General features: G+C 60.5%; 57 protein-coding genes (1 of these 57 only partly in view). 29 read left to right on the top strand and 28 right to left on the bottom strand.

Translation table 11 applies throughout. The annotated features are described in order from the left end of the window. Positions 1-367: 367 nt before the first annotated feature. Positions 368-766, top strand: coding sequence for a hypothetical protein (locus DHV10_RS11730; RefSeq protein ID WP_109487139.1), 399 nt, complete (start codon positions 368-370; stop codon positions 764-766). A 115-nt stretch (positions 767-881) separates the two neighbouring features. Here DHV10_RS11730 and DHV10_RS11735 read toward each other — a convergent pair whose 3' ends face one another. Then, positions 882-2,498, bottom strand: coding sequence for a M28 family peptidase (locus DHV10_RS11735; protein ID WP_109486573.1), 1,617 nt, complete (start codon positions 2,496-2,498; stop codon positions 882-884). Between the two features lie 221 nt (positions 2,499-2,719). Here DHV10_RS11735 and DHV10_RS11740 point away from each other — a divergent pair, with 221 nt between their 5' ends. Then, a complete protein-coding gene (locus DHV10_RS11740; RefSeq protein WP_109486574.1) occupies positions 2,720-3,367 on the top strand; it encodes a hypothetical protein in 648 nt (215 codons plus the stop codon). A 120-nt stretch (positions 3,368-3,487) separates the two neighbouring features. Next, positions 3,488-3,889 (top strand): DUF1801 domain-containing protein, encoded by a 402-nt coding sequence (locus DHV10_RS11745; protein ID WP_109486575.1) that lies wholly within the window; start codon positions 3,488-3,490, stop codon positions 3,887-3,889. A gap of 14 nt (positions 3,890-3,903) precedes the next feature. Here the strand turns inward: DHV10_RS11745 and DHV10_RS11750 are convergent, their stop codons facing one another. The 3 genes from DHV10_RS11750 to DHV10_RS11760 all read right to left on the bottom strand — a co-directional run bounded on the left by DHV10_RS11750 (position 3,904) and on the right by DHV10_RS11760 (position 6,814). Continuing rightward, complete coding sequence (locus DHV10_RS11750) at positions 3,904-4,782, bottom strand: SDR family oxidoreductase (protein ID WP_109486576.1); 879 nt, start codon at positions 4,780-4,782, stop codon at positions 3,904-3,906. A gap of 301 nt (positions 4,783-5,083) precedes the next feature. Beyond that, a complete protein-coding gene (locus tag DHV10_RS11755; RefSeq protein WP_109486577.1) occupies positions 5,084-6,037 on the bottom strand; it encodes an OmpA family protein in 954 nt (317 codons plus the stop codon). 255 nt (positions 6,038-6,292) lie between these two features. Beyond that, complete coding sequence (locus DHV10_RS11760; RefSeq protein ID WP_162601452.1) at positions 6,293-6,814, bottom strand: DUF2393 family protein; 522 nt, start codon at positions 6,812-6,814, stop codon at positions 6,293-6,295. Between the two features lie 147 nt (positions 6,815-6,961). Here DHV10_RS11760 and DHV10_RS11765 point away from each other — a divergent pair, with 147 nt between their 5' ends. Further along, positions 6,962-7,237 (top strand): DUF4242 domain-containing protein, encoded by a 276-nt coding sequence (locus DHV10_RS11765; RefSeq protein WP_109486579.1) that lies wholly within the window; start codon positions 6,962-6,964, stop codon positions 7,235-7,237. 588 nt (positions 7,238-7,825) lie between these two features. Here the strand turns inward: DHV10_RS11765 and DHV10_RS11775 are convergent. The 7 genes from DHV10_RS11775 to DHV10_RS11805 all read right to left on the bottom strand — a co-directional run bounded on the left by DHV10_RS11775 (position 7,826) and on the right by DHV10_RS11805 (position 14,867). Then, positions 7,826-8,344, bottom strand: a complete 519-nt coding sequence (locus tag DHV10_RS11775) for a DUF1648 domain-containing protein (RefSeq protein ID WP_109486581.1) — start codon at positions 8,342-8,344, stop codon at positions 7,826-7,828. A gap of 65 nt (positions 8,345-8,409) precedes the next feature. Next, positions 8,410-9,690 (bottom strand): Nramp family divalent metal transporter, encoded by a 1,281-nt coding sequence (locus DHV10_RS11780; protein WP_239461711.1) that lies wholly within the window; start codon positions 9,688-9,690, stop codon positions 8,410-8,412. 144 nt (positions 9,691-9,834) lie between these two features. Further along, complete coding sequence (locus DHV10_RS11785) at positions 9,835-10,500, bottom strand: metal-dependent transcriptional regulator (protein ID WP_239461573.1); 666 nt, start codon at positions 10,498-10,500, stop codon at positions 9,835-9,837. Between the two features lie 89 nt (positions 10,501-10,589). Beyond that, positions 10,590-11,105, bottom strand: coding sequence for a PilZ domain-containing protein (locus DHV10_RS11790; RefSeq protein ID WP_109486584.1), 516 nt, complete (start codon positions 11,103-11,105; stop codon positions 10,590-10,592). Positions 11,106-11,251: 146 nt separating this feature from the next. Next, positions 11,252-12,481, bottom strand: coding sequence for an HlyD family secretion protein (locus DHV10_RS11795; RefSeq protein WP_239461576.1), 1,230 nt, complete (start codon positions 12,479-12,481; stop codon positions 11,252-11,254). Between the two features lie 2 nt (positions 12,482-12,483). Then, the gene (locus DHV10_RS11800; protein ID WP_109486586.1) at positions 12,484-13,926 is read right to left on the bottom strand and encodes a TolC family protein; all 1,443 of its coding nucleotides are present in this window, start codon (positions 13,924-13,926) and stop codon (positions 12,484-12,486) included. A 254-nt stretch (positions 13,927-14,180) separates the two neighbouring features. After that, positions 14,181-14,867, bottom strand: coding sequence for an RNA polymerase sigma factor (locus tag DHV10_RS11805; RefSeq protein WP_109486587.1), 687 nt, complete (start codon positions 14,865-14,867; stop codon positions 14,181-14,183). A 231-nt stretch (positions 14,868-15,098) separates the two neighbouring features. Here DHV10_RS11805 and ppk1 point away from each other — a divergent pair, with 231 nt between their 5' ends. From ppk1 to DHV10_RS11825, 4 genes are all read left to right on the top strand, one after another. Beyond that, entirely contained in the window at positions 15,099-17,264 is a 2,166-nt protein-coding gene (gene ppk1, locus DHV10_RS11810) for a polyphosphate kinase 1 (protein ID WP_109486588.1), read from the top strand. A 158-nt stretch (positions 17,265-17,422) separates the two neighbouring features. After that, positions 17,423-17,947, top strand: coding sequence for a DUF4142 domain-containing protein (locus DHV10_RS11815; RefSeq protein ID WP_109486589.1), 525 nt, complete (start codon positions 17,423-17,425; stop codon positions 17,945-17,947). Between the two features lie 40 nt (positions 17,948-17,987). Continuing rightward, on the top strand, positions 17,988-18,191 hold the full coding sequence (locus DHV10_RS11820; protein ID WP_109486590.1) for a hypothetical protein: 204 nt from the start codon (positions 17,988-17,990) through the stop codon (positions 18,189-18,191). Positions 18,192-18,281: 90 nt separating this feature from the next. Continuing rightward, entirely contained in the window at positions 18,282-19,031 is a 750-nt protein-coding gene (locus DHV10_RS11825) for a pentapeptide repeat-containing protein (RefSeq protein WP_109486591.1), read from the top strand. Between the two features lie 3 nt (positions 19,032-19,034). Here DHV10_RS11825 and DHV10_RS11830 read toward each other — a convergent pair whose 3' ends face one another. From DHV10_RS11830 to DHV10_RS11840, 3 genes are read right to left on the bottom strand one after another with little or no spacing between them, the layout of a single operon-like run. Next, the gene (locus DHV10_RS11830) at positions 19,035-20,126 is read right to left on the bottom strand and encodes a GNAT family N-acetyltransferase (protein ID WP_109486592.1); all 1,092 of its coding nucleotides are present in this window, start codon (positions 20,124-20,126) and stop codon (positions 19,035-19,037) included. Further along, positions 20,096-21,178 (bottom strand): glycosyltransferase, encoded by a 1,083-nt coding sequence (locus tag DHV10_RS11835; protein WP_109486593.1) that lies wholly within the window; start codon positions 21,176-21,178, stop codon positions 20,096-20,098. Before DHV10_RS11835 ends, DHV10_RS11830 begins: the two co-directional genes overlap by 31 nt. Further along, positions 21,178-22,077 carry a PIG-L deacetylase family protein gene (locus tag DHV10_RS11840; protein WP_162601453.1) on the bottom strand — a complete coding sequence of 300 codons (900 nt, stop codon included), beginning with the start codon at positions 22,075-22,077 and terminating at the stop codon, positions 21,178-21,180. The genes DHV10_RS11835 and DHV10_RS11840 overlap by 1 nt, the downstream gene beginning before the upstream one ends. Before the next feature lie 99 nt (positions 22,078-22,176). On the opposite strand from DHV10_RS11840, the gene DHV10_RS11845 reads away from it, so the two are divergent. The 6 genes from DHV10_RS11845 (at position 22,177) to DHV10_RS27105 (ending at position 25,334) form a co-directional block, all read left to right on the top strand. Beyond that, positions 22,177-22,641: an HNH endonuclease gene (locus tag DHV10_RS11845; RefSeq protein WP_239461713.1), complete on the top strand. Its 465-nt coding sequence runs from the start codon at positions 22,177-22,179 to the stop codon at positions 22,639-22,641. Between the two features lie 107 nt (positions 22,642-22,748). Further along, on the top strand, positions 22,749-22,925 hold the full coding sequence (locus tag DHV10_RS27095) for a hypothetical protein (protein ID WP_162601454.1): 177 nt from the start codon (positions 22,749-22,751) through the stop codon (positions 22,923-22,925). 179 nt (positions 22,926-23,104) lie between these two features. After that, positions 23,105-23,296, top strand: a complete 192-nt coding sequence (locus DHV10_RS11850; protein ID WP_109486596.1) for a hypothetical protein — start codon at positions 23,105-23,107, stop codon at positions 23,294-23,296. A gap of 161 nt (positions 23,297-23,457) precedes the next feature. After that, positions 23,458-23,679: a hypothetical protein gene (locus DHV10_RS11855; protein ID WP_109486597.1), complete on the top strand. Its 222-nt coding sequence runs from the start codon at positions 23,458-23,460 to the stop codon at positions 23,677-23,679. A gap of 48 nt (positions 23,680-23,727) precedes the next feature. Next, positions 23,728-24,630: a hypothetical protein gene (locus DHV10_RS27100; RefSeq protein ID WP_162601455.1), complete on the top strand. Its 903-nt coding sequence runs from the start codon at positions 23,728-23,730 to the stop codon at positions 24,628-24,630. Beyond that, a complete protein-coding gene (locus DHV10_RS27105; RefSeq protein WP_162601456.1) occupies positions 24,627-25,334 on the top strand; it encodes a class I SAM-dependent methyltransferase in 708 nt (235 codons plus the stop codon). The genes DHV10_RS27100 and DHV10_RS27105 overlap by 4 nt, the downstream gene beginning before the upstream one ends. Before the next feature lie 15 nt (positions 25,335-25,349). Here the strand turns inward: DHV10_RS27105 and DHV10_RS11865 are convergent, their stop codons facing one another. Together DHV10_RS11865 and DHV10_RS11870 are read right to left on the bottom strand one after the other, a co-directional pair. Next, on the bottom strand, positions 25,350-25,799 hold the full coding sequence (locus tag DHV10_RS11865) for a hypothetical protein (protein ID WP_239461579.1): 450 nt from the start codon (positions 25,797-25,799) through the stop codon (positions 25,350-25,352). Positions 25,800-25,847: 48 nt separating this feature from the next. Further along, entirely contained in the window at positions 25,848-26,984 is a 1,137-nt protein-coding gene (locus DHV10_RS11870; RefSeq protein WP_109486599.1) for a hypothetical protein, read from the bottom strand. Between the two features lie 217 nt (positions 26,985-27,201). On the opposite strand from DHV10_RS11870, the gene sixA reads away from it, so the two are divergent. Further along, entirely contained in the window at positions 27,202-27,729 is a 528-nt protein-coding gene (gene sixA / locus DHV10_RS11875; protein WP_109486600.1) for a phosphohistidine phosphatase SixA, read from the top strand. Here sixA and DHV10_RS11880 read toward each other — a convergent pair. The 3 genes from DHV10_RS11880 to DHV10_RS11890 form a co-directional block, all read right to left on the bottom strand. Next, positions 27,681-29,237, bottom strand: a complete 1,557-nt coding sequence (locus tag DHV10_RS11880) for a Ppx/GppA phosphatase family protein (RefSeq protein WP_109486601.1) — start codon at positions 29,235-29,237, stop codon at positions 27,681-27,683. The two genes, sixA and DHV10_RS11880, sit on opposite strands and share 49 nt — an antisense overlap. A 250-nt stretch (positions 29,238-29,487) precedes the next feature. Next, positions 29,488-30,321 carry an alpha/beta hydrolase gene (locus DHV10_RS11885; RefSeq protein WP_162601457.1) on the bottom strand — a complete coding sequence of 278 codons (834 nt, stop codon included), beginning with the start codon at positions 30,319-30,321 and terminating at the stop codon, positions 29,488-29,490. Positions 30,322-30,676: 355 nt separating this feature from the next. Further along, positions 30,677-31,609, bottom strand: a complete 933-nt coding sequence (locus DHV10_RS11890) for a CHAD domain-containing protein (RefSeq protein WP_109486603.1) — start codon at positions 31,607-31,609, stop codon at positions 30,677-30,679. A gap of 123 nt (positions 31,610-31,732) precedes the next feature. On the opposite strand from DHV10_RS11890, the gene DHV10_RS11895 reads away from it, so the two are divergent. Both DHV10_RS11895 and DHV10_RS11900 read left to right on the top strand, forming a co-directional pair. After that, positions 31,733-33,724 carry an ArnT family glycosyltransferase gene (locus DHV10_RS11895; protein ID WP_109486604.1) on the top strand — a complete coding sequence of 664 codons (1,992 nt, stop codon included), beginning with the start codon at positions 31,733-31,735 and terminating at the stop codon, positions 33,722-33,724. Positions 33,725-33,764: 40 nt separating this feature from the next. Further along, complete coding sequence (locus DHV10_RS11900; protein ID WP_109486605.1) at positions 33,765-34,223, top strand: YdbT family protein; 459 nt, start codon at positions 33,765-33,767, stop codon at positions 34,221-34,223. Positions 34,224-34,275: 52 nt separating this feature from the next. Here the strand turns inward: DHV10_RS11900 and DHV10_RS11905 are convergent, their stop codons facing one another. From DHV10_RS11905 to dnaK, 6 genes are all read right to left on the bottom strand, one after another. Further along, complete coding sequence (locus DHV10_RS11905) at positions 34,276-35,451, bottom strand: glycosyltransferase (RefSeq protein ID WP_109486606.1); 1,176 nt, start codon at positions 35,449-35,451, stop codon at positions 34,276-34,278. 19 nt (positions 35,452-35,470) lie between these two features. Beyond that, positions 35,471-35,794 (bottom strand): hypothetical protein, encoded by a 324-nt coding sequence (locus DHV10_RS11910; RefSeq protein ID WP_109486607.1) that lies wholly within the window; start codon positions 35,792-35,794, stop codon positions 35,471-35,473. 10 nt (positions 35,795-35,804) lie between these two features. Then, positions 35,805-36,209 carry a MerR family transcriptional regulator gene (locus tag DHV10_RS11915; protein WP_109486608.1) on the bottom strand — a complete coding sequence of 135 codons (405 nt, stop codon included), beginning with the start codon at positions 36,207-36,209 and terminating at the stop codon, positions 35,805-35,807. Positions 36,210-36,269: 60 nt separating this feature from the next. Further along, positions 36,270-37,463 (bottom strand): DnaJ C-terminal domain-containing protein, encoded by a 1,194-nt coding sequence (locus DHV10_RS11920; RefSeq protein ID WP_109486609.1) that lies wholly within the window; start codon positions 37,461-37,463, stop codon positions 36,270-36,272. Between the two features lie 34 nt (positions 37,464-37,497). Further along, on the bottom strand, positions 37,498-37,725 hold the full coding sequence (locus DHV10_RS11925) for an energy transducer TonB (RefSeq protein WP_162601458.1): 228 nt from the start codon (positions 37,723-37,725) through the stop codon (positions 37,498-37,500). A gap of 207 nt (positions 37,726-37,932) precedes the next feature. Then, positions 37,933-39,858, bottom strand: coding sequence for a molecular chaperone DnaK (gene dnaK / locus DHV10_RS11930; protein WP_109486611.1), 1,926 nt, complete (start codon positions 39,856-39,858; stop codon positions 37,933-37,935). 629 nt (positions 39,859-40,487) lie between these two features. Between dnaK and DHV10_RS11935 the strand changes: the two genes are divergently transcribed. From DHV10_RS11935 to DHV10_RS11950, 4 genes are all read left to right on the top strand, one after another. Next, positions 40,488-41,384 (top strand): hypothetical protein, encoded by an 897-nt coding sequence (locus tag DHV10_RS11935; RefSeq protein ID WP_109486612.1) that lies wholly within the window; start codon positions 40,488-40,490, stop codon positions 41,382-41,384. Beyond that, a complete protein-coding gene (locus tag DHV10_RS11940) occupies positions 41,381-41,764 on the top strand; it encodes a c-type cytochrome (protein WP_109486613.1) in 384 nt (127 codons plus the stop codon). Before DHV10_RS11935 ends, DHV10_RS11940 begins: the two co-directional genes overlap by 4 nt. 173 nt (positions 41,765-41,937) lie before the next feature. Then, positions 41,938-42,384, top strand: a complete 447-nt coding sequence (locus DHV10_RS27110; RefSeq protein ID WP_162601459.1) for a hypothetical protein — start codon at positions 41,938-41,940, stop codon at positions 42,382-42,384. A gap of 115 nt (positions 42,385-42,499) precedes the next feature. Beyond that, entirely contained in the window at positions 42,500-42,982 is a 483-nt protein-coding gene (locus DHV10_RS11950) for a GNAT family N-acetyltransferase (protein ID WP_109486614.1), read from the top strand. Positions 42,983-43,024: 42 nt separating this feature from the next. Here the strand turns inward: DHV10_RS11950 and DHV10_RS11955 are convergent, their stop codons facing one another. Further along, a complete protein-coding gene (locus DHV10_RS11955) occupies positions 43,025-44,344 on the bottom strand; it encodes a glucuronyl esterase domain-containing protein (protein ID WP_204101401.1) in 1,320 nt (439 codons plus the stop codon). 564 nt (positions 44,345-44,908) lie between these two features. On the opposite strand from DHV10_RS11955, the gene sthA reads away from it, so the two are divergent. Together sthA and DHV10_RS11965 are read left to right on the top strand one after the other, a co-directional pair. Next, positions 44,909-46,315, top strand: coding sequence for a Si-specific NAD(P)(+) transhydrogenase (gene sthA / locus DHV10_RS11960; protein WP_109486615.1), 1,407 nt, complete (start codon positions 44,909-44,911; stop codon positions 46,313-46,315). 148 nt (positions 46,316-46,463) lie between these two features. Beyond that, entirely contained in the window at positions 46,464-47,357 is an 894-nt protein-coding gene (locus tag DHV10_RS11965; protein ID WP_109486616.1) for an ROK family protein, read from the top strand. 163 nt (positions 47,358-47,520) lie between these two features. Here the strand turns inward: DHV10_RS11965 and DHV10_RS11970 are convergent, their stop codons facing one another. Next, positions 47,521-48,060 (bottom strand): hypothetical protein, encoded by a 540-nt coding sequence (locus DHV10_RS11970; protein WP_109486617.1) that lies wholly within the window; start codon positions 48,058-48,060, stop codon positions 47,521-47,523. A 341-nt stretch (positions 48,061-48,401) separates the two neighbouring features. Here DHV10_RS11970 and DHV10_RS11975 point away from each other — a divergent pair, with 341 nt between their 5' ends. From DHV10_RS11975 to DHV10_RS12000, 6 genes are all read left to right on the top strand, one after another. Next, on the top strand, positions 48,402-48,740 hold the full coding sequence (locus DHV10_RS11975) for a hypothetical protein (protein WP_109486618.1): 339 nt from the start codon (positions 48,402-48,404) through the stop codon (positions 48,738-48,740). A 79-nt stretch (positions 48,741-48,819) separates the two neighbouring features. Then, complete coding sequence (locus DHV10_RS11980; RefSeq protein ID WP_109486619.1) at positions 48,820-52,398, top strand: outer membrane beta-barrel protein; 3,579 nt, start codon at positions 48,820-48,822, stop codon at positions 52,396-52,398. 242 nt (positions 52,399-52,640) lie between these two features. Next, entirely contained in the window at positions 52,641-53,582 is a 942-nt protein-coding gene (locus DHV10_RS11985) for an ABC transporter ATP-binding protein (RefSeq protein WP_109486620.1), read from the top strand. Positions 53,583-53,598: 16 nt separating this feature from the next. Further along, a complete protein-coding gene (locus DHV10_RS11990) occupies positions 53,599-54,384 on the top strand; it encodes an ABC transporter permease (RefSeq protein ID WP_109486621.1) in 786 nt (261 codons plus the stop codon). Beyond that, positions 54,381-55,571: a sensor histidine kinase gene (locus tag DHV10_RS11995; RefSeq protein WP_109486622.1), complete on the top strand. Its 1,191-nt coding sequence runs from the start codon at positions 54,381-54,383 to the stop codon at positions 55,569-55,571. The genes DHV10_RS11990 and DHV10_RS11995 overlap by 4 nt, the downstream gene beginning before the upstream one ends. A gap of 9 nt (positions 55,572-55,580) precedes the next feature. Beyond that, complete coding sequence (locus tag DHV10_RS12000) at positions 55,581-56,195, top strand: response regulator transcription factor (RefSeq protein WP_109486623.1); 615 nt, start codon at positions 55,581-55,583, stop codon at positions 56,193-56,195. Between the two features lie 130 nt (positions 56,196-56,325). Here DHV10_RS12000 and DHV10_RS12005 read toward each other — a convergent pair whose 3' ends face one another. Further along, a protein-coding gene (locus DHV10_RS12005) for an RDD family protein (RefSeq protein ID WP_162601460.1) crosses the window boundary here: on the bottom strand, positions 56,326-56,805 show its final stretch. 765 nt of this gene lie beyond the right edge of the window; 480 of the gene's 1,245 nt are visible here — the last part of the coding sequence; the start codon falls outside the window, past its right edge — the gene reads right to left on this strand; its stop codon occupies positions 56,326-56,328.

A 56,805-nucleotide genomic window follows, 5' to 3' on the forward strand; every position in this document is an offset into this window, starting at 1 on the left:
GAGCACGCCTGGGGCCCCGGAGACGACGAAGTCGGCTCTGGGGTAAGCGGAGCGAAGGATCTGCTTTTGCCTTTCCAGCTCGTTAGTCCAAACCTTTTCCGCACCGCGAAACGCAACCACACGGTTGCGGCTAACCGGAGGCAGCAGCAGCCTTCAGGCTGCTGAAATCACAACAACACACACCGTGTCATCCCGACCGCAGGTCGTTCGCCTCCAGCGAACGACCGAAGTGGAGGGATCCGCAGTTCTCCCCTGGAGAGCATCGCCAAGCCATCTGCACTTCCCTCGGGACGAAGACCCATTCCCGATCTATTGCACAGACAGCTACAATCAATTCCTCTCCCGCATCACGACTCAGGAGCAAGACATGCCCTACCTGATCGGAATCGGTATCGCCATCACCGTCTGCCTCTTCGCCGCGCTAACCAAATTCGACCGCGATCGCGTCTTCTATCCCACCGTCGTTCTCGTCGTCGCCCACTACTACATCCTCTTCGCCGTCATGGGCGCAACCCTGCACGTCGTGCTGGCGGAATCCATCGCAGCAGCAGCCTTCATCGTTCTGGCAGTGGTCGGCTTCAAAACAAGCCAGTGGATCACCGCCGCAGCCCTCGCCGGCCATGGCCTCTACGACTGGTTCCACCACCTCATCATTCAGGATCCCGGCGTCCCCGTCTGGTGGCCCGCCTTCTGCATGTCCTTCGACATCCTCGCCGGAGCAATCTTCGCCATGCTCCTTCTCCAGCGTCGATCCGCAGTAGCTTGACCCGCAATCGCCGGGTGCCCCAGGTCCGGGGTCCCCGCGAACTTGTTCGCGGGGTGGAGATCCGTGTCTCCGGACCTGGGAGACCAAGACTCGATGATCCCCAACCAGTTGGAACTTACTTCTTCTCCACCGGCCCCGGCGTCTCAATCCGCGGCAGCATCTCCGCCCGCGTCGCCGCGTTGTACGCAAACCACGCCTCGATCATCGCTCCCTGCATCACATCGCCCTTCTGCACGCGATCGTACAGATCCATGTTCGAGTGGTGCGTCCTCGTCCCATACTCCAGCGGATCCTGCATGAACCCAACGCCATTCAATCCGATCCACGAGAAGCTCGTCGAATCCGTTCCGCCCGGCTCCCTCTGCGGACCCGCCGTCAACCCGACAGCGGAATCGATCCCCAGATCCTTGATCGGCGCAATCCACGACTCGAAAATCGCGGCCAGCTGCGCGTTCCCCAGCGCCGACACCGCGCGAAACTTCCCCGACCCCGAGTCGTCGTTCAAATACACATCCAGCTTGTCGTACTCCGGAGTCTTCTTCATCGTGTCCCGCGGCGCGAAGTGCCGCTGCACATACGCGAGCGATCCATACAGCCCCTGCTCTTCGCCGCCCCACAACGCAACACGCACTGTCCGCGCCATCGGCTTGTGCAGCGCGGCCAGGATTCGCACCGCCTCCATCGCCACCGCTGAACCCGTCCCGTTGTCCGTCGCGCCCGTTCCGCCCTGCCAGCTGTCGAAGTGCCCGCCAACCATCACCACTTCATCCGCCTTGCTCGTGCCGGGAATCTCCCCGATCACGTTAAAGCCCATCTGGTCGTCCTTCTGGTATTCGGTCTCGATGTCGAACGTCAGCTTCGGCGTCATCCCGTGCTCGATGAGCCTGCAGATCCGGTTGTACTGCTCGGGCGTAATCGCCGCCATCGGTGGCCCAACTGGATCCTTCGGATCCTGCGATCCGCCATACGACGCAAACACCGTACCGCCATCGCCGTTGTATCCCGGCGTCAGCGCCACCGCCACACCCTCCTCTTTCAAAAAGGCATTCACCTGGTTGCGCAATACGCGCCCCGTCGGCGCAGCCGTCGACAGCGTCGCAGGCGTGTACTCTCCGGGCCGCGGCGTCGCAGCTCCCGGCCGTCTCGGGAAGAACCCTGTCTGCGATGGATCCGGAGTCTTCGTCCGCGCCGCCACTTCTTCATCCGTTAGCCGATGCGCCTCCGCTTCCGTGTGCAGCGCCAGCTCGCGCGGATCGAAGATCAGCACGATCTTGCCCTTCAGCTTGCCCTTGTACTTCGCGAAGTCCTCCTGTGAGTGCAGCGGAGCCAGCACAGCCTCGGCCGTCACCGGACCGTTCGTCCCCGGCGTCCATGCCAGCGGAAACCCGATCAGCGAAGCATAAGCAGGCGACTCCAGCGCGCCATAGTACTTCTTGATCTGCCACCCATCCCCGAACGGCCCCCATTTTTCGAGGTGAACGTTCGTGAGACCCCACTCTTTCAACTGCTTCATTGCCCACTCAGCCGCCGCGCGATGATTCCGGCTGTTATTCACCCGCGGCCCATACACCTCCGAGATAAAAAACAGATTCTCCATCACCTGCGAACGGTTGAACGCCTCATTCTTGATCTCCGTCAGCGCCCCCAGATCCACCTTGTCGCCGCTACTGGCCTCTTGTGCCGCCGCAAACGTCGCCCCCATCGGCAACAACAACGCCCCACCGCAAACCATAGCCGCCAACCGCAAAGAACGCAGGTCCACACGCCTCTCCTCAACGCAAGATGAGTTCAAGCTATTGCTTCCCGCCCCACAAAGCAACCCCGCCAGCCAATAGCTGAAAGCTGAAAGCTGAGAGCTGAAAGCTGAAAGCTAACAGCGAACAGCTGAAAAATCATCTGGACTTCGCTTACTTTGCATTATAAAGTAAGTTAACTTCCACCAGAAGGCCGCGCATGATCAAGAAGCAAACGCTCGTCGCGCTTCTCCTGCTCCTGCTGATCCCTGTGGTTATGCTGAGCGGAGGATTCCTCTTCAGCCTCATCAATCCCGAACTCGCCGCCGGACACCCCAACTACGTCCGCAACTGGCACCTGCTCAACTCGCTCAAGACCGGCATCATCTGGGCCATGTTCGCCGCCGTGTTCGCGCTCTACCTCACCGGCAGCTATCTCGTCATCCGCTCCAAAAGCCAATCGAGCCTCTGGCTCCTTCTCGCCGCACTCGGCCCCATCGGTTTCGCCATCCTCTCGGTGCTCAACGACCGCGCCCCATCAAAATCAGACCGCTACTCCCGCTTCCTCCGAAAGCTGAACTGGATCCTGCGCACCGCCTATGAGATCGCCTGCTTCTTCCTCATCTGGGAGCTTGCCTGGAATCTCATGCTCGTCAAGCGCTACGCGATGATCAAGTACCAGTCCATCACCACCGGCATGACCGCCGCACAGATCATCGCCATCCAGGACGCCTCCTCCGGCATGTACGCCTTCAGCGAAGGGCTCGAAATCATGTTCTTCGTCATCGTCCTCTACCTGCTCCGCCCTATCCTCTTCAACCTCATCGCACGACTCTTACCGTCAGGGCCAACTCTCGAAACGAGCTGAACCCACATCCAAGATCTCGATTTGCCGATGTAAGCTTTCTGTCTGACATCACTGTGCCCCGTTCATCGCGGGCTTTTTCGCGATGAGCGGGTATCAATCCCAAACGCCATTCACACGAGAATGAACAACGACATCTTTCGACTCAACGGCGCCGTCGCCTACGATCCCGCAATCGACGACTGGTTCCACCAGCACGACCGCCCTCTCGGCCGAGTCGCCCACCACTGGTTTCAGCTCATGCGCAGCTGCGGCGACGAGGTCCGCGAGCTCATCCACGACGGCTGCCCCACAGCCTGCCTCGGCGACGCACCCTTCGCCTACGTCGCCGTCTTCAAGGCCCACGTCAATGTCGGCTTCTTTCATGGCGCATTTCTGCGCGATCCCGCAGGCTTGCTCCAGGGCTCCGGCAAGCGCATGCGCCACGTCAAGATCACCGCAGAGGCAAAGATAGACGGCGAAGCACTGACCCGATTGATTGAGTCAGCATGGGCCGACATCAAAACGCGCATCGAAAACGGCTGACGGAGATGATGTCCCTAATCGGCGGCCACAGTCTTCGGCCGCGTATCGAGTCCGAAGTCGCGCAGAATTCTGTCGTACCAAACCTCGTCGTCGCTCGCGTTCAGGTCTGCCCACTGCTCATCGGTCATCGAGTTGCGCCATCCTAGGAAAGGCGCGGCGTCGGGCCCGACTGGATGCCGCAACTGCCACGTCCCGCTCTCCACGATCTCCAGAACCTTCTGTGCCACGATCGTTGGCGGCACTGGATTTTGCTGTACTGATGTGGCAAACAGATTTGCGAACCTCTCTGTCTGCCGGTATGGAGACTCATCCTGAGGTATCCCGATGCGGCGGGCCATGGATGTATCGATGATCCCCGGCTCTACAATTGCCACTCGCACCGAGAAGGACTTGAGCTCTCCAGCAAGTCCTTCACTCAGGGCCTCGAGCGCCCACTTCGATGCCATGTACGGCGTGAGCGGCGGACTCGCAAGCCGCCCGGCAACCGAAGAGATGTTCACAATGCAGCCGCTGCGCCGCTCCCGCATCTGCCCGACCACCGCCTGGATCGTTCGAATGCAGCCGAAGTAATTCGTCTCCATCGTCGTTCGGAAAGTGGCGAGCGGAAGCTCCTCGACTGCTCCGAACGCTTCCACGCCGGCGTTGTTCACCAGCACATCGATCGCGCCGTGCTCCGCAGTGATCCGGGCGATTCCGTTCCGGACCGACTCGTCGGAATCCACGTCCATCACGGAGATGGCGATGGGCAGCTTCTCACGGGCCGCAACTTCGCCCAGGTCAGACTGCGACGGGTTCCGCATCGTGGCAAACACCTGGTGCCCGGCGCGCGCAAACATCAGCGCCGTTTCATATCCGATACCTTTGCTCGTTCCAGTAATCAGAACCTTGGACACGGCTGACCTCCTCGATCGTTCCTGAGTTGGGATCTACTTGGGCGGGGATTCAGAACTGATGCCCCATACAGTAGCAGTCATACCCGACCGTGTCAGCGGAAAAGTCGGAATCGGGCATTCGCGCCGAAGAACTTGAACATGCGATTCTGCGGAATCTGTCCCTAAACAAAAAACGGCCCCCGTCATTAACGGGGGCCAAGTTGCCTTGGTTCTCTCGTGTTGCGAGAGCTCTATTGGCGGCCTACGGCGGGGTAGCCGTCGGCGCGGAAGGGAGCCTCAGGGGGGTGGCTGTTCAGCACCTTTACTGGTGCTGCTCCGTGCCGGTCGAGGACGCCATACCATGGGGGGATGTGGTGCCCTGGGCCGCCAAACTGTTTTCCATCAACTTGATATGCACTTCGCTGGGAATCCGCTCACGGCGATGCGTAGCCGGCTTCGGCGCGGTCTGATCTGCGGAAGCATTGCTCGCCACCTGCGTGGTGTCTTCGATGTGGGCGTTGCCCAGTGCGACTGCGTGCATACGGTAGACGGGAATGTCATGCTCGGTTACGAGGTAGCGCTTTACAGCCTCTGCCTCACGCTGCGAACTCGCGATTCCTGCTGCCCCTGCCGCAGGCGAACGCGCTTCAATTTCGATGATGAAGCCCTGATGACCTTCCAGGCTCTTCGCCATGTCATCGAGCTTAGCCTTTGCATCCTTCGACAGCACCGGGCTGCCACCTTTGAACGGAACCGCAACGTCGCTGATCGGCTTGTAGGTATCGAGCCCGTTCACCGTCGTGTTCAGAGTGTCAACGTGTCCCGAAGCTGCAACGGCCGTATCATTGGCCTTCTTAGCCTGGTCGCCGGCTTGTGTCGCCGTCTGGTTCGCAGCCTCAGCAGCGTCCTGCGCCTTCTTGATGCCTGCGGTGGCGCGAGCATCAACGTCCTTGATGTCGCTGGCGTTCTTCGAGTTCACCTGGTCGAGCTCAGTCAGGCGATCGTTAATCGGATCGAGCCTTTTCTTCACCCACTTCTTGCGCGCCATCGGATTGACGCGGCCCCAGAATCCCTCTTTCTGCTCCTGGATCGGCTGCGTCGCTGTCGCCGGAGGAGTGGAGGTCGGTGTCTGCTGCGCGGCCGCCGGAGCATTCTGGGTGTTGGCATCTGGCTGCTGCGTCTGCTGTGCCATCGCGGGGATCGCGACAGCCGAAGCCAGGGCGAGAACGGCTACCTGGCTTGGAACCATAATTCTTGCTTTAATGTCGTTCTTCATTTTTGTCTAACCCCTGATGTTGCGAATGCCGCGGTCGACTGCGGGTGAACAGACTGTGCTGCTCGCCATCCTTAGTGCATCAGGCATGCCAAAAGCACCACCCCTGTGCAGAAAAAACCAAGTTGTATGTTCTGAACGGATTAACTGGGTTGCTTCCGGTCTCTCGCTGCGGAACCCAGAACGATCGGCAAATTCTTGGATAGTAATTTTTACAGTCAGCGGTAAGTCTTACCGGGTAATCCAGCGGTTTTTAAGCTACTTAGCCTCAACCCGCACAATCCGCATCTCCGGGTAAACCCCGTTCCAGCCCTCGGTCACCGCGTCAAAAATAAGCCGGAAATCCCGTCCCTCTCCGGGCTTCAAGGGTGCCGCTGACACCGGCTCCAGATCGATATAGGGATCCCTCGTCCTGATCCACTTCACAGCCTGTGTCTCGTTCTGGGCCACCTCGTTTGCCGCGTTTCTGAACAAGACCTGCATTGAAATCCCGGTCACCGTCTTGCTCCCGCTGTTCGTGATGTGCCCGTCGATGTACGTGACCTTCCCTCCGGCCAGGTTGCTGCTCTCGCTCATCTTCACTTCGCTGATCGGGAGGCTGGCCGCATACGGGTCGGCTTGTGCTGAAATCGGCGTAACCGCCGCCGGCCCCTTTCCCCGCTCCATCACGAAGATCACGACCGCCGCGACGACGACAATCACGCCCGCAGCAATCGCCAGCGGCATCCAGTTCCGCTCGCGCGGCTCAGTCGGGGGAACAAGTTGAGGTCCTGTACTCACGAGCGGATTCTACACCGAAGAGCGCCCATCTCGTTTGCAACAAAGGATTCCCCACGCGCCGTGGAACCGGATACACTGGCGCGACCCGGGCGGATTTACATTCGGACATGCGTCCGATGCTGCACCGCCCAATCTCTCGGAGGCCACATGCCCAAATACGTCATCGAACGCGAAGTCCCCGGCGCCGGCAAACTCTCGCCCGCCGAGCTCCAATCCATCTCTCAGACCTCCTGCGGAGTCCTCCGCAAACTCGGCCCAGAAATCCAGTGGGTCCACAGTTACGTCACCGGCGACAAGATCTACTGCATCTACAACGCGCCTAACGAAGAGCTGGTCCGTGAGCACGCAAAGCAGGGCGGCTTCCCGGCAAACTCCGTCGCCAGGGTCACCTCCATCATCGACCCCACCACCTCCGAAGCCTGAGATTCACACTCCCTATCCCAACCCTCCGGGTGCCCCCGGTCCCTCGCCGTTGGGGACCGGGGATGATCAATCTCTCTCCCCGTTCCAACGGGTACCCCATAGCCCGCCCTGAGCTTGCCGAAGGGTCTCCTCCTTCTGGAGGCATGGGAACATCTGCTCGCCCTACTCGAACGAAAGCCGGGTGCCCCATGTCTCCCGATTCTGGAGACATGGGATTCAACTTCCTCCCCCCTCGAAGCACTCGCTCCCAACACGAGCGACGATAGTCGCATGCCCGCTCTGGTACTCCAGTAACTTGACCCCTAGCACTTTTGGTTGATTCACAACAGAACTGAAGTGAATCTTAATAGCGATAGTGCTGAAGGGCCCGGCGCACAACGCCGCGAGTTTCTGGAAAGGCAACAGGCATGAATTCCTCCCCCTCTGCAGTTGCGGTAAGACCCTCTCGCAAGGAGGACCTGATCTATCAGGTCGTCACCATTGCCGCGATGGTCACGCTGGTCGCCAGCGTCTGGATCTTCTAACTCTCTCGCGCGCACTCACGCCCCGACGAGAATCCAACGCTCCCACACGCATTCACGCCGGTCCTCAATCATTCCTGACATATTCCGTCGTTGCCACCGTCTCCGCGCGTGCCCGCGCGCCCCGGATGATCACCACCATGTAAATTCCAAGCGTCGCGAAGATCGCCGCCATGAATACCGGCACGATCCCCGGCGACAACCGGAACGCTCCGATCCTGGCGCCGTTAATGATCCCGCTCTGGATGTAGACGAAAAGGCACAGAATCTCCATCTTGATCAGTGCCACCATCTCACGCGTCTTCTGCTGAATGAACGGCAGATTGATCTCGGTCACCCGCACCGGCAGATTGAAAGTCCTGAACTGAATGCTCGCCAGCGCGGTCATCAGCAGGTAAAGTCCCAGTCCGACCACCGGCAGAATCCAGAGAACTCCCGGCGAACCCCACGCGTTCGGCCGCCCCGTGATATCGAAGTGTGTCGGAACTCGGTCTGGTAGGCGATCCGGCCCGTTCAGAGCCCAATAGGTGATCCAGAAGAGATACCCCAACACGACAAGGCCCGGCACTTCGATCGTCTTACGCATGGCTGACCTCAATCTGACAGGTACAGACAAGCATAAGGCCAAATCCCCTGTGGGCCGCCCTTTACTTACGCCTTGCCCTGCGTCATCAGCACCAGCAGCCACCCATTAGCCGCTGCAATCAGAACAGCCACACTCCACGCCAGCCCCTTCAGCCACCGCGCGTTCACAAACTCACCCATCTTCGCGCGGTCGCTCGTAAACATCACCAGCGGAATCACCGCAAAGCTCAGCTGCAGCGACAGGATCACCTGGCTCAGGATCAGAAGCTTCTCCGTCCCCCGCTCGCCGTTGAACCACACCACGAGGATCGTCGGCACAATCGCCAGCCCGCGCGTAATCAGCCGTCGCAGCCACTGCGAAACCTTCAGGTGAACGAATCCCTCCATCACGATCTGCCCGGCCAGCGTCCCCGTTATCGACGAGTTCTGCCCCGACGCCAGCAGCGCCACCGCAAATAGCGTGCTCGCAAACCCCGCCCCCACTAGCGGACTCAGCAGCTTGTAAGCGTCCTCAATCGCCGCCACCTCGAAGTGCCCGCTGCGATGAAACACCGCCGCCGCGACAATCAGGATTCCCGCATTCACAAACAGCGCCAGCGTCAGCGCCATCGCCGAATCCACATTCGCCATATGGATGGCTTCGCGCTTGCCCTCAGGCGTTCGCTTGTAGTTCCGGCTCTGCACGATCGAAGAATGCAGATAAAGATTGTGCGGCATCACCGTCGCGCCCAGGATCCCGATCGCGATATACAGCATCGCCGGATTCGTGACGATCTGCGGCGACGGAATCACCAAACTCCTCAACGCCGTCAGGTGCTCCGGCCTCGACAGAAAGACCTGCACCCCGAACATCGCCAGAATCGTCCCGATCAGCACAATCACCAGCGCCTCGACATACCGGAACCCCCACCGCTGCAGCAGCAGGATCAGCAGCACATCCACGCCCGTAATCAGCACCCCATACAACAGCGGAATGTGAAACAGCAACTGCAGTGCAATGGCTGACCCGATCACCTCCGCCAGGTCGCACGCCGCAATCGCAATCTCCGCCCCAAGCCACAGCAGGATGCTCGCTTTCTTCCCGAAGCTCTCATGGCACAGCTGCGCCAGGTCGCGCTCCGTCGCCACCCCCAGTTTCAGCGCCAGGCTCTGCAGCAGGATTGCCATCAGGTTTGACAGCATGATCACGAACAGCAGCGTGTATCCGAACCGCGATCCACCCGCAATGTCCGTCGCCCAGTTCCCCGGGTCCATATACCCGACCGAAATCAGGAACCCCGGCCCGATAAAACCAAGCAGCCTCTTCCAGTACACGCGCGAACCAGAAATACGCACGCTCGAATGCACTTCGGGCAATGAAGGCTCGTTGAGCCTTCCCGGATTTGTGATCTCTGTCGCCATGAAAAACAGACAAGAAGGACAGCCGACTCTATCCAGTCGTAGTATGGCACAAGTTAACTTAGGTTAATAGAAATTATTATTGCAGATTACCTAAGCTTCAGGGCGCAGCCAGACCGCCTCCGCCGCGGGCCTTCCCAGGATCGAACTCCCCGACGGAAGCTCAATGGATACCGTCTGATCGTAGTTCTGGCTCACAACCTTGAGCGTCTGGTCCGGCCCCACGCCCATACGATGCAGAAAGAGCAGCAGTTGGGAGTCTCGCTCCTGCAGGCTCGTCACCCGGTAGCGTTCCCCCGCCGTCGCCTCCGACAGGGGCACCTCCCCGCGCTTCTTCCGCTCCGCTGGCTTCTCCGGCAGCACCGCATTCCCATGCGGACACGCCCCGCCCTCCCCCAGTTTTTCCTTCAGCTTTGCTTCGAAAGCCGGCGACACCGCATGCTCCAGCCGCTCCGCCTCATCGTGGATCTCGTACCACGCCATCCCGAAAATCTCTTTCAGCATGCGCTCGATCAGGTGATGCCGCAGAGCCGTCCGATAAGCGGTCTCTTTGCCCGTCTGCGTCAGGCGAACAATCCCGTCCTCGCTCATCTCCACGTACCCGTCGCGCCGCAGCCGCTTCAACGCCATCGTCACCGCCGGAGCCGACACCTCCAGCCAGTGCGCCAGCATCGCTGGAATCACCTGCCTGCCCTCCGACTCGCCCTCAAGAATGGCTTTGAGATAGTTTTCTTTCGAAACCTGGATCGCGTCTTTCATCGTCCCATTCACTCTACTGCTTTTCCGCGATGAAAACTCCGCTGCCATTCAGCAGCACAATCCCAAAATCCGCACGCACCCAGGACGGCTCAGTTCGCCGCGCTGCCCATCTCCACGGTCGACCTCTCCAACCCCGCCACAAACCGCATCATCTCCAGCGCGCTTGCCCATCGCGCTCCCGGCAGCCCGGCATCATCCACCTCACCCTCATCGTCCGCAAGAAGAAACTTGAACCCGACGCCGTCTTCCGCGTTCCGAACCACGCAAGCCTCCACCGTGACAAACTCCTCCACGTCGCCCGAATCCGTCCTCACCAAACTCAGCGGCATCGGACTGCCCGGCATCCATCGATCCTCCGTCACAAGAAACAATCCGGAATTGCTGATATCTCCCACCACGTACCGCTTCGAAGAGATGCCGATGAATGCCACAATCGGCGGCATCGCGATCCGCCTGTGCCTGCGTTGATCCGGGAAGATCATATGCAGCGCCCTCAGCATCAGAGGCTTCTTGCCCACCCTGCGGACTCCGTACACCCCCTGCCGATTGATCACATAGAGCTCCCGCTCCTGGTTCATCATCGGATTCCGCAGCGGATTGCGCATGACTCTCCTCTACGTACTTATCGGCGAGCCCCGCACAAAAATTCAGTTCCTGTAGAGTCTCCTGCCCCAAACGCAAAACCAGCTCCCCGATTCCTCGAAGAGCTGGCCAAAGCTATTACTGGCGACTAGTAACTGGCAGCTCGAGACTATTTCACCGATACCTTCGGCTCCACCGACAACCCCGGCCGCAGCGCATGATTCGGGTCTTCCTGGTTGAGATTATCAAAATCGATTCTCACCGGAACACGCTGCACCACCTTCACGTAGTTGCCCGTCGCATTCTCCGGCGGAAACAGCGACAGCACCGATCCCGTCGCTCCGCCAATCTGCGTGATCTTTCCGTCGTATTCCTTACCCGTCGCGTCCACGTGGATCTTCACCGCCTGGTTAGGACCCATATGCTTCAACTGCGTTTCCTTGAAGTTCGCCGTCACCCACAAGTCTTCAAGCGACACCAGCGTCAGCATGTTCTGTCCCGCCGCAACGTTCTGGTTGATCTCCACGCTCTTGCGCGTAATGATGCCCGCCACCGGCGCGATGATCTTCGTGTAACTCAAGTTCAGGTTGGCCTGGTCCAGCTGCGCCTGCGCCTTCTGCACTTCTGCTTCTGCCTGCTTGTACCGCGCATTCTGCGCTGCAACCTGCTGCGGACCCGTCTGTGCGTACTTCAACTGCGCCTGCGCCTGCGATGCCTTCTCGCTCGCAACCCGCACCGCATCCGCCGCTGCGCGCTCGTTGGCATGTGCATCGTCGACCGAAGCCTTCGCCGCATCTGCCGACGCAACGGCTGCGTCATACTGCTGCTTGCTGATCACGTCCTTCTCGACCAGCGGCTTGTAGCGCTGCAGATCCGACTGCGCCTTCGCGTTGTTCGCCTCAGCCTGCACCACCTTCGCGTGAGCTGCTGCCAGTTGCGACTGCGCCTGTGAGATGCCCGCGGATGCGGCAGTCACATCGGAACCCGCCGACGCCAGGTTGCTCCCGGTGTTGATGCTCGTGATCGGAACAGCCACCTTGGCAGCCGTGGCAGACGCCTCGGCGCTGGCCAATGCCGCCTTTGCATTCTCCACCGCCACTTCGTAATCCCGCGGATCGAGCTCGGCGATCAGGTCGCCCTTCTTCACCTGCTGGTTCTCTTCAACATTGACCTTGATCACTTGGCCGTTGATGCGCGAACTCACCTGGATCAGGTGCCCATTGATCTGCGCGTCATCCGTGTCCTCGTAATACGTCGAGTGCCACCAGAATCCGATCGCTACCAGTACCAGAATCACCACCACCGCGATGATGATCCCTTTGCGGCGAGAAGGGGGCTGCGCCACCTCTGTGCTCTCATCGCGCGGCGCCTGCACTGTCGTTGTGGATGTTTCCGCCACGTCTACTTCCCTCCCAAATATCTTTTGTAATCCTGCCCTGCTCCAAGCGCGCGCGCCAAACTCAGCTTGGCCACGTTATCGCGATAAAGGCTGGATACATATTGATCGTTTGCCTGCGCCACCGACTGCTCTGCCTGGCTCACCGCAAGGTTGTCGCTCACGCCGTTCACATACCGCTGCTGCGCTTCGCTCAAAGCCTCGTTCGCCAGTTCAACGCTCGATTTCGCAACCTCGACCTGCTTCTGCGCGGCCTCGATATCCAGCAGCGCATCGCGAATGTCCGCGTCCACCTGTGCGTTCATGTCGCTTAGCTGCGCGTTCTGAGTATCAAGTTGCGATTGCGCAACCTGCGCCTCACCGCGCAGCCCGAATTCTTTGAACACCGGCACGCTCAGCGTTCCCTGCGCATCGCCGGTCCCGTGCGAATGCCGCACGTTCACGCCGATATCTCCGTAATCCGCATCAACCTTCACCGTCGGATAGCGGTCTGCCGTCGCGCCCTTCCTCTGCTCCTCGGCGGCCTTCGTCTGCTCCACCATCGCCGCCAGATCCTTGCGGTTCGCATGAGCTTGCTTGATCGTCGCGTCCACATCAAGATGATCGAAAGCCGCGTACGGAGCCTTGTCCGACAAATTGAATTTCTGATCCAGCGGAAGCCCGATCACCCGAGCCAGCGCCAGCTTGTCTTTCTCCAGGCTGTTCTGCGCCACAATCAGCTGCTGCTGCAGCGACTGGTAGTCCACCTGGGCCCGCAGCACATCCAGCTTCGGAGCCGTACCTGCCTCGTGATTCGCGTTCGCCTGGTCCAGCGAAACCTTAGCCGTTGCAACCTGCGCTTGGAAGCTCTCCACACGCCCCTGATCCGCGAGCACAAGCATGTAGGCGTTGCCCGCGGTCAGAACCACCATGTCCCGCGCATCCTGCTCCGACAGCCGCGCTGCATTGAACTGGTGCTTCGCCGCCATATACGAACGCAGCGCCTTCAAGTCCAGCAGCGACCAGCTCAGCGATGCGCGCAGATCGGTGTAGCCAAACGGCCCGATGATCGTCGGAAAACCCGGAATCCTCAAACCCTGCGCGGCGAGATCCACTTGCATCTCCGCCTCGCGAGCATTGAATTCCACATCTGGCAAAAGCGGCTGAAGCTGACTCAGTCTCTGCGCCTTTGCTGAAGCTGTCTGCGTCCCGCTGAGAATCGCGCCCAGATTGTTCTTGACGGCGCGCTGGATCGCATCATCCAGCGAAAGATCCAGCGTCTGGCCGGTCGCCTGCCCCGCCGTGACGCTTCCTTGAAAGCTGCCCGCTGTCGGACCTGCAGACTGGCCCGGAATCGACGTGGGTAACTGCTGTGCAATCAGCATCCCCGGCGCCATAGTTCCAGCCATCAGCGCCAGCGCCGCACACCAAAAAAGTTGTTGAGGGTACTTCCTACAGTCTGGGGACATCGATCCTTGATTTCCTGGCCTTTTGAAAAAATCCGCCGGAGATTCGTTTGCACTTCTCTAGATGCCCACCCTGGGCTCGCAGGTTCTTTATCTCTAGTCTATCGAACAAAAAATGCTCGACTTGCCGAAAGTCGCACTCATCCCGCCGACCGGCGTGATTCAGCTCACTCTACCTCATCGGCTCGTTCTTCTTTTGGCCCCGCGTCCCAAAGTTTACGTCCCTATGTCCCTAGGCCCTACGTCCCTTGCTTCACTTACTTCACCGCGTGGATCAACTGCGATGCCAGCGAGCACAGACCCTGCCGGAAAATCTCCCGCACCGCGTCGGCGCTCCATCCCTCCGCGCCTTTTCCCGCGTGGCCCGCAAGCATCTCAGCCGTCTCCGTCGCGGAGAACCCCGCCACAGCCCGCAGCACGAACACCACTCTGGTCTGCGTTGCCAGACCTTCGATCCATTTCTTCACGCTCTCGCGATTCGGCCCGGCCAGCATGCTCTCGAGTTCCGCTCTTGAAATCCCCGCCGCTTCCAGATCGTCATCCTCGATACAGGTGACAGCGTGCTCCAGCCCTTCCGGAGCTGCAAGGCTTCCCGGTTTACGTTCAGAGAGCAGCTCGATTGCTGCACTACACAGCGCTCTCCGGCTGCTCTTCCGCGCTTCCTCGGCGCTCGAACATGCCGAAATCTCCGTCCGCGCAACCGCCGTCTCCACCAGTTGAATGCTGTCCTCGCCTTCGCCCACCAGCATCGATGCCATGCTGTAGAGCCCCGCCGCGATCACGTCGAGCAGCGCATCCATCCCGCCCAATGCAGTCGAAACCGTCGCATCGTCCTTCGGTTGCCCGTCCAGCAAGCCCTGCACCTTCTGCGACAATTCCTCGGCTCCCTCTGGAACCGGCTGTTGGGGAATCAGAACATCCTTCGCATCGGACTCGTGAGACATAAAGTGACCACCTCGTTGGCAAAAAACAGACCTGGCCGAGTCTTTATCCTCAACCCACGCCCCGTCATGGGTCAATCATCCCTGCGTTCGATTTCCCGTCGTTTTTTGCAATCCGTTAACCTGATTTTCTCCACCCTCTGTAAGCATGACCAGCAGTTACAATCGCAGCTTCCATTCCTCTCGACAGGCTCAACGCTGTAGACTTTCCCTCGCGGTTCGTAATTCACTGAAATGGCCCGAACAAAGCAGAAACAAAAGCTCTTCACCGGACGCGACCACTCCTGGATGCAGTTCAACCGGCGCGTCCTCGAAGAAGCCGAAGACCCCACCAACCCCCTCCTGGAACGGGTCAAGTTTCTCGCCATCACCGGATCGAACCTCGACGAATACGTCGAAATCCGTCAGGCCAGTCTCATGCAGCGCATCGAGGACGGCTATCGCGAGCCCGGCTACGACGGCCTCCGCCCCGACGAATCCCTCGCCGCCCTCACAGCAGAAATCCACAGCTTCGTCGAAGCCCAGTACCGCTGCTGGAACGATCTCCTACTCCCCGAGCTCCGCAAGCAGGGCATCCGCCTTCTCGAGTGGGAAGAACTAGACGACGACCAGCGCACCTACGCGCAGAGCTACTTTCAGCGTGATGTCGACCCGCTCCTCACCCCCATTGCGATCGATCCCGCGCATCCCTTCCCTCGCGTCCTTAATAAGGCTCTCTGCCTTGCCCTGCTCCTCCGCCGCAAGCGCAAATCCTCCGGCCCCCTCGTCCTCGGCGTCGTCACCGTTCCCCGCGCGCTTCCCCGCTTCGTGCGCCTCCCCGCCGAAGACGGCAAGTTCGACTACCTCCTGCTGCAGGACCTCATCGCCCAGAACCTCGGAGGCATGTATCGCGGCTACGAGGTGCAATCCCGCGTCGCCTTCCGCGTCACGCGCAATTCAAACCTCTACATCGAAGAAGAAGAAGCCCGCTCCCTGCTCGAAACCGTCCGCGTCGAACTGACTAACCGCCGCAAAGGCGACTCCGTCCGTCTCGAAATCGAAGCCGGAGCCGATGCCGAAATCGTCGAGCGCCTCCGCGTCAATTTCGAACTCGACGAAGATCAGGTCTTCCGCGGCGAAGGCCCCGTCAATTTATCGCGCGTGATGTTCTTCTACAGCGACATCAACCGCCCCGACCTCAAGTACCCGCCATTCACCGCGCGAGCCCTTCACCTCAGCCGCAAGTCAACCAACATCTTCGACGAGCTCCGCCAGCACGACGTTCTGCTCCACCACCCCTACGACTCCTACGAGGCCGTCGTCGACTTCATCCAGCAAGGCGCTGAAGACCCCGCCGTCGTCAGCATGAAGCAGACCCTCTACCGCACCAGCCAGGACTCGCCTGTCTTCTCCGCCCTCACTGAAGCCGCCGCCACCAAGGAGGCCACGCTCGTCGTCGAACTCATGGCTCGCTTCGACGAAGCCTCCAACATCCGCTGGGCCCGCAGCATGGAAGACGCCGGAGTCCAGGTCTTCCACGGCGTGGTCGGGCTCAAGACGCATTGCAAGCTCGCCCTCCTGGTTCGTCGCGACGAAGACGGCGTCACCCGCCGCTACTGCCATCTCGGCACGGGCAATTACAACCCCATCACCGCGCGCTTCTACACCGACCTCAGCCTCCTCACCTGCGATCCGCAGATCACCGAGCGCGTGCACATGGTCTTCAACTACCTCACCGCGCATGCCGAAATCGACGACTACAGCCCGCTCCTCGTCGCTCCTCTCACCATGGCCGAGAGCTTCCTCCGCCTCATCCGCCGCGAAATGGAGCATGCGCGCGCCGGCCGTCCCGCTCACATCATCGCCAAGATGAATGCCCTGCTCGAGCCCAGCGTGATCGAAGCCCTCTACGACGCGTCCAACGCAGGTGTCGAAGTCGATCTCATCATCCGCGGTCTCTCCATCCTCCGTCCCGGAGTTCCCGGCCTCTCCAGCCGCATCCGCGTCCGCTCCATCGTCGGCCGCTTTCTCGAGCACTCCCGTATCTTCCACTTCGAAAACGGCGGCGACGACGAAACCTACCTCGGCTCGGCCGACTGGATGCCCCGCAACCTCTTCGAACGCTGCGAAGTCGTCTTCCCCGTCAAAGACCCCGCCGTCAAAGCCCGCATCCACGACGAGATCCTGCCCGCCTACCTCGCCGACACCATCAAAGCCCGTCTCCAGCAACCCGACGGCACATACCGGCGCGCCCCTTCCTCCAAAGAAAATCCCGTCTTCAGCGCGCAGGATTTTCTCATGAAGCTCGCCGAAGGCAAGGCCGACATCAGCGCCATCCCCAAAGCCAGGGAGCTCGTCTCCGCCGCACCGCGCGCGAAATCAAAAAAGAAAGCTGCCGAGCCGGCGCACGCCGCAGACTGAAACTCCGCTCCAACACACCCTTCTCTCTCCGATTGCATCCTACTCGCCGTCATGGGACGTTTTCGGCGTGGTACTGCCTGCCGCACCGCTCCGCGCAACTCGTGCGACCCGGCTTCCATCCCCGGAAGCTCCTCCCATACCTCAATCAGGAGAAAATCATGAAGCGTACTTTCGCCGCAGTCTACTGCATCGTCCTCGCCTCCGTTCCCGCGCTCGCCCAGAAGAAAGCCGCCGCCGAAAAGGCCGGATCAGATCAGCAATTCGTCGACTTCGCCGCACAGACCGACATGATGGAAGCCAACCTCGGCCAGCTCGCCGCCAACGCCGCCTCTTCGCAGCAGGTCAAAGACTACGCATCAACTCTGGTCACAGATCACACCACCGACTACGGCCAGCTCTCCACTGCCGCAAAGCAGGCGAACCTCACCGTCCCCAACGCCATCGACACCGAGCACAACAAGATGCTTGCCCCATTCCAGAAGCTCAAGGGCGCAGCCTTCGATCACAAATACGCGCAGGAGATGGTCATGGGCCACACCAAGGCCATCGCGATGTACAAGAAGGAAGCCGAGAGCGGCCAGAACGACGCGCTCAAAAACTACGCACAGACCGCCCTCCCCGTCCTCGAGAAGCACCTCACAGGCGCGAAGGATCTGGAGAAAGCCAAATCCTCTGGCAAGTAGGGCAGCCTCTCACGCATCCAAAACGCCCAGGAGAAACGTCATGCCCGAACAGCCGCCTGATCCTCTGCACTACGATATGAAGATCCCGCCCGAGCCCGATCACAACAAGCAACACGCACCCGAGAAGCCCGCCTCCGACGAGAACGAAGATGCCTCTCAAACGGCTCGCGACACCAGCGTAGTCAGAGGATCCGACAAAAACGCCGAGCCCCAGGGCGGCCGAGGCAACAATGACCGCCAATGACCAGCGATTGACGTAACTTCAATCCTTGTAGAAGACTCCCATTCACAGTGCGGCTGCCTCCAACAGCGGCCCCGCTGTGGTGGAGGTCAGATGATCGCACGTCGTATCAGTCGCCGCCCTGCCGAGTGGCACGTCACCAAAAACGAACTCAGCCGCCCCTGGCTTCTTCCCCTTCGCCGCATTGAATGGATCTTCGAGTGGATCGCCTACGGCCTAAGCCGCTGGAGCTTCCTCGAGGTCCTCGAATATCTCGGCAGCCTCTCGATCCTCGTCGGCATCATCTTCTACTTCAGCGAAAGCGGCGACCGCATCAAGCTGCGCCACTACCAGGCGTGGCAGGTCATCAACACCGCCCAGGGCAAAGGCGGCAGCGGCGGTCGCATTGAGGCCCTCCAGGAACTCAACGCCGACAAAGTCCCCCTCGTCGGCGTCAACGTCTCCTCCGCTTTTCTCCAGGGTGTGCACCTCGAGCGCGCCAACCTGCTCCGCGCCGACATGAGCGCCGCCGACCTTCGCGGAAGCGCCCTGCTTCACGCCGACCTCACCTTTGCCAATCTGCAATCTGCCAACTTCAGAGGCAGCGATCTCCGCGATGCAAACCTCGCAGACGCCAACCTCTCCGACTCAGACCTGGTCGGCAGCAATCTCTCCGGAGCACAACTTGACAACGCAAATCTCTCCTCCGCAGACCTGCGCAATGCAAACCTTCAGAACATCGCCTGGCAGCGAATCGCCGCCTTCAAATCCGCCAACATTGCCGGAGTGATGAACGCCCCAGCCGGCTTCCGCGACTGGGCACTCAAAAACGGAGCGCTGGAAAAAGCAGACGGCGACAACTGACCTCTACGCCGCACTCTCCTCGTTCCGCTCGGCACTTTGCCCGCTCGCAAGGCGCGTCACGCACCACGTCGGCGTCTTTTCCATGTGCCAGATCTGCTTATACCCTTCATCCCCGCGCAGCATGTCGATTGTCGCCACACCTTCTCCAGCCGCGCGCTCGACAGCATACGCAATCAGCAGCGTCCCCGGCCTCAACTCCGCATGATCCGGCGAATAGGCAGTGATATAGAAATACTGCGTGCGCCCATTCCGCCCCGGCCTCTCCCGATCGATCAGCGAATACAGAACCGCGATTACTTCCCCATTCAACTTCAGCGCTATCAGCCGCAGCAAACCCGCTTCGAGCAGCAGCGGAATCGCATCCCGATGCCAATCGACAACACGTTCGTCCACCAGCACGCCCTCTTCGCCGCGCGTCTGCCATCGCTCCCTGTGCAGCCGTCGCAATCTCTCGAAGATCTCCTCCCAGTTCGACTCATCCGCCGCCACCAGCTCAAGCTTTCCTTCCCGGAGCGCGCGATTGCGGTAGTACATCGCATTCCGCCGAATCTTCTGCGGCAGCTCCCCCATCCTTACCGCCGCCATCCGCGAACACCCCTCCGCCTCCGACAAAAAAACCGGGCCGCCCTCCGCTCCGACCCCAAGTCCCTCTTCCCTGGTCCCTAGTCCCTGCTTTCTCATTCCTTCCAACATCCGCGAGTGCCCCGGCACCTGCGTCGCGCAGAACTCATCGTGCTCCACGCCATCCAGCAGAAACTCCACCGCCCCGCCAATCTCCTCCGTCGCACACTCAGGCGCAAACACCCCGTCCAGATAATCCGTCGTTCCCACGCCGATCGGAAGCAGCTGCCGCTTGCGTGCCTTCGCATCTTCGTACACGTAGAACGGAAGAAACCCGATCGCCTGTCCATCGCGTTCCATCACCACTGCGCACAGCTCGTCATTCCCGAACTGCCGCCACCACGGCAGCAGCCACTCCGGGCTCTGAAATGGAAGCGCATCCGGATCCCGCGCCCACAAGCTCCGCCACGCCGGAACAAACCTCTCCAAATCCTCGCTGCTCTTCAGGAAGCGATACTGAACTGCGCTCTGCACTGGTGTGGGGCCCCTTCCTGCAGGATCCTGCGATACAAATCGAAGTACCGCTCCACCATGCGTCGCTTTGAGAATCGCCTCTCCGCAGCTTCATGGCACGCCGTCGGCGAAATCGCATCCACCTTCCCGATCGCCTCCGCCATCTCGTCCACGCCGTTCACCAGGAACCCCGTCACGCCGTCCTCGACGATCTCCGGCAGCGCGCCAGACCGGTACGCAATCACGGGCGTTCCAGCAGCCAGCGCCTCCATCGCCACCAGCGAACTCGTCTCCGGGGCCACCGTTGGATGCAGAAGACACCTCGCCTCTGCCAGCATCTGCTGCCGGCGCTCCGGCGTGAGCGGTCCTGCAAACTCATGCCTCACGTCCGCGCCCTTTTCCAGTTGCGGCGCAATCTTCTCTTCGAAATATTCCTGATGAGCGCGGTAGGGATACACCTGCCCGCCGATCACCACCCGCATACTCGCCTTCGTCCCTGCCTCCAACGCGCTGTGCGCATTCTTCTCCGGACAAATCCGACCCATCACCAGCGCAAAGTCCGACCTCTTCACTTCATGCAGCGGCAGAACGTCAACTCCGTTCTCGATCACCGGCGCATCGCCGAACACCGGAACCCCCGCGCGCTTCTGACTCTCTGACACATAGCAGAAATGCGCGTGCCCCTTGTAGCTCCTCATCGTCCCCTGTTCGTACCATTCCACCGGCATATGCAGCGTGATCAGCACCGGTATCTCCGGCGAAAATTCATATCCATACAGATCCATGCTGTGCACATGCACCAGATCCACAGTCTCTGAAGCCAGCGCACGATCCACTGCCGCATGAAACTCCTTCCGGCACCACGCACCATCCGCCTCATCCAGCGTGCCCCGCTTCGGCAGCGGTACTGCGAACAACTCGCCCGCCGGCCTCGATCCTTCACATGCCACCACCAGCGAACGATCGTCCGCCGCCACAATCGCCTGATCGAGATCCCACAAAATCTGCTCCGCGCCTCCAACGAGATTAGGCCCGACCGGTGCAAACGGATATGCAATGCTTAGAACCCTCATCACAACGCCCTCGCTGCATCGTTCTCGAGCTCACCTTCCGCCTCCTCAGCGAGTTGACAGAATCTCTCTGAAGTCATGCCCCACGGATAGTTCTCATACAGCAACTTCCCCGAATGCGGCGGATGCGTAAAGTCATATACCGGCGCAATCCGAAACCGTTCCCACGCGTCATCGAACCCTTTGAGGGTTTCCCGCTGCGATACGAAGCACGCCATCAACTTGCGCTTTTGTGCCCGCTCCTCTTCAGAAAGCTCATACGCAATCTCCGGCATCCAGCCGTCCAGCCTCAGGAACCTCCCCGCTTCGAACCCCGTTCGACCCGCATGGTAGAAAGGCGCCTCCAGCACCAGCGGTCTTCTGCCTCCTCGCGCTCTATTCATCTCCACCGCGTGATGTACCGCAAATGCGCACGCATCGTGATCCGGATGCCCGCCCTCGTAGGGATGAGTGAAGATGATCTCCGGCTCGCGCAGCGCGACCTGCTCTGCGATCTGCCGGGTAATCTCCGTCAAATGCAAACCCGCTTCCTGGTCGCGGAAATGCAGGCCCACGCTGCTCGCGCGCTGCAACCCCGCTTCCTGAAACATACGTGCCAGTTCCGCGGCTCGCGCCTCACGATAATCGTCCAGGCTCTTGAACCCATGCGCCCGGCTGTCTTCTTCGTTCCGAGGAGCGCCGTCCGTCACATGTACAAAATGTGCTCCGTCGAGGCGCTCCATCCGCGCCCCAAGCGCGATCGTCTCATCGTCCGCGTGCGCCACCACCACCATGGCGCACGGCATTACCATCTCGGAACCCGCTGGCGCGGTGCCCCGTCTTAGCAAATCTTCTGCCGCTATCGTCGATTGCGCGGGGCCCACGTGCAGTTCTGATGCGCTGAGTTCCTCCTGCGCTGCCACTCCCCTCGCCATCGCCCCGACTTGCCGACTTTTGTACCCTCTTATCTCTCGAACCTCCGCTGTAAGTTCTCTCTGATTTACAAACTATCTGTGAGCACGATGCGCGCCATGAAGGGTGGCTGGGTCGACCGCGGATCCGTTCCGCGCGGACCAAATGGCCGCGGGCTCTGTCGCTGGTGCTCCCTCGAAGTCCCCAAGAGGCGCTTCACCTTTTGCTCTGACTACTGTGTTCACGAGTGGAAACTCCGCACTCAGCCTGCATACCTTCGCGAAAAAGTCTTCGAACGCGATCGCGGCATCTGCGCATCTTGCTCTACCGACACCCTCGCCGCCGCACGAAAACTTCGCTTCTCGCGCGGAGCTGCTCGCGCAACACTCCTCATGCACTGGGGCTTGCGCACTCGCTCGCGCAAATCCCTCTGGGATGCCGACCATATCGTCCCCGTGATCGAAGGTGGCGGCGAGTGCGATCTCTCCAACATCCGCACGCTCTGCCTGCGCTGTCACCGCTCAGAAACAACCGCACTAAGAAAACGCATTCGCAGTAACGTGACTCTTCAGTAAAGATCGCCTGCCTTTCCACACGCACTCCAGAAAACCACTCGCACCTCCGATTGCATCTATCGTGAATAGATGTTGTTCCACGAAATTAACCAATGGTGAGAAAGGTCATGCCATACGAGATTCCGTTGAACGTTATAGAGATACTTAAAAGCACCCTGTACCTTCTAGAGCACACCATCTACCCAGGCAAAGACGGCAAGACAGTAACCGACTTGAAGAGTTGTATTACAGGTGCGATCAACTCCCTCTCAGCTGAAGCCGCACAGGCACAGGGCGAAATCTAACCTCATTCCCTACCGGCGCGGGTGCTCACTCGTCCGCGCTCTCCTCTTCTCTTCATTTCTTTCCTCGCGGAAAGCACTGGTCGTGACGAACGTCACCATCCCTCGAACCACCGTGACGAATGTCACCAACTGTCCCGTTCAACTAGGCCAGAATTGTGGGACCATTTCTTGAAGACAAAATGCACGTGTTCACCACAATCTATCTGGCCGAAACGCTCCGCGCTAACCTCGAGTGTGTTGAAGAGACCGAGGGCCTGAATCAGCAGCACCCCGGAGTGCTGGAGTTCAAAAACACTCTGCGCGAACGGATCGCCATGCTCGAGAATCGCAACTTCTACGCCGACGACTCCGACATCGATCTGGACGACTAAGCCACCGGGATCTCTCCCGCGCTTCACTCCTGGTGCTGGCTCGGACCAAGCACCGTCGCCTCTCCTATTCACTCCGCGTCATTTCCACGTTGTGAAATCCCCGCCCGCTTTTCGCGGACCTCGGCTATACCCCAGGTAGCTTTTCCGAATCCAACTTGGTGATGCGCCGTACACACACTCCCGGCTTGATTGAAGTCCTGCGTTCGACCCTGGAAGATGTCGAACAGAAATCGGGGCTTAGCGCCGACGACGAATCCCTCCAGGAGCTCAAGCTCATCTTCGACCGCCGCGTCGCCGACCTCCAGCGCGCGATGGCCTCCGAATTCTCCGCCGCCGCATCGGCATCGGACAGCGAAGACTCTGATTGGGAGATGGCATCCTGAGCGCGCCTCCGGGTTACCAAAACTCTGAGGGGCACTAAAATCGAGAGTGTGGCATCTTCCCTTCTCAGCTCACCCCTGATCTGCCAATCTGACCATGTCCCGGGCGCTACCCTGCGCTCCTATCCCGCCAGACTCCTCGCCATCTGGCATCTGACCAGTCTCGATGCTCCCTCCGTTGCTGTTGTCTGGGCATACGCGATCGCCCACACTGCCAACATCCGCCTCGAGCCATGGATTGCGCTTCTCCTCGCCACGGGCACCTGGACCGTCTACGTCGTCGACAGAATTCTCGATGCACGCCGCGCCATCAGCTCCAACACTCCTGCAATCCTTCGCGAGCGGCATCACTTCCACTGGCGGCATCGGCGGCTCCTCACCACCCTCGCCTCTTGCACCGGCCTGACCGCCGCGGCCATCATCGTCAGGCTCATGCCCGTTCGAGCCCGCGAGCACGACTCCATCATCGCTGCCGCTGCGCTCGCCTACTTCTCAGGCGTCCACTCATCCGCTCGATTTCCAGCCTGGCTTCGTCGTCTCTGCTCCAAAGAAATGCTCGTCGGTATTCTCTTCGCCGCCGGATGTGCCGCTCCCACGCTCACTCGGATTCACTCCGCATCTCCGTGGCCCGCTATCCTCAGCCTCTCCTTCCTCGCTGGCCTGGCATGGCTCAACTGCGCCGCCATCGCGCGCTGGGAATCCCACATCTCTTCAACCCGCATCTCCGTTCTCGCCCTCACCATCGCGCTCTCCGGATTCGCCATCGCTGCCGCTCTTCCCCCAGGCCTTGCGCGCACATCCGCGCTTTTCTTCTGCGCCTCAGCGAGCGCCCTCATGATCGCCGCTCTCGACTGCTTCCGCCACCGCATCGATGCCGTCACTCTGCGTGCCCTCGCCGATCTCGTCCTCCTGGCGCCTGCATTTCTGCTCTTCGCGCGAGCCCTGCCGGCATGACGATCCCCGTCGAACTCGCCGTTGCCCAGGGCCCGCCAGCCACCGCAACGCCCGACTTCAACCGCCTCGCCCGCGTCTATCGCTGGATGGAGTGGCTCACCTTCGGCCCCTTCCTCGAGCGCTGCCGCTCTGCCTACATCCCGACCCTCACTCGCTGCCGGCGCGCCCTCATCCTCGGGGACGGTGACGGCCGCTTCACAGCACGCCTGCTCCGCTCCAATCCCGCCATCGAAATCGACGCCGTCGACGCCAGCCCCGCCATGCTCCGCCAGCTCGCCGGCCGCTCTCCCTCGCATCGCATTCGCACCTGCGTAGCCGATGCTCGCGCCTTCACGCCCTCGCGTCACGACTACGACCTCATCGCCACGCACTTCTTCCTCGACTGCCTCACGCAGAACGAAGTCAGCGACCTCGCCTCCCGCCTTCGCCGTCATGCCGCCCCGGGCGCCACGTGGCTCATCTCCGAATTCGCCATCCCATCCAGCTTCTTCGGCCGCGTCTTCGCAGCACCACTCGTCCGCCTCCTTTACCTCGCCTTCCGGCTTCTCACAAATCTCCAGATCCGCAGCCTGCCCGACCACCACTCTGCCCTCTCCCAATCCGGCTGGACTCTTCGATCTCAACGAAAATTCCTCGGAGGTCTGCTCGTCAGCGAGGCCTGGGCGCCCAATCGAAAACTCACCCACTCCAGCCCTCCGGCCTGAACCCGCCCGCACCCATCAAGACCCGCTCACCTGCTTCTTCAGCCGCGCATATTGCTCGTCCGTCAACTGCAGCCACACTCCGCCGCGCCCGATCTCCAGCCCGTAATCCAGCGCCTGCCGATCCTGCAGATTCGCGAAGTTCCCCACCTTATCGACAATCGTCCTGATCTTCTCCGCATTTTTGAAATGCAGCCTCCCCGGCAACGAAGTCTTTAGATCCTCCTCCAGAAACTGGCACATCCAGCAGTCGCGAAGGATGTAGTACATGTACACCCGATGCACGCCCGGCGACTTGCACTTCGAGCACACCCGCTCGCCCGGTGTCGGCGGCGGATCCTGCAACCTGTTCCCGCACCGTGCACAAATCTTTCCCGCCAGTCGCAACCGCGCCGTCGATGCTCTCTCCCCGCCCATGTGCAGCAGTATAAGGCGAATAAAAGGCGAAAATTGCACAGCGACTTCCATCGCTCCTCGCCGCAGCATCCACCCTCAACCCCCCAAGAAGAGCCAGCCTCAACCTCTGCGAAAACGGCTCAGCCGCGCCACCATCTTCCGCCCGTCCTCAGAATCCTGCCTCTCCAGCAGTTGAGAGAACGTGAACACGCACATCCCGTCTACTACGCTCTTCTCCAGCTCATCGACGGCCGAACCGAATTCTTTCCCGGAGATCTCCGTGCTTCGCCCTCGGCCGGCGTGCATGCCCTCCAGGTAAAGCGCTTGCGCCTGCAGCGTGCAGATCACCCGTTTGTCGGTCCGCCTCTTGATGTCGCTTCCCACTGCAGCCGGCCATATCGCATCCCGTCGCAGAATCTGGTGATACGACATCGCCTCGAATACGTCCACCACCTGCGAGAGCCGCCCAATATCCTGCCCAAAGACCTCTTCCACCGCATTGTCGAAGTCAGACTGAAAGAACGGCAGAGTGTTGATCGCGATCGCAGTCCCGGGCCTCTTCGCCTGCACCGTCGCGCGCATGCGCGCAATCGCCTCCACGGTGATGCCGCACTTCCATTCGCGCCACTCGCTCCGGTGGTTTTCGGCAATCATCCGCGCCGCCTTTGGGGCATCGTTCACAGGCAAATCCACCCGGGCGGCCTCACAGAACCGCCGCAGCGTCCTGGGCGAATAGCAATACTCCGGCATTGCCGCTCGCTCCACATCCGGCAGCCAGATCTCCCAGAATCCCGGCCAGCGCACAAAACCGAGATGGATCCCGTCCGGATCGAGTGCCGGAACTGCGCGCTCCAGAATCGCACTTTTATGCTCCAGATTCTCTTCGCGATCCGGCGGCAGACCGACATACCAATCCTGCTTCTCTTCCGTCCGTCCAAACTGATCAACCGGCAGCAGTTCAGGATGAGCAGCCGTAAACGCCGGATCAAAACAGATGTTCAGGCACCCGAAATACGCGATCCCCCGTTCGCGCAGCGCATTGCGAAACGCAACATCATCCCTCGCCTGATTGCCCGCGTCACCCTCGCGCAGTTCGCTCTCTACAGCCGAGTCCTGCATCGGCAGAAACCTGCTTTGCGCGATCGCAAACGTGGCGCCCATCGTCGCGAGCACATCCGCTGCCTGCTCCGGCCTCATTCCGTATTTCCGCGACCAGTCGTTGTCGTAGATCTTGAACCCCAGCCGTAAATCGATCATCTTTGCCCACCAGAAAACCGCGATTGACTGAATCCCATGATGCTAACCCGAATCCTTCCCGCGCCTGCTAAAGCCCAACAAACCACAGCACTTCCGCCCTCACTCCTCCGTCTTAAACGATGAACTTCGTGTTAAAATCCTCCAAAGGAAAAGCGGCAACAGGCTGGAACTCGCTCGCCCTTCGCGGCACTCTTCCGCCTTGCGCGTCCGTCCCCCTATGAACCTTTACCTGATGCGCCACGCCAACGCCGGCGTCCCCCGTGAAAGCGCAAAGCTCGACGCCAAGCGCGGCCTCATCGCCGAAGGCAAAGAGCAGTGCATGCTCATGGGCCGGCTCCTCGGCGCACTCCGGGTCCAGCCCGACATCATCGTCTCCAGCCCGCTCAAGCGCGCGCTCCAGACCGCCCAGTTTGTCGGCAACGAGCTCGGCTACGAAGGCAAAGTCGAAATCAACCCCGCCCTCGACCTCACCGCCACCTACGCCGACTTCCAGAAACTCATCAACAAATACGCCGACCGCGCCGACGTCATGTTCGTCGGCCACAATCCCAATCTCTTCCAGTTTCTCGGCCGCCTCATCACCGGCAACGGCGGTGCCGGCGTCCGCATGCGCAAAGGCTCGGTCGTCCGCATCGACATGGACAAGCACCCGCCGCTTCTTCAATGGCTCATTGATCCGCGCATGGCCCGGTGGATCTACGCCAGCGTCGCGAAAAGTTCGCGGTCGAAGACCTCTCGAAAATAGTCCGCCTCTTTTCGCAGCGACCACAACTCAAGTTCCGCGCCCGTCCTCCCCGGCTCAACTTCCAGATACACGCGCTTCGGATACACTTTCGCCGCCACCTTCAGCACATCGCTCGCCCTGTCCTGATTCAGTGCCACCGCCAGTCGCAGCAGCACTACTGCCCTCTCCACATTCCTGTGCTCTTCCAGCGGAATGTTCCTGAGCGCGCGATCGTTCGGCTGCGGACGGCTCTTCCCGAGATACCGCGCGATCGCCGACACAATCGTCCGCTGCACCTGCGTATACCCGTACATCTCCGAACTCGAAATGATGTACTGCGTATGCCGGTGGTGTCCCTGGTGGTTGACGAACTTCCCCGTATCCCGCAACACCGCAGCCGCTGCCAGATGTGTCTCGTACTCCTCGGGCAGCCGATGCAGCGAGCCCAAATCCTTGAACAGCTGCACCACGTGCCCCCGCACCGGCTCTGCCTGCCGCATGTCCACACCGTAGCGCTTCGCCGTCGCCACCACTGACTCCCACCGCTCCAGTTCAAACTGCCGATGCACCGCCGCCCGCTGGTCCTGCGCCGCCAGCATCTGCGCAAGCATTCCATCGCGCAACCCCAGCGGCGAATACCGGAAGCCCGCCAGGTTATAGCTCTCCAGCAACTCCGCGAACACCTGCGCGCCCGCGGTAATGATCTCCGCACGTCGCGGCCCGATCCCCGCCACCGCCTCGCGTTCCGGCAGACTCATCCGCGACAGCTTCGCGGCCACCTTTCTCACCAGCGGCGTCGGCGCAAACCCCGCGCCTCCATCCCGCGCCGACTTCCGCACGGACTTCGTCTTCCCCGACTTCGCCAGCATCGCCGCGCAAGCCTCTGCCAGCGCCGCCGCCGTCCCTGAAGTCGCAATCACCATCGGCACGCGCCCCGGCTGGATCTTCCGGTGCGCTCTGCGCAGCTCCCGCGCGATCAAGCGCCTCATCCGCGCCAGGTCCTCCGGCGACGCCGGATCAACCTGCAGAAACTCCTCCGTCAACCGCACCGCTCCCAGCGGCAGACTGATCGTGTCTTTGATCCTCTTGTGCTCTGACAGCGTGATCTCGCAGCTTCCCCCGCCCAGATCAATCAGCAGCAGCTTCCCGCCCGTGCCGGCCTCGCTCATCAGTCCGTGATGGATGAGCCGACCCTCCTCCAAACCCGAGATCGTCTCCATGTTCCAGCCGGTCTCTGCCTTCACCCACGCCTGAAACGCCGCACCGTTGCGCGCGTCCCGCATCGCCGACGTCGCAACCACGCGAATCTGGTCCACCCCATGCTGCTGCACCGCACGCTGAAAACGCTTCAGCGCTCGCAGCGTCGCCGCCATCGCCTCTGGAGACACCAGTCCCGACGCAAACACACTCGCGCCCAGCCGCGTCACCTCGCGGTCTTCATGCAGCGTCCGCAGTTGGTGCGACACGACCTTCGCAATTTTCAAACGGCAGGAATTGGAACCGATATCGATAGCGGCAAACGTAGGCATTCTCGACGAAGCTCACCCCGAAATTCGAATTCAGTTTCTGCCGTCAAGATACACGACCCCACGCACGATCGCGTGATGACCTCAAGCTAAAACTGGGTGCCCCCGGTCCCTCGCACTTGGGGACCGGGGTGATGCTGCCTCCACCTGGATCTGGGTGCCCCATGTCTCCCGCAGTTGGAGACGTGGGGAGCAACTCGCTCCCACGAACCGGACTCTGCTCGTTCATTCCATGAGAGGTCTCTGGTCACACTCATCGGCCTTCGTGTTCTTCAAACCACTCGATCACGCGCCTCTCATACTCCACCGGCTCCGCGGCAGATGCCCCGCAATGCTCCGCAGCCTTTGGCTCCCATAAGGCGACTCTCGGACTCGTCGCCCTGATCATCTCTGAGTGCCTCGCTGGAAGGTTTGTATCCGCAAGACCATGGATCAACATCACGGGTACCGTCGAACGCGCAACCGCGCGTGCCGGATCAGCTTCAGCCAGATTCACTCCGTAGCGCACCCGAACATAAGCCAAACCAGTATCAAACGCAGGCCAGAGAATGGTCCGGCCCAGCCTCGGCCCTCTTCCGAACTCCTGCCCCAGCCGGTCGTACGCGGCCTCGCGAAATGTCGCAAATGGACTCTCCGCAACCACTGCGCAGAATCCGCGTTCCGCATCGAGCGATCGCAGCAGTTCCGCGGCTCCCATCGACTCACCGAGCCCATCGATGCATCGCGGCGACTCACTCTTTTCGATCCACTCAAACCAGCGCCGCACATCGTCCGCTTCGAGTACCCCGTACGTAGTGATCGCCCCGCCGCTCTCGCCGTGCGCACGCGCATCCGGCATCAACACCGAAAAACCGTGCCGCAACAGCATCTCGGCCTGCCCGAGCATATCGGCACGATTGTCTCCCTGTCCGTGAAGCAGGAGCACGACATGTCCATTCCCACCATGCTCTCGGATGCTCCACGCCCTCAGCACCGCGCCGTCGTTCGCTGTGATCTCCACATCCCTGAGATCTGCGTGGTATTTCTCAGCGACCGCCCCAGCCCGGTCCCGTTCCTCAGCCGTCAACCTGAGGTGCGGCAGATGCAAGGCCCCCTCCACAGCGACGACCCCGACGGCCGCGCAGCCCAGAACCCAAACCGCTATCGTTGCGATCACAAAAATAGTCACTCGCCGAGCGCCGCTCATGCCAGTGTCTACGCCCCCAAAGCTCGCTATGTTCCGCGCACCTCAAAGCTTTCACCAGACACCGAGCTGTGCCCCGTTCATCGCACAGCTCCATCGTGCGATGAGCGGGAGTCAGTCGCCCTCATCAAAGCCGGGTGCCCCATAGCTTGCCCTGAGCTTGCCGAAGGGTCTCCCGCAGTTGGAGACGTGGGAAGCGAGAGATTCGGGTGCGCATTCCAGACGCACTGTTGCGTACCAGGTCGGAAACAGCAAAGCATCAAGCCCGCTTCAGGTCCGCTGCATCCCCCGCAACCTCAGCCCTCACTGGTGCTTTGCGAACTCCGCTCGACTCCGGCCCCATCTCCGCCATCCCCCTTACCACGCCATCGCACGTCGCAAGCGCCTTCTCAAACGCCTCCGCCGTCAAGCCGCTCAGCAACTCCACGGCCTCAGCACCCTTCGCATGCTTGCCGTGTCCCGCCGTGCGCGCCAGCACCTGCCAGTCGTGCCACTCGCCAATCGAGCCCTGCACCTTCTTCATCTGCGCAGCAATGCGCTCGCATCGCGGATCGGCCTCGTGAACCTCCGCCACGTACCGAATCTTCTTGATGCTCTTCCGGAACTCGTGCAGGTTCTCCTCATCAAACGTCGGAAACTCCGCCACGATCACCGCAAACTCTTTCAGAAGCTTTTCCGCGCGATCCTCATCAGAGTCGGCGCGACCTCTCGTTGATTTCTCCAGTTCGCGCGCAGCCGACAGCAGATTGTCTTGGCGCTTCCCGATCTGCGCGGCCAATTTCTCCCCCGCACTCTCCCGCTTCCTCGTCAGCCGACCCTCGAGCCTTTCCAACTGCCGGCTCGTCTCGCGGCTCGAACGCGGCACATACGTCATGCTTCCGCTCAGCGATTCGCGCAACCCCTGAATCTTCCCAATCCACACATCCAGTTCGCGCACCCCGCCCAGCGCATCGCGCAGCTTCTCCGCAACCTTGCCAAACCGGATCATCGCCTGCGCCTCGTGACTCGCCCTCGGCAACTCTTTCAGCTCATCCTCGACCTCAGCCTGGATCCGCAGCGTCGCCACCCGCAGCGCATGAACCCTCTTCTTCGTCGGCTTCCGCCCGCACCGCTCAAGCAGTTCGCGCCAGCTTTCAATCTTGTCTGACAGCATCTCCGCTTCCTGCTCGTCCGATCGCGACAATCGATTCATCACAAATTAACCTGGGCCTCATTCTAGCCGTCCCGACTCAACACCGCCCTCGGCTCCCCACCGTTTCGTTCCCTGAAATCCGACATCTACTCCGCTGTTATCCTTGATTATCAGAGGCTTACATTGACTGCGACCCCTCGCACCGCTCCAGCGACGACCCTGCGCGCCCCGTCCATCGTGACGATCTGGGCCCTCTTCGTTGTGGTCTTCATCGCCGTGCAATTTGCCTCGCTCTTTACTCCGCCGCTCCTCGACGACGTCGATGCCTCCCACGCCCAGGTCGCCCAGCACATGGCTGAATCTGGCGATTGGGTCACCATGAAGCTCAACGGCATTCGCTACCTCGAAAAACCGCCGCTTCCCTACTGGCTCGCCGCCGGGCTCTACAAGATCTTCGGCCAGAACGTCTTCTCCACCCACCTGCCCAATACCCTTGCCATCCTCGGCCTCGCCTGGCTCGCATGGCTCTGGTCATCGCGCGCATGGGGATCTCGCGCAGGACTCTACGCCGGCCTCGCCGTCCTCACCTCCGTCGGCCCATTTCTCTTCACGCGCTTCGCCATCCCCGAAGCCCTGCTGAGTTTTCTTTTCCTGCTCGCGCTGTGGTGCTTCCTCACCGGCCTCGAAAGCCGCCGCCCCGATCGCATCTACTGGATGTGGGCCGCGCTCGCGCTCGCCACGCTGACCAAGGGACTCATCGCGCCTGTCTTCTTCATCGCCGCTGCCGTTCCGTATCTCTTCCTCACTGGACACTGGCGTCGCTGGCGCGATCTCAAGCCCTTCACTGGAACCCTTCTCTATCTCGCCATCGCCGCTCCCTGGCACGTCCTCTGCGGCCTGCGCAATCCCGACCAGGGCCACCCCATCGGCAATCACCCCACCCTCGGCAACGTCCACGGCTTCTGGTACTTCTACTTCATCAACGAACACCTCTTCCGCTTCATCGGTGGCCGCTTTCCCAACGACTACAACAAAATGCCGTTCCTCGTGTACTGGCTCGCGCACCTGGTCTGGCTCTTCCCCTGGAGCCTCTTTGCTCCCGCGCTCCTCGTCCTGGCATGGCGCACGCGCCACACCTGGCTTCAGCACCTGCGCCGCGATTCCGGCCAGACCGTCGACTTCTACCTCGAACACGCCGTCCGCAACGACGTCGCCACCTACGTCGAGCGCCTCAAGTTCCGCGTTCGCTCCACCTGGCTGCTCTCCCTCTTCGCCGGATTCACCCTGCTCTTCTTCTCCATCTCGACGAACCAGGAGTACTACACTTTCCCCGCCTGGACGCCCCTGCTCATGCTTCTCGCTGCCACCCTCGCCCGCATCGAAGAGCGGCACACCTCTGAAAATCAAAGACCGCTCTTATCGCAGAAGTGGCTCAGTGGCGCACAGGCATTCTTCAGCATCATTGGCGTCCTCATCTCGGCCATCCTCTTCTACTGTCTGTGGCAGTCCCGCCATCTGCCCTACGTCTCCGACATCGGAACCCTTCTCGCCCATCGCGAAGTCGGCGGATACACCCTCTCCATGTCGCACTTCTTCGACCTCACCGGCCCGTCCTTTGCCGCGCTCCGCCTCCCCGCGCTCATCGCCGCCGTCTCCCTCCTGATCGGACCCGCCCTCGGCTGGCTCCTCCGCATCCGCGGCCGCCACATCGCAGCAACAATCAGCATCGCCGTCACCCTCTCCGCCTTCCTCGTCGCCGCGCACATCGCCTTCGCGCGCTTCGATCCCATGCTCAGCTCAAAGCAGATCGCGGACGCCATCCTCGCCAAAGCCTCGCCCTCTGATTCGCTCATCGTCTACCACGACCAGTCCGACGCATCCTCCGTCATCTTCTACACGCACAAGTTGTTCCGCCGACCGGCTCTCGTCGTCATGCCCCGCTGCTCCCCACAGGGCATCGGATCATCGCTCGTCTGGGGCTCCTGCTACCCCGACGCCCCCAACATCTTCCTCGACGACAATCAGCTCTCAACGATGTGGGGCACCGGCGAACGCAAATGGCTCTTCGCCCAGGACGAATATCAGGACAAGGCCGAACAGATCCTCAAAGGCCGCCTCTACCCCGTCCGCTCCATCGCCGACAAACAACTCTGGACCGACCGACCGCTCAATTAATCCGCTCTCATCTTTGGCTGATGGATAATGGTCAGCAAAGATGCCTCCGCAATCGGGTCACATTATCCAGCGCTACCACCCCAAGTGGTGGCTCCGCATCTTTGCGCTCGGCTTCTTCGGTTTCTCTTTCGCGGGGCTTATCCACTTCTGGGGCGCGATCGCATCGGGAGATCAACCCGGCACGCTGACCGAAATCCTCATTCCGGCTCTTCTCACTCTCACCGGGCTCGGGATTTCGATCTACTTCTTCACTACCTCCGTGAGCCTCGAAACGGACGCAATCGAAGTCAAGACGTTGTTCTCCCGGAAGCGACTCGCATTCTCGGAGATTCGAGGACATCGCGAAATCGAGATGGCCGATTCCGATGGATTGAAGACTCGATACATCGATTTGGAGCCAGTCGATCGGTTGCGGCCGAACCTGAGATTCCAGAGAATCTATAACTTCGACGCTGCCTTCGATCGATGGCTGAGCAAGATTCCGTATCTGGATCCCTGAACGTAGAGCCAATTCTGCATCAGCAGCGGCGAGCCGACCGTAGCGCAGCCTACTACTCCGCCGCCCGCATCTTCCCACCCGGCAGCAGCTGAAACACCCTTCCCCGCCACAATATCCTGCTCCCCATGTAACTCGCCGCCCAGAAGAAGAACCCCATCAAATCCCGCACCGGATACAGCACCAGCAAGTTAAACCAGCTCGGATCGCGCACCACCATCCGCCCCACCGCAACCGACAGCGCCTCGCGCGACGCAATCGCCCAAGCCAGCAACCCCACGCCCCACCAAACATGCCCCAGCAGCACTCCCGCCGCCAGCCCCACCAACCCGAATGGCATGCTGAACGTAAGCGCCGTCCCAAAGTGCCCCTTCGGCCTTGAAAACCGCGTCGACTTCATCCACCGCACCTGGTGCTTCAGCGACGCCACCAAACTCAGGTTGATCACGATGTGATCGATCGCATGATGGCTCAGCACCACCTCACGTCCCAGCTTGTGCGTTTCGTTCCCCAGAACAAAATCATCCGCGCAATAATCCGCCGTAACCTTGAACCCGCCCATCTGCCCAATCACATCGCGCCGAAACGACATCGTCGGCCCCAGCACAAACTGCATGCCCTCCATCATCCGCGCCACCAGCACGCCCGCCGTCATCTCCACGCTCATCCCTACCGCTTCGAGCCGCGCCCATAACCCGCCACCCGCCGCAATCCCGCGATAGAGACAGCACATCCCGCCCACGCGCTCGTCCGCAAACGGCAGCGCCACCGCCCGCAGATAATCCGGCGTCACCCGCACATCGCTGTCGCTGATCACGAGAATGTCGTGCCGCGCCGACTTCTCCATCAGCTCCATCGACGCCACTTTCGCATTGATGTACTTGGGCTCGCCGGTCGCAAAGAACTGCACCGCCACATGCGGATACCGCGCCGCCACCCGCCGCGCAATCTCCAGCCCCGCATCCTCCGGCTTTCTTGCGCAAAACAAAATTTCAAACTCGGGATAGTCCTGCTCGGAAAAACTCGCCAGATGCTTTTCCAGATCCGGCTCCGCTCCCGCCAGCGGCTTCAGCACGCTCAGAGCCGGCACAAATCCCGGCCTCTCGCGCAACTTCGCCTCCGCAGTCCGCCTCTCCCGCAAAAACCGCGGCACCGCAACCAGCGTCATCCCCGTAAAGACCGAAGACGTGACCAGCCCGAACACCGCAATCGCAAGCAGAACGTACCACATGCAGCTTCCAGCATAACGTTTAGGTCTTATCGTTTTCGCTTGCAGCCGAAAGCTGCTTGAAGAGAGCGCCCGTCTTGAAGAAGTTTATGAATGCAAATTGGCCGATCATGACCCGAACGACAGAAAGGAACAGACGGCCTTGTCGATGATCGATCTCAATCACCCGACCGAGGCCGTGAAGCCGAAACATCTTTACTCGACTGACGTCACGAAATGAGATCTCAAGACTCGTCAGTCCTTCCACGCGCAGACAGGAATTGTCGAGCCACGCGCGGCCTTTCAGCACCTTCGTTTTGAGTCCGAGCTCATTTCCGATATGGAAGAAGACTGTGTACTTGGTCATGCGAGCAGCATTACAGCTTTCGCGATGCTGGCGGCTTAATTACGACCGCCGGCTTTCTCAGCGGCACAATCGCCCCCGACGTCCCTGGCGCCGCCTGCTGAAACCGCGATAGCATCTCGCTCCGCACATACTCCACGAAGCTCTGCATCTGCCGGTTCATCTCTTCCATGCGCTCCCGCATCTGCAAGATGATCGCGATCCCCGCAATATTCACGCCGAGATCCCGCGCCAGGTTCAGAATGAACTCCAGCCGCTCCAGATCCTCATCGGTATAGAGCCGCGTGTTCCCTTCCGTACGCGACGGCTTCAGCAATCCCTCGCGCTCGTAGAGCCGCAGAGTCTGCGGATGGATCTCATACATCTCGGCCACCGCCGAGATCATGTACGCACCCTTCGATTTGCGTTTCGCCGTCATAACCCGCACTCCACCTAGGTTCACTTAGTCCCTACGTCCCTAGTCCCTAGTCCCTAGTCCCTAGTCTCTCGTCCCCGCCTTCTCAAACAACCCTTCCCGCGGATCCGTCGCATTCAGCTTCGCCAACTCCCGCATGATCTCCCGGCTGCGCTCATCGTTCAGCGTCGGAACCACCACCTGCACCGTCACAATCTGGTCCCCACGCTGCCCCGCATGCGACGCGCTCTCCACGCCGCGCTCCCGCAACCGCAGCTTCTGCCCGTTCTGCGTCCCCGGCGGAATCTTCAACTGCGCCCTTCCATCAATCGTCGGCACTTCCACCTTCGCGCCCAGCGACGCCTCCGGCACCGTTACCGGTACCGTCACCTGGATATCATCGCCCACGCGCGTAAAAACCGGATTCGTACCCGTCCGCACAATCACGTACAAATCGCCCGCCGGCCCGCCATTCACGCCGGCATTGCCCTTGCCCGCCAGCCTGATCCGCTGTCCATCGCGCGTCCCCGCCTTGATCCGGAACTCCACCGTCTCTGTCCGGCTCACTGTTCCCTGCCCATGGCACGTCGCGCATTCACTCGTCACGCGTCCCGATCCGCCGCAGCGCGGACACGGAATGTTGAACTTCATCCGGCCGCCCATCTGCGTCACCTGCCCCGTACCGTTGCACTCGGGACATGTCATCGGACCGCCCGTATGCGCCTGCCCGTGGCACGTCGGACACGTCTCCTGCCGGTGAACCTGGATACGCGCATTCCCGCCGCGAATCGCCGACCAGAAATCGATCGTCGCCTGGTACTCCAGATCCGTTCCCGGCTGCGGACCGCGTGGCTGATGCTGTTGCTGCTGGCCTGAGAAAATCCCCGAGAAAATATCCTTGAAGCTGCCCCAGCCCGACTGCCCCGCTCCCGCCGCACCGCCCCCGCCCTGGAAGCCCGAAAAATCAAACCCGCCGAAGTCCACCGGAATCCCGCCGCCGCCCTGCTGCTGGCGCGCATACGCCTCCGCCTGCGCCGGATCGATCTGGTCCGAGTAGAAGCCAAGCTGGTCATACACCTTCCGCTTCTTCTCGTCGCTCAGCACATCGTTGGCTTCCGAAATCTCCTTGAACTTCTCCTCAGCCTTCTTATCGCCGGGATTCACGTCCGGATGATACTTGCGCGCAGCCTTCCGGAACGCCTTCCGAATCTCTTCCTGCGTCGCCGTCCTCTTGACGCCCAGTGTCCCGTAATAATCCTTGTTCGCTGTTGTGGCCATAATCTGTTCTGACCTTCAGTGATCTTCTTTCTAGCTAGAACTTGTAATGCAAGTCGAAGTTCATGCTGGTCGGCTTCCCAGCGAATGTGCCTGGTTCGAAACGGCAGTGTCTTGCGGCTTCTTCCGCAGCATCCATGAGAATCTGATTAGTTCCCTTCGGATATGTGTCACCAACAGAGCCGTCTGTCAGCACATTTACGGTTACAGTAGCCTCGCCATGCAGGTCGTGGCAGAGATTGCCCTTGGAACAATCGGGCTTCACCAGTTTGATCAGTCGCGGCGGTACAACCGGAGGCTTGCCGTTTTGAGCAATCAACAGGCCGCTACCTAGGAGAGAAACTGTCGCTACACCTCTGATCCAAGTTGAAGCATGCATCGGGCGCTCACTCGCACTCACTCAAAAGACGAAACGGGGTGGAACAACGCACAGGCCGTCCACCCCGATTGAAAACCGCCTTGAGCAGCAGTCCTACTTCTTGTCATCGACGTCGACGTATTCAGCATCAATCACGCCTTCGTCCTTCTTCTGCTCGCCGTTCGGCGTTCCATCAGCCTGCGCCGAAGGAGCACCCTGCCCAGCCGCCGGGTTTGCCGCATTTGCCTTGTACAGCGCCTCCGCCAGCTTGTGGCTCGCCTTGGTCAGCGTTTCGTGCGCCGCGCGCATGTCTGCCGCCTTGCCGCCGTCGAGCGCCTTCCGTGCGTCCGCCAAAGCCGACTCGACTTCCGTCTTGTCGGCAGCCTGCACCTTCTCGCCGCTCTCCTTCAACATCTTGTCGATGTTGTAGACCAGCCCGTCCAGTGCATTGCGCGCTTCGATCTCCTCGCGCTTCTCCTTATCCTCGGCCGCATGCGACTCCGCATCCTTCGCCATGCGCTCCACCTCTTCCTTGCTGAGGCCCGAGCTCGATGTGATCGTGATGCGCGTGTCCTTGCCTGTCGCGTTGTCCTTCGCTGTCACGTTCAGAATTCCGTTTGCGTCGATGTCAAACGTGACCTCGATCTGCGGAATCCCGCGCGGCGCCGGAGGGATTCCCGCCAGCTTGAACTTGCCCAGCGTGCGGTTCTGCCCCGCCATCGGCCGTTCGCCCTGCAGCACGTGAACTTCAACTTCCGTCTGGTTGTCCGCAGCCGTCGAGAACGTCTCCGTCTTCTTCGTCGGAATCGTCGTGTTCCTCGGAATCATCGGAGTCGCCACGCCGCCCAGCGTCTCAATCGCCAGCGTCAGCGGAGTCACGTCCAGCAGCAGCAGGTCCTTCACCTCGCCAGCCAGCACGCCCGCCTGTACAGCCGCGCCCACTGCAACCACCTCGTCCGGATTCACGCCGCGGTGCGGTTCCTTGCCGAACAGCTGCTTCACAATCTCCTGGATCTTCGGCATACGCGTCTGGCCGCCGACGAGCACAACCTCGTCGATGTCCGACGCCTTCACGCCCGCATCCGCCATCGCCTTCTTGCAGGGCTCCAGCGACCGGTCCAGCAGGTCCGAAACCATCTGCTCCAGCTTCGCGCGCGTCAGCTTCCGCACCAGGTGCTTCGGCCCCGTTGCGTCCGCGGTAATAAACGGCAGATTGATCTCGGTCTCCACCGTCGTCGAAAGCTCGATCTTGGCCTTTTCCGCCGCGTCCTTCAGGCGCTGCAGAGCCATCTCGTTGCCCTTCGAACTCAGGTCGAGTCCCTCTTCCTGCTTGAACTCCGCGATGAGCCAGTCCACGATGCGCTGGTCGAGGTTGTCGCCGCCCAGGTGCGTGTCGCCATTGGTCGACTTCACCTCAATGACGCCTTCGCCCACTTCGAGAATTGAAATATCGAACGTGCCGCCGCCGAAGTCATAAACGGCGATCGTCTCGTCCTTCTTCTTGTCCAACCCATACGCCAGCGCAGCCGCCGTCGGCTCGTTCACAATACGCTTCACGTCCAGGCCGGCAATCTTGCCCGCATCCTTCGTCGCCTGCCGCTGCGCGTCGTTGAAGTACGCCGGAACCGTGATCACAGCCTGCGTAACGGTCTCACCCAGGTAAGCTTCCGCGCTCTTCTTCAGCTTCTGCAGAATCATCGCCGAGATCTCGGGCGGCGTGTATTCCTTGCCCTGCGCCAGCACCGCCAGGTGGTCGCCCTGCTGGACAACCTTGTACGGCACCATCTTCATCTCGTCAGACACTTCGTTGTAGCGCCGTCCCATGAAGCGCTTGATCGAGTAAATCGTATTCTCCGGATTCGTAATGGCCTGGCGCTTGGCTACCTGGCCCACCAGCCGCTCCCCGCTCTTCGAGAAGCCCACGACAGAAGGAGTGGTCCGGGCACCTTCTTCATTCGGGATGACTTTGGGCTCACCCCCCTCGAGTACGGCCACGCATGAGTTGGTCGTGCCCAGGTCAATTCCAATGATTTTCGCCATATGTTGTTTCCTGCCTCTAGGTACAAAGATTTTCAATAGTCACTAGTTAAGATGCACCATGAGTCAATTAGTGTCAACTTTCATTGACATTATTTCTATAAATCCTGCTCCGAATCGACCCGACCTGAAAGACCCCGCGGAACCGCATTTCAGGAGTTGTGCCCCGTTCATCGCACAGCTCCATCTCCGATGAGCAGGCGTCCGAAACACTCCCAAGGGTTCACCTCACCGGAAGTCAAGCGGCACCCGCCATCATCACCACCTCATCCCACTGAAAAGAATGCGCTTAACCAAACATCACTCATTTGCAGTCCATTTCGCACAAATCGTCATAATGGAACTATGCACAACCCACCGTCATTCCGTCCCTCACCCCTAAGTCTTTTATCATCAATCACCTTGCGAGCAACTCCAATGGATAGACACACTTAGACCGCGCCCTCTTCTGTAAACCTAGAGAAACAAACCAGTTGTGTACAAGCTATATAGGGAGGGGGCGGGGGGTACCAACCTAACAGAATCCCGCAATGTGTGATGTAGAACACTGTCAGGGATTGCGGACCAAATTAGTCTGAATTTATATTCAATATGCGACTGAATTAGTCGCAATTAAGCACGCGAGGTTGCACGTGGTTCGATCCTCCCATCTTTCCAGCCCCATCTTCAGCCGGTTCCTTACCGCCTTCCTTCTTGCCTCCGCTCTCATCCCAGTCCTTCATGCGCAGGAGAAACCCTACTTCGTCACCTACTCCCACGATCTCGAGGAGCCCGGCAACCTCGAAATCGAAACCAAGACCGCCCTCGGCCGTCCCGCCGACAGCCATCATTACGGCGCCCTCGCCACCGAGCTCGAATATGGAGTCACCGGCTGGTGGACCTCCGAGCTCTACCTCGACGGCCAAACCACCGGCCAGGAATCCACCCTCTTCACCGGCTTCCGCCTCGAAAACCGCTTCCGCCCCCTGATGCGCGAACACTGGATCAACCCCGTCCTCTACATCGAGTACGAGAACATCACCGGCGCCGACAAAAACATGCTCGAAGTCGTCGGCCACGACGGACAGGGCGATCTCGCTGAGCCCAACGACGACACCCGCGAAGAGCACGAACACGAAGCCGAACTCAAGCTCATCCTCTCCTCAAACGTGCGCGACTGGAACATCTCCGAAAACTTCATCGCCGAAAAGAACCTCGGCCACGAGCCCTGGGAATTCGGCTACGCTCTCGGCATCGCTCGTCCCCTCCGCACCCTCGGCAGCGGCAAGCCCTGCATCTTCTGCCTCGAGAAATTCACGGGCGGAGCCGAAATGTACGGCGGCCTCGGCGACGTCGCCTCCCTCACCCTCGCCGACACCTCTCACTACATCGCCCCCATCATCGGCTGGCAGCTCCCCAAAGGCCGCTTCAGCTTCTCCACCGGCTTCGGGCTCAACAGCAACTCGCTCGATCGCGTTTACCGCATCGGCTGGGCCAGCGAACTCCCCCAGATCGGCTCCTGGTTCCGCCGCAACGGAGGCACTCGATGAACCCCCAGCTCCGCCGCACGGTCGGCCTCACCTGCGCCTTCATCGCCGCAGTCCTCCTCTGCGCCGCCGCCTCATCTCGCTGGGACCGCGTCCCCGCAAAGGACCACGCCCGCACCAACCCCCTCGCCGCGCATCCCGAATCCATCTCCGCCGGCGCTCTCATCTACAAAGAACATTGCGAGCAGTGCCACAAGTCCGACGCCACCGGCGACGGCCACAAGAAGCCCTCTCTCCGCACCGACCGCATCAAGTCCGCCACCGACGGCGACCTCGAGTGGTTCCTACGCCAGGGTGACCTGGCCCACGGCATGCCCTCCTGGTCCAGCCTCCCCCAGGCCCAGCGCTGGCAGCTCGTCACCTTCCTCCGCTCCATCCAGTGAAGCGCCGCAACCCGCGAGCCGGCATCGCGCTCGCGGACGCCCCGCAATCTTCTCATTTTGCTTGACTTATGTGCTCGGTTTTGGTATAATACTAAAGTGCCTTTCGGTTCCGGACCTCTCTATCTGTCCTTCCGATCGGCACTGACCTGCACATCATCCAAGGAGATCAACCCGTGCTTAAAACCGAAACTCCCGTCTCCCGCTTCCTCGCCCTCTACGCCCGCGAAACCGCCGAAGACGATCTCACCGCAGTCGTCTCCCACTTCGCCGACACCTTCCTCTTCGCCGGTCCCTCTGGCGCTCAACCCGTCCGCGCCTCCGACTTCGCCGCTGCTCTCCCCAAACGCAGAGCCCTCTTCGACAGCCTCGGCTCCCAGCCAACCGAACTCACCGCCATCCACGAAACGCGCCTCGACTCCCGCTATGTCCTCGCTCGCACCACCTGGCGTTTCTCCTTTGCTCCCCCAGATTCACGCGCCCAGCAGTTCGACACCGAATCCACCTTCCTCATCGACACAGGTTCACCGGGAACCCCCGAGTCCGATTTCAAGTTCCTGCTCTACCTCCCCCACCACGACATCATGCAGATCCTCGGCGACCGCGGCATCCTGCCCGCCTGACCCGACTGGCGATGCAGTGCCCCATCCTAAACCGCGGTATTTGCGGTTTAGGGTGGGAACGACGATTTCGAACCTTGCTCTGCTGACCTGCTAAAAGAACAACACTGGTCTACTCATGAGATTGCCCAACCTCCACATCCGCCTAGCCACCCCGGCCGACCGCCCAAGCCTCGTCCCGCTCATCAACGCCGCTTTCGCCATCGAGACCTTTCTCGAAGGAACCCGCACGGACGACGACCGCCTGTCCGCGATGATGCAGCAAGGCGAAATCCTCCTCGCCGAAGACGCCTCCCATCACCCGCTCGCCTGTATCTATGCCGAAACCCGTGGCCCGCGCGGCTATCTCGGTCAACTCGCAGTCGATCCCGCTCACCAGCGCTCAGGTCTTGGTAAGCAACTGCTCGCCGCCGCCGAAGATCACTTCCGCGCACGCGGCTGCGAGGCCATCGACATCACCGTCCTCAGCCTGCGCCCCGAACTGCTCCCGATCTACCGCCGTCTCGGCTTCGTCGAAACCGGCACCGAAGAGTTCCACATGGCCCGCGCCGTCAAAGACGGCCAGCACTGCCACTGCATCAAGATGTCCAAGCCTCTCTGAACTGGAAACTGGCGACTGGAAACCGGCAACTCAAAGCTCGGATTACTTCACCGTCTTCAAATATCTGCCCGCAAATTCCAGAAACGCCGGCCAGCTCGGCTCCGCCAGATGTCCGCCCTCATGCTGCTGAAATGCCAGCGCACCTGAACTCACCGTAGTCCCGATCTTCGGAAACTCCGTCGTCCCCAGATCCTTCTCACCCATCAGCTTGTAAACCGGCCCCGCCGCAACCTCCGCCAGAAACATCCCATGCGTATCCGCCCACGCATCGCCATTTGGCTCTGCATACCCGTCTCCCGCATCCGAACCGCCCGCGATAAACAGCGGCCTTGGAGCGCTCAGCGCAATCAATTCGTGATTGTCCACCGGCAGATCGCCCGCATTCAGCGGCCCTCCGTAGCGCAGAAACTCCCCGTCGAACCAGTGATACAGCGACGGTCCGCACAGGTTCGCAATCGTCTCTCCATAAATGTGCCGATACAGCTTCGCTCCACCCTCGCCCGACGAACTCGAATACCCGATCGCAAACTCCGGATAATACGCCATCGTCACCAGCACAGCCTTGCCGAACCGCGAGTGCCCCGCCAGTCCCACCTGCTTCGCATCCACCGCCTTATCCGTTTCGAAGTACCGCAGCGCTTCATGCGCGCCCCACGCCCACGCCTTCAACGCGCCCCAGTCTTCCACTCCGCGCGGCTTGCCGTGATTCACATATCCGATGATCCCGCTCGTCAGCCCCGATCCATCATCCTTCTGCACGCTCACCGGATTCAGAATCGCGAAACCCCATCCGCGCTGCACCACCAGCTTTCCGTCGACGCCCCACGGCTGAGGAACGTAGCCCTCAAGTGGCCCGCTCGTCGCTCGTTTGAAGTCGTTCTCGAATGCCAGCTCCATCAACACTGGCACCGGCCCTTTCGTCTTTGCCGGCGTAGTCAGCAGCAGATCAATCTGCACCGCGCCCGCTCCTTCGCCCACCTGGCCCGCGAGCCGCTTCGTGACCACATCCACTCCGCCGTACTTCTCCTCTTTCGTACTGACGACCTGCCACTTCACCTCTGGCAAAGACGCAGGAGTGCGTCCGAGAATCTCCTTGTCAAAATCGGCGCGAATCTCCTTCTTTCGCCTCATCCAGTCCTCTGCGTTCTTCACCGCCGTCCCATCTTTGAACACCAGCGGATCCGGCAGCTTCGTATACACGTTCGCCTTCGCCAGGTCGTAATTCGTCGCATGCGGCGACTTCGGATTTCCATCCGGTCGCGCCCGCATCTCCGACTCCTTTAATCCCAGCAGTCCCAGCAGCCGCGCTCGATCCTGCTCCGCCGTCATCTGCCCGTGCCCAGGCACACAACCAGCAATCATTCCCGCTCCAAGCACCAACGCCCGCCACCACCCAATCCTCATCCCGGCCTCGCCTCAAACCAGTCTCACAATCCGGCCCAAGCATATCCACTCACTCGGCGATCCACAAGCGAACCAGCCCTTACCGGAACGCGTCTTCAAGTTTCCTCTCACTCGGTCGATGAAGAATATGTGCGAAGCCCTCAGAGCACTTCGCCAAGACTCCTCCATGACGCACTCCTTGCCTTCGGCGCACTCCTGCGCCGGAGGCTCTTTTCACGACTCTTCCACACGATAGAAACTTCACCCGTCCCACTTCACGCAATCCCCCTGCTCCCCCGCCGATCATTGATGAAACCCGCCCCCGGTTGAGACAATCTCATCTCGAGCGAGAAGCAACATGCCGTCCCGCCTTGCCCTCTAACCGACACTGACCTGGATGCTTACTCAATTTCACGGCGTCCTCAAACACTGCCTCCGGAGCGCCTGATATAAGGTCCCCACAAACCGCTCCTTCTTCGTGGGCCGGTTGATATACTTCGGCCCTGCACCCTGTTTCGCCGGGCCGCCCCTGGAGACTCGTACATGAGTGCCGCCAAATACGACCTCGTTGTCATCGGTTCTGGGCCTTCCGGCCAGCGCGCCGCCGTCGCCGCCTCCAAAATGAAAAAGCGCGTCGCCGTCGTCGAGTCCCGCGCCGTCGTCGGCGGAGTCTGCGTCAATACCGGCACCATCCCGTCCAAGACCATGCGCGAGGCCGTCCTCCACCTCTCCGGCTACAACTACCGCTCGGTCTACGGCATCAACTACCGCGTCAAAGAACGCATCTCCATGGCCGACCTCGCCTTTCGCGTGCAGGCCGTCATCAAAACCGAAGTCGACGTCACCGAAGCGCAGCTCTCCCGCAACGGCATCGACATCGTCCACGGCGTCGCCAGTTTCGTCGCCCCCACCCACGTTCGCGTGCAGGGGCTCTCCGGAGACACCACCATTGAAGGCGAGCGCATCATCATTGCCGTCGGCACCAAGCCAGCCGCCTCTCCCAAGGTCCCCATCAACGGCCGCACCATCATCAACAGCGATCAGGTCCTCGACCTCCCCGCCCTGCCAAAATCCCTGATCGTTGTCGGCGGCGGCGTCATCGGCGTCGAATACACCTGCATGTTCTCCACTCTTGGAGTCCGCGTCACCCTCATCGAAAAACGCGCCAAGCTCCTCGAGTTCGCCGACCAGGAGATCGTCGAATCCCTCAGCTACCACCTCCGCGACAGCCGCGTCACCATGCGCCTCGGCGAAGAAGTCTCCAGCGTCGAAGAGCTCCCCGACGGAACCGTCGTCGCCAACCTCGAAAGCAAAAAGCGCGTCTCCGGCGACGCGCTCCTCTACGCCGTCGGGCGTCAGGGCGCTATCGAAGACTTGAACCTCGCCGCTGCCGGTATCCAGGCCGACAACCGCGGCCGTATTCCCGTCGACGAGCACTACCAGACAAACATCCCCAACATCTACGCCGTCGGCGACATCGTTGGCTTTCCCTCTCTCGCCTCCGTCTCCATGGAGCAGGGCCGCATCGCTGCAGCCCGCGCCTTTAATGACACGCACACCTCTTCGAATCCCAGCTTCTATCCCTACGGCATCTACACCATCCCCGAAATCAGCTTCATCGGCAAAACCGAAGAGCAGCTCACCGACGAAGATGTTCCCTACGAAGTCGGCATGGCCTTCTACCGCGAGACCGCCCGCGGCCAGATCCGCGGCGACACCACCGGCCGCCTGAAGCTCATCTTCCACCGCGACACCCGCAAGGTTCTCGGCGTGCACATCATCGGCGAAGGCGCCAGCGAGCTCGTTCACATCGGCCAGGCAGTCATGATCATGGGCGGCACCGTCGACTACTTCGTCGACACCGTCTTCAACTACCCAACCCTCGCCGAGTGCTACAAAGCCGCCGCCTTCAACGGCCTCGGCCGCCTGCACCGCTACCAAACGGACTAACAATGCGACATGATCTGAGATCGGTCTACACGACTCCTTCCCTCGAAACTGTCATCCTGAACGGAGCGGCTTTCTTCAGCGGAGTGAAGGATCTGCTTTTTGCCTCTGCGGCAATGACGCTCTGCATGCATTCCCCACGGAGGCCGCAATGACCATCGCAATCGGCGCCGTCATGACCGAGCACATCGTCGCCGGCAGACTCGACGACATGCGCCCCGCTGGCGAAACCGTTCGCTATCCTCAGAACCCCGAGGAAGTCGACGCCCTCAACGGCCTCCCCGTTGCCGACCTCGTCAACGTCCTCGCCGACGAGATCGTCTCGGTCATCAACAACGCCCAGATCGACGCAATCGGCGTCGCTGTGCCCGGCATCGTCCGTTTCGGCGTCGTTGAAGATTCGCCCAACCTGACCCAGCTCAAAGGCGTACGCCTCGCCGACGAGCTCACCCGCGTCCTCGGCGAAAAAGGCGTCAACGCCCCCGTCCACATCTCCAACGACGCTGACGCCATCGCTGCCGGGGTCGCCGCCACGCGTGGCCAGCTCAACAAACTCACCCGCGTCTGGACCATTGGCAACGGTATTGGCTACGGCCGCTGGCCCTACGTTGAAGGCGTATGGGAAGGCGGACACATCACCGTCACCCTCGATCCAAAAGAGAAGTTCTGCGGCTGCGGCGGCATCGGACACCTCGAAGGCATCATGGGCTACCGCGCCATGCGCATGCGCTTCCTCGATCTCGAACCCGAAGAGGTCTTCGCCAACGCCAAGAAGGGAGACGAACGCTGCCGCGAATTCGTCGATCTCTGGCACCGCTCACTCGCCGCCGCTACGGCCTCTTTCATCCATCTCGCCGGCCCGGGCCGCTTCTACTTCACCGGACACAACGTCGGCTTCCTCGACCTGCCCATGCTCCGTCGACACCTTGAAACCATGGTCAAGATGAGCCCGCTCCTCAGCTACTCGCTCGAGATCCTCCCCAACGACGACGCCACCGCACTCCTCGGCGCCGGCGTCAGCGCCATCCGCGCCCTCGCCAGTTAAACCGCGTTCAGCAGCATTTCTCCCTGAAGAATGAGCCGCAGAGATTCACTCTCTGCGGCTCTCTTCATCTATGACCAGAGATCGTTATTCCCCACTCGCTGATCTCTACATCTCTGATCACTGACCCCTGATCCCTGATCACTGACTACTGACCAATGCCGTTTCACCCTTTCGGATGAGGATTCTTGTACGTCACTTCCCCATCCAGCCAATCCGAAATCCGCTTCTGATCAACCTCAGTATCCCCGGCCGCATTCGTCAGAGACGACCGCGCCAGCGCAACCGAAATCTTGATCTTCCCGTTCATGTGATACGCCCCGAGAATACCCGCCAGCCCCTTGTTCGCGGCACTCATGTAGTCGGCGTTGAGCATCCCCTCTTCGCCCTTGATATCTACCGGCGCCATGATCATCTTGTTCACCATCGGTGCGCCTGTAGGATTCTTCGCTGACGAATTATCAAATCGCACCACCAGCGTCGCTCTTCTCTCCAGCGCATCCGGATTCGCCGTGAACTTCACCGTCGGAATCGTCACCCCTGCCGGATCCGGCTTGGCTTTTGGATCCGCCTTCTCAAACGCAATCCGGTACGGCTGTCCCTTCCACTTCGGCGTCACCGGTACCGTAGCCGCCGGCTTGTTTCCGACATCGCATCCTGCCAGTAAAATCAGACCTCCCAACGCCAGCAATATCCCCTTCTTCACGTCATCCTCCTTGCCTTATTTCGACGACGCGCCAGAATAGCACCCCCACAATTCGCCGCAAGTGATTCCTGCAACACGACTCAACCCAAGCCGCCGGCGATGCCGCACCCGCTCAGATCGTGTCACTCCCCTAATTGGGTAAACGATTTCTTATTTCCTATGACTCGGACACCCCCAGCGCTGTTCGACATCGAATACGACCAAATAAATCGTTTTTCTCCGAAATGTGACGCAGATCACAAACCTCTGATCTGTTCCCGAATGAGGCTTGACAAACCCTACCCGCAGCGTAAAAATTTCCGCCGAATTAAGTAAACGCTTGCTGACGAGCCTTGGCCTACATGGGCTCGCGGACAGCGTGGGCTCATTCGCCAGGGGGCAAAGCGTCGAAACGACTTTCGCCGAGTGCACTGGATCGGTGGAGCAACACCGCCCTCAATCGCAGCAAAGTCGCACTCGCGTTTCGACCGGTTGAACGCATCTTTCGCACGCGGAACATCTCCGCCCGCGCGGAAATGCAGCGCGCACAGACTCCCTGGATCAAGCCGGCGCTCACGACCTCGGACTCGATCAAAGGAATCGCGTTCCGTGAATGCACCAGGCGCGAAGATGATCTGCCGCAGTGCACAATCCGCAAACGGCACACCCATCTTCCCAACAGGCTCGACGGCTCGGTCTGATGCTCCACTCCAAGGCGCTCAGCATGCGAGCAAGAGCTCTTGAAAGGGCTCACGGCCCTTTTGTTCATGGAGGCAGTCTATGGCTCATCCTGCTTTGCCCAGACAATCTGCAAAGTTATGGCTCATTCTGATCGCAACCCTTCTGCTCTTTGCACCAGCTCTGCGCGCACAGGACAACGCGACGATCACTGGAACGGTGATGGACGCGAGCGGCGCGGTAGTTCCCAACGCAGACATCTCCCTCAACAATCCCGCAACCGGACAGTTGCGCGACGCGAAATCCAATGAGGCCGGCCTGTATCGCTTTGCCAACCTCGGCGTCGGAACCTACTCGCTCACTGCAACCGCAACTGGATTCCAGAAGTTCACCCGCACCGGCATCGTGCTCAACGTCGCTCAGACCCTCGGTGTCGACATCAGCCTCACGGTAGGCAGCGCGGAGCAAAGCGTCACCGTCGAGTCGCAGGCTTTACAGGTGCAGACCGAAACCAGTGAAGTCAGCACACTCATTAGCGGCGAACAGGTCCGTCAACTCGCTACCAACGGACGCAATGTCGTTCAGCTCGCGGCTCTCGGGCTAGGCGTCTCCAATCAGCTCGCCTCGTTTGGCGGCATCGATGCACTTACCTCCTCCAACGCCCTCAGCTTCAACGGTCAGCGCGTTGCGCACAACGTTTACCTCATCGATGGTGCCGAGCAGAACGATCGCGGCTGCGGCGGCTGCTTCATGAACCTGCCCTCGCAGGACGCCATCGGCGAATTCCAGACTCTCGGCTCCAACTACTCTGCGGACTACGGCATTGGCTCCGGCGGCACCATCGTCATGGTGCTCAAGTCAGGCCAGCGGCAGTATCACGGCAGTCTGTACGAGTTCAATCGCAACACCGCGTACAACGCTAACGATTACTTTCTGAAACGCTCCGGAAAATCCCGCCCCATCTTCCAGCTCAACACTCCCGGCGGCAACATCGGCGGCCCGTTGTGGATTCCTCACGTCTACAACGAACAGAAGAACCGCACCTTCTTCTTCTGGAATGAAGAATGGCGCAAACTGATCAAGGGCAGCGTTCCGTCAGTATCGAACGACATCTGGACGAACAACTTCCCGACCCTCGGGGCCGACTTGAACTACACCCCGCAGAGCTCGACCGTACCGATCGTCCCCAGCGTTCCCAACAACGCCGCCTACACCAAGCTCGAAACCAGCCTCGGCCTGACTCCCGGTTCGCCGTTCCCGCTCAACGCCGATGGAGTTACCTATCGCATTCCCGCCGCGATGATCGACCAGAACATCGTCCGCGAGCTCAATGCGGGCACCTTCCCGAAGCCCAACTACAACTGCACAGGCGGAGTCTGCAAGCAATTCATCGTTTCCGTAAAACAGCCTGAAAACATCCGTGAAGATGTGGTCCGCATCGATCACGCCATCAACAGCAAGTTCCAGCTGATGGGCCACTACCTCCACGATGCAATGGAGAACACCTTCTTCCCGCCGCTCTGGGCAGGCAGCTTCGCCACAGTCGGCACCACGATGAAGAATCCCTCCTACACGGCAGCGATCAAGCTGACCCAGACCTACTCACCCACCCTGCTCAACGAAACAGCGTTCTACTACAGCGGCAACAAGATCCGCCTCAGCCCGCTTGCGGCCCCCGGCGCCTCTTACACGTTCCCGAGCGGATGGGATGCCAGCAGCCTGTTTAATTCTTCGAACCAGGCCGCCATCACGCACGGCTTGAAGACTCCGATCATGCCCGCCCTCGCCATCAACGGCACGCTCGGCGCCAACTGGAATCCGTCTTACTTCCCGTGGAAGAACGGCTACGAGGGCTTCCAATATCGCGATGACCTCTCCTGGATCAAAGGAAAGCACCAGTTCAAGTTCGGCGTCGGCTTGCTGCACACCTACAAGAACCAGGAACTGCAGGCCAATACCAACGGCACCGCCACTTTCGACAACAACGGCTTCTCCAAAGACTCGATTGTGAACATGGCGTTGGGAATGGCCGCAGCCTTCCAGCAGCTCGAGTATCTGTACGGCAAGAACTGGGTCAACAACAACTACAGCTTCTACCTCATCGACAACTATCACGTGAGCCCGCGCTTGACCCTCAACCTCGGACTCCGCTACGACGGCTTGCCGCACGCCTTTGAGCGCTACAACAAGTTTGCTAACTTCGTGCCGGGTTGCTACAACAGAACTCTGCCCAACCCAATTCAGGTCGACAACACCCTCAATCCGACTCAACTCACAACGTTCGGAACCGGCAGGTTCTATCTCAATGGCATTCACGAAGCCGGCGTGGACGGCTTCCCGAAAGGCAACGTCGAGAATCGCTATTTCACCTGGCAGCCGCGCATCGGATTCGCTTACGACGTGTCCGGGAACGGCAAGACTGTTCTTCGCGGCGGCGTTGGCGTCTTCTACGAGCGCGTTCAAGGTAATGACGTCTACAACTCCGCGCTGAATCCTCCCTTCGCCTATCAGCCGGCGCCCACCAACGTGTTCTTCTCCAGTCCCACAACCAGCATCAACACAGGCGCAACCGGAACGTCTCTCTACCCATCGAGTCTCACCAGCATCAAGTACAACTATCCGCCTCCCGGCACCATGAACTGGAGCTTGGGCATTCAGCGTCAAGTGATGCCATCGGTGGTTGGAGCGCTGCAGTATGTCGGCTCATCGTCGTGGGATCAGAACAATACCCGCCAGGTCAACACGCTGCCTCTGACCAACGATCCAAGCAACTACTGGTCTACCGCCAACGCAGCGCCTCACTGGACGTTCAATCCCTCCACCGATCCGCGGTGGAACCCGACCTACTCCGATCGCTACGCCGTACAAAACAGTCAGATCGTAGCGAACAAGCTGCGTCAAAACCCCGGCTTCGCCAACATCAACCAGGAAGAAAACGAAACCAACGCTCACTACAATTCGTTGCAGGCCGGCGTAAGGTTCGAAAACAAGTGGGGACTCACCACCCAGGTTGCGTACACCTTCTCGCACCTCATGGACAGCGCACCTGGTACCGGCGATCTCCAAACCCTCAACAATCCATTCAATCCCGCCTACAGCAGAGGATCGGGTTCGTACGATCGCCGTCACATCTTCAACATGAGCTACGTGTATGAACTGCCCTTCGCGCGGCACTCATCCAACGCGGCTTACCGCACCGTTCTAGGCGGATGGGGCATCTCCGGCATCACGGTATTCCAGACCGGCAACCCGCTCCAGATCACTTACAACGGCACGGACACGCTTGGCTTGGGCGGCGGCACCACCAACCGGCCAAACCTCGTCGGAAAGGTTCGCTACCCCAAGACGGTCGCCGCATGGTTCAACGGCAAGACCGACAACATCTACACCGATCCAACCGCCCCATGGTTTGGCGGCGGAAATAACGGCTTCGGCACTGCCGGGAAAGACAACGTCCGCGGCCCCGGCCTCAACAACTGGAACCTGAGCCTGATGAAAAATATCAAGCTCGCCGCAGCCGACAACGCACCGAATATCGAACTGCGTTTCGAGTCTTTCAACACCTTCAACAAAACGCAGTTCAGCGGAGTCGACACCGCAAACCACGACGGCAACTTCGGCCAGGTCACGTCCGTCTACAGCAACCGCGTCCTCGAACTAGGCGGCAAATTCCGCTTCTAGTTCCCTGATCACCACTCAACAGAAGCGGCGGGCCCTCCAGCCCGCCGCATCTCTTTCAACACCAATCGTGCTCCTCGATGCCTCATTGTTCCCTGTTCCCTAGTCCCTAGTCCCTAGTCCCTATTCCCTAGTCCCTAGTCCCTGCCTTTCATGACATCTGTCACCTCACTTTCCTGACATTCCCTACTACCTTCCCTTCCTCCATCGCGCGATCCTGACCTTGCATTACAAAAGGAGACGCGATGGCGACGCTTCAAAGCTATTCGTTGCCCGATTCCCCAGCACAGAGCATCCGGCCCGCAACCAGCACCATCGCTGGCCTTCACTCCGTCACCAAGACCTACGGCCAGACCAAAGCCCTCGACAACTTCAGCTTCCGCCTCGCCGCCGGCGAAGTCGTCACCCTCCTCGGCCCCAATGGCGCGGGCAAAACCACGGCAGTCCGGCTGCTCCTCGGTCTCATCGCGCCAAGCTCCGGCAGCGTCCACGTCCTCGGCCGCGACCCGCGCGACGCCGACGCCCGCACCCGCATCGGAGCCATGCTCCAGGTGGCGCGCGTCCCTGAAGTCCTCCGCGTCAGCGAACTCATCGACCTCTTCCGCAGCTATTACCCTCAGCCCGTCGCCGCTTCAGAGGTAGTTCGCATCGCCAAGCTTCAAGGTCTCGAAAAAACTCTCTTCGGCAAGCTCTCCGGAGGCCAGAAACAACGCGTACTTTTCGGCCTCGCAATCTGCGGCAATCCCGATCTTGTCTTTCTCGACGAGCCCTCCGCCGGCATGGACATAGAATCGCGCCGCGCTCTCTGGGACGAAATCCGCGCCCTCTCTGCTGCCGGAAAAACCGTCCTCCTCACCACGCACTACCTCGAAGAGGCCGACGCGCTCGCCAATCGCATTGTCGTCATCAACCACGGCAAGACAGTATGCGAAGGCACGCCGTCCGAAATCCGCCGTCGCACCTCCGGCCGTCGCATCCGCTGCATCACGCAGCTTGACCCCGCGCTTCTTGTCACTCTGCCCACCGTCTCAGACGTCAGGCAGGATCGGGAAGCGCTCGTCATTACCGCCGAAGCTGCTGAAGACGTCATCCGCGAAATGCTTCACCGCGATCGCACCCTCTCCGCGCTTGAAATCAGCGCTCCAGCTCTCGAAGACGCATTCCTCGCCCTCACCAGCCAGAACTGACGCAAAGGAGACCACGATGAGCGCCAACGCCCTCGCACTGCAAATGCCCCAGTCCACCGCCGCCTACGTGGCGAACATCTTTGCCAAAGAAATCCGCTACGAGTTCGTGAAGATGCTCCGCACCCGTGCCTTCTCGCTCTCCGTTCTCGGTTTTCCAATCATGTTCTATCTCCTCTTCGGCGCGTCGAATCGCCACACCGACTGGGCCCGCTATCTCATGGCAAGTTACGGCTGCATGGGCGTCGTCTCCGCGTGCCTCTTCGGCATCGGCATGGGCATATCCATGGAGCGCGCTTACGGCTGGCTCGAGCTCAAGCAGGCCAGCCCCATGCCCCGGCTCGCCTACCTCGCCGCGAAAATCGTCAGCAGCGCCGCCTTCGCGCTCATCATCGAACTCGCCCTCATCGGCCTCGCGCTTACCCTCGGCGGCGTCCATGTCACGGTCAGCGAAACTCTGCGCCTTCTCGGTGTGGACCTCCTGGGCTCTGTCCCGTTCACCGCGATGGGATTGCTGATCTCGGTTCTCGTTCCGTCCAACTCGGCGCCCGGAATCATCAACCTCATCTATCTTCCGATGTCCTTCGCTTCCGGTTTCTGGATGCCCATCTCGACCCTCCCCCACTGGCTCCAGCGCGTCGCTCCGGCTCTGCCTACCTATCACCTGGCCCAGCTTGCGCTCTCTGTCATCGGTGCAGCAGAGCCCGGCCACATGATGCCTCACTTCCAGGCGCTCGCTGGATATACTCTGGTGATGTTCGGAGCCGCCTGGATCATCTTCAACCGGAGCGAAGCCAGGGCATGACCCCGCTTGATGCCAAAACCGCCGATCCCGTGCCGGCCACCTCGGCCGGCGCGACCGCGGCCTGCCCCGCTCCAAATCTCTTCGGCAGTATCCGCAGAGCCGATGAAGCAATGCGCCAGCGCGGCTTCACAGGCCTGCGACCCTATACCCGCCGCTGGTTCGACTTCATCTGGCTCATCTACACCGTCTTCTTTTTCATCGAGCCTGTTCAGCGCAACTCGCGTCCATATTGGATTCAGTTCGCCGCTGTCTACGCAGTCTTCCTTTCTCTATACACCGGCATCATCTATGCAGGCTCCCGTCGAGTGGCGTATCTATGTCTCGCGGGAATGGGCGTGCTCGGGCTCGTCTACTACCCGGTGAACACCAGTTCCTCCGGGATGATCATCTACATCATCGCCTTCGCGCCCTTCATCTCTGACTCCATCAAAAGCTCCATCGTCATCTTTGCCCTCAGTTCTGGCGCCCTGATGGCCGAAGGCTACGTACTGCACCTCAATCCCTGGACGTGGGGCTTCCCCGCGTTCTTTGGACTGCTGGTTGGCGCAGGCAATCTCCTTGCCGCTCAACGAATGAGGTCCAACCAAAAACTCCTGCTCGCTCATGAGGAAATCGAGCATCTCGCCAAAGTCGCCGAGCGCGAACGCATCGCCCGTGATCTCCACGACGTCCTCGGACACACCCTCTCCGTCGTCGTCTTGAAATCCGAACTCGCCGGCAAGATCCTCCATCAGAACCCCGAGCGCGCTCAGAAAGAAATAGCCGAGGTCGAGCAGATCGCCCGCACTGCGCTCGCTGAAGTTCGCGAGGCAATTCGCGGCTACCGCGCCGAAGGCCTCGCCGCCGAACTCGATCGCGCCCGTGCCACCCTCGACGCCGCGGGCGTTTCGCTCGACTGCTCCTCAACTCCGCCCAAGCTGCTTCCCGCTCAGGAGACGGTCCTCTCGCTGATCCTCCGCGAAGCCATCACCAACATCGTTCGCCATGCGCACGCCAGCCGCTGCGAAGTCTCCTTCGAGCAGAATGCCGAACGCACCATCCTGCAGATCGAAGATGACGGAAGCGGCGGAATCCGCAGCGAGGGAAGCGGCCTGCGCGGAATGCGCGAGCGCGTTGAATCGCTGAATGGCCGTCTCCAGATTCTCTCCGAAAACGGAACAAGCATCATGATCGAAATACCCGCGTAGGCTGAAGCAATGACGAAGAAGATCCAGGTCGTGTTAGCTGAAGATCAGGCGATGGTCCGCGGCGCTCTTGCCGCTCTGCTCGAAACCGAGCCCGACATCGCCGTCTGTGCCAGCGCTGCCAATGGCCGCGATGCCCTCGCCGCCATCGCAAAGCAAAAACCCGACGTCCTCGTCACCGACATCGAGATGCCCGAGATGACCGGCCTCACCCTCGCCGGCGAAGTGCAGAGCCACTTCCCCCAGACCAGGGTCGTCATTCTCACCACCTTCGCTCGGCCCGGCTATCTGCGTCGGGCGCTCGACTCAGGCGCGAAGGGATATCTGCTGAAGGACCGCCCGTCTGCCGAGCTAGCCGACGCTGTGCGCCGCGTTCATCAGGGAATGCGCGTCATCGATCCCGATCTTGCTGCTGAAGCCTGGGATTCCGGCCCCGACCCGCTCACCGACCGCGAGCGGCAGATCCTCTGGCGCGCAGGCGAAGGCAAGTCCAGCGCAGAAATCGCAGACGAACTCCACCTCTCCGAAGGCACCGTTCGCAACTACCTCTCCGAAGCTATAAGCAAACTTGGCGCCTCGAACCGCGTTGAAGCCGCCCGAATCGCCCGCGCCAAAGGCTGGCTCTAAGGCCAACCAAAAAGAACTTTCCAACGGTCGAAGAGAGCGCACAGCTAAAACTAGTAGCTAAAAGCTAATAGCTAAAAGCAGAAGAACGAGCCGAAGCTCGTTCTTCTCTAATTCCCTAATCCCTGCTTCTTCAGCTCAGCCTCAAATACGTCTTCGACAGCCGGTCGTGCCAGCTCATCTGATCCTCATCGAAGATCGACCAGAGCATCCCCAGTCCCACGGGCAGAACCGAGATCAGCATCGCCTTCAGCCGTCCATTCACCTGCTCGCGTGTCGGCATCTGCTCGTCGAAAGTGCACAGCGCAAGCTGCGCATACCGCATGCCCGGAGTCACCTTGGCATAGGTCAGGAAGAACCACTCGTAAAGCGCCGCAAAAGCCAGTACTCCCAGCACTGCGCACGCCTCGAAGGCATGCTTGCCTGGGAGACTGTCCACATTGGAAGAGATCAGGTATATCGTGCCAAACACCAGCCCCATAATCAGCGCCGCATCCACGACCGTCGCCATCATGCGTCGACCGAAGGGCGCCTGGTATAGCTTGTGCTCGTCTGGAACCAGTGCATAGTAGTCCGGGAGTTGATCCGTGTGCGGCTCCTCATCAAGCCGCAT

It is taken from the genome of Occallatibacter savannae (assembly GCF_003131205.1).
Classification (GTDB): domain Bacteria; phylum Acidobacteriota; class Terriglobia; order Terriglobales; family Acidobacteriaceae; genus Telmatobacter; species Telmatobacter savannae.

Bases quoted from the DNA above. Each gene is read 5' to 3' on its own strand.
- DHV10_RS11735 (WP_109486573.1), bottom strand. From the start codon at position 2,498: ATGGTTTGCGGTGGGGCGTTGTTGTTGCCGATGGGGGCGACGTTTGCG.
- dnaK (WP_109486611.1), bottom strand. From the start codon at position 39,858: ATGGCGAAAATCATTGGAATTGACCTGGGCACGACCAACTCATGCGTG.
- DHV10_RS11950 (WP_109486614.1), top strand. From the start codon at position 42,500: ATGAGATTGCCCAACCTCCACATCCGCCTAGCCACCCCGGCCGACCGC.
- DHV10_RS11815 (WP_109486589.1), top strand. From the start codon at position 17,423: ATGAAGCGTACTTTCGCCGCAGTCTACTGCATCGTCCTCGCCTCCGTT.
- sixA (WP_109486600.1), top strand. From the start codon at position 27,202: ATGAACCTTTACCTGATGCGCCACGCCAACGCCGGCGTCCCCCGTGAA.
- DHV10_RS11825 (WP_109486591.1), top strand. From the start codon at position 18,282: ATGATCGCACGTCGTATCAGTCGCCGCCCTGCCGAGTGGCACGTCACC.
- DHV10_RS11985 (WP_109486620.1), top strand. From the start codon at position 52,641: ATGGCGACGCTTCAAAGCTATTCGTTGCCCGATTCCCCAGCACAGAGC.
- DHV10_RS11980 (WP_109486619.1), top strand. From the start codon at position 48,820: ATGGCTCATCCTGCTTTGCCCAGACAATCTGCAAAGTTATGGCTCATT.
- DHV10_RS11965 (WP_109486616.1), top strand. From the start codon at position 46,464: ATGACCATCGCAATCGGCGCCGTCATGACCGAGCACATCGTCGCCGGC.
- DHV10_RS11820 (WP_109486590.1), top strand. From the start codon at position 17,988: ATGCCCGAACAGCCGCCTGATCCTCTGCACTACGATATGAAGATCCCG.
- DHV10_RS11765 (WP_109486579.1), top strand. From the start codon at position 6,962: ATGCCCAAATACGTCATCGAACGCGAAGTCCCCGGCGCCGGCAAACTC.
- DHV10_RS11915 (WP_109486608.1), bottom strand. From the start codon at position 36,209: ATGACGGCGAAACGCAAATCGAAGGGTGCGTACATGATCTCGGCGGTG.
- DHV10_RS11940 (WP_109486613.1), top strand. From the start codon at position 41,381: ATGAACCCCCAGCTCCGCCGCACGGTCGGCCTCACCTGCGCCTTCATC.
- DHV10_RS11740 (WP_109486574.1), top strand. From the start codon at position 2,720: ATGATCAAGAAGCAAACGCTCGTCGCGCTTCTCCTGCTCCTGCTGATC.
- DHV10_RS11845 (WP_239461713.1), top strand. From the start codon at position 22,177: ATGCGCGCCATGAAGGGTGGCTGGGTCGACCGCGGATCCGTTCCGCGC.
- DHV10_RS11785 (WP_239461573.1), bottom strand. From the start codon at position 10,500: ATGAAAGACGCGATCCAGGTTTCGAAAGAAAACTATCTCAAAGCCATT.
- DHV10_RS11745 (WP_109486575.1), top strand. From the start codon at position 3,488: ATGAACAACGACATCTTTCGACTCAACGGCGCCGTCGCCTACGATCCC.
- DHV10_RS11855 (WP_109486597.1), top strand. From the start codon at position 23,458: ATGCGCCGTACACACACTCCCGGCTTGATTGAAGTCCTGCGTTCGACC.
- DHV10_RS11730 (WP_109487139.1), top strand. From the start codon at position 368: ATGCCCTACCTGATCGGAATCGGTATCGCCATCACCGTCTGCCTCTTC.
- DHV10_RS11790 (WP_109486584.1), bottom strand. From the start codon at position 11,105: ATGCGCAATCCGCTGCGGAATCCGATGATGAACCAGGAGCGGGAGCTC.
- ppk1 (WP_109486588.1), top strand. From the start codon at position 15,099: ATGGCCCGAACAAAGCAGAAACAAAAGCTCTTCACCGGACGCGACCAC.
- DHV10_RS27095 (WP_162601454.1), top strand. From the start codon at position 22,749: ATGCCATACGAGATTCCGTTGAACGTTATAGAGATACTTAAAAGCACC.
- DHV10_RS11880 (WP_109486601.1), bottom strand. From the start codon at position 29,237: ATGCCTACGTTTGCCGCTATCGATATCGGTTCCAATTCCTGCCGTTTG.
- DHV10_RS11905 (WP_109486606.1), bottom strand. From the start codon at position 35,451: ATGTGGTACGTTCTGCTTGCGATTGCGGTGTTCGGGCTGGTCACGTCT.
- DHV10_RS11850 (WP_109486596.1), top strand. From the start codon at position 23,105: ATGCACGTGTTCACCACAATCTATCTGGCCGAAACGCTCCGCGCTAAC.
- DHV10_RS11870 (WP_109486599.1), bottom strand. From the start codon at position 26,984: ATGATCGATTTACGGCTGGGGTTCAAGATCTACGACAACGACTGGTCG.
- DHV10_RS11920 (WP_109486609.1), bottom strand. From the start codon at position 37,463: ATGGCCACAACAGCGAACAAGGATTATTACGGGACACTGGGCGTCAAG.
- DHV10_RS11955 (WP_204101401.1), bottom strand. From the start codon at position 44,344: ATGATTGCTGGTTGTGTGCCTGGGCACGGGCAGATGACGGCGGAGCAG.
- DHV10_RS11900 (WP_109486605.1), top strand. From the start codon at position 33,765: ATGCCTCCGCAATCGGGTCACATTATCCAGCGCTACCACCCCAAGTGG.
- DHV10_RS11995 (WP_109486622.1), top strand. From the start codon at position 54,381: ATGACCCCGCTTGATGCCAAAACCGCCGATCCCGTGCCGGCCACCTCG.
- DHV10_RS11775 (WP_109486581.1), bottom strand. From the start codon at position 8,344: ATGCGTAAGACGATCGAAGTGCCGGGCCTTGTCGTGTTGGGGTATCTC.
- DHV10_RS11835 (WP_109486593.1), bottom strand. From the start codon at position 21,178: ATGAGGGTTCTAAGCATTGCATATCCGTTTGCACCGGTCGGGCCTAAT.
- DHV10_RS11975 (WP_109486618.1), top strand. From the start codon at position 48,402: ATGGGCTCGCGGACAGCGTGGGCTCATTCGCCAGGGGGCAAAGCGTCG.
- DHV10_RS11910 (WP_109486607.1), bottom strand. From the start codon at position 35,794: ATGACCAAGTACACAGTCTTCTTCCATATCGGAAATGAGCTCGGACTC.
- DHV10_RS11805 (WP_109486587.1), bottom strand. From the start codon at position 14,867: ATGTCTCACGAGTCCGATGCGAAGGATGTTCTGATTCCCCAACAGCCG.
- DHV10_RS11990 (WP_109486621.1), top strand. From the start codon at position 53,599: ATGAGCGCCAACGCCCTCGCACTGCAAATGCCCCAGTCCACCGCCGCC.
- sthA (WP_109486615.1), top strand. From the start codon at position 44,909: ATGAGTGCCGCCAAATACGACCTCGTTGTCATCGGTTCTGGGCCTTCC.
- DHV10_RS11800 (WP_109486586.1), bottom strand. From the start codon at position 13,926: ATGTCCCCAGACTGTAGGAAGTACCCTCAACAACTTTTTTGGTGTGCG.
- DHV10_RS11890 (WP_109486603.1), bottom strand. From the start codon at position 31,609: ATGAATCGATTGTCGCGATCGGACGAGCAGGAAGCGGAGATGCTGTCA.
- DHV10_RS27105 (WP_162601456.1), top strand. From the start codon at position 24,627: ATGACGATCCCCGTCGAACTCGCCGTTGCCCAGGGCCCGCCAGCCACC.
- DHV10_RS11865 (WP_239461579.1), bottom strand. From the start codon at position 25,799: ATGGAAGTCGCTGTGCAATTTTCGCCTTTTATTCGCCTTATACTGCTG.
- DHV10_RS11755 (WP_109486577.1), bottom strand. From the start codon at position 6,037: ATGAAGAACGACATTAAAGCAAGAATTATGGTTCCAAGCCAGGTAGCC.
- DHV10_RS12000 (WP_109486623.1), top strand. From the start codon at position 55,581: ATGACGAAGAAGATCCAGGTCGTGTTAGCTGAAGATCAGGCGATGGTC.